The organism is Psychrobacter sp. I-STPA6b (genome assembly GCF_020662265.1).
GTDB lineage: Bacteria > Pseudomonadota > Gammaproteobacteria > Pseudomonadales > Moraxellaceae > Psychrobacter.
Genome location: NZ_VEWM01000070.1, coordinates 1 through 57,671 on the forward strand (window position 1 = coordinate 1; position 57,671 = coordinate 57,671).

The 57,671-nt window shown below is 40.0% G+C and carries 46 protein-coding genes and 5 tRNA genes (1 of these 51 running past the window's edge); 20 read left to right on the top strand and 31 right to left on the bottom strand.

The window, feature by feature from the left end:
- Window positions 1–7 precede the first annotated feature (7 nt).
- The 12 genes from tuf to FHK88_RS07830 form a co-directional block, all read right to left on the bottom strand.
- Window positions 8–1,198: an elongation factor Tu gene (gene tuf, locus FHK88_RS07775; protein WP_227429433.1), complete on the bottom strand. Its 1,191-nt coding sequence runs from the start codon at window positions 1,196–1,198 to the stop codon at window positions 8–10.
- Window positions 1,199–1,627: 429 nt separating this feature from the next.
- Window positions 1,628–1,702 (bottom strand) — tRNA-Thr (locus FHK88_RS07780).
- A gap of 65 nt (window positions 1,703–1,767) precedes the next feature.
- Window positions 1,768–1,841 (bottom strand) — tRNA-Gly (locus tag FHK88_RS07785).
- Window positions 1,842–1,908: 67 nt separating this feature from the next.
- Window positions 1,909–1,992, bottom strand: a tRNA-Tyr gene (locus FHK88_RS07790).
- 32 nt (window positions 1,993–2,024) lie between these two features.
- Window positions 2,025–2,100: transfer RNA gene (locus FHK88_RS07795), tRNA-Thr, on the bottom strand.
- Window positions 2,101–2,228: 128 nt separating this feature from the next.
- Window positions 2,229–3,212: an FHA domain-containing protein gene (locus tag FHK88_RS07800; RefSeq protein WP_227430182.1), complete on the bottom strand. Its 984-nt coding sequence runs from the start codon at window positions 3,210–3,212 to the stop codon at window positions 2,229–2,231.
- Between the two features lie 302 nt (window positions 3,213–3,514).
- Window positions 3,515–5,110 carry a peptide chain release factor 3 gene (locus FHK88_RS07805; RefSeq protein ID WP_227430183.1) on the bottom strand — a complete coding sequence of 532 codons (1,596 nt, stop codon included), beginning with the start codon at window positions 5,108–5,110 and terminating at the stop codon, window positions 3,515–3,517.
- Window positions 5,111–5,306: 196 nt separating this feature from the next.
- Window positions 5,307–6,122 (bottom strand): hypothetical protein, encoded by an 816-nt coding sequence (locus tag FHK88_RS07810; RefSeq protein WP_227430184.1) that lies wholly within the window; start codon window positions 6,120–6,122, stop codon window positions 5,307–5,309.
- 51 nt (window positions 6,123–6,173) lie between these two features.
- Window positions 6,174–6,683, bottom strand: a complete 510-nt coding sequence (locus tag FHK88_RS07815) for a hypothetical protein (protein WP_227430185.1) — start codon at window positions 6,681–6,683, stop codon at window positions 6,174–6,176.
- A 27-nt stretch (window positions 6,684–6,710) separates the two neighbouring features.
- Window positions 6,711–7,643, bottom strand: coding sequence for a hypothetical protein (locus FHK88_RS07820; protein WP_227430186.1), 933 nt, complete (start codon window positions 7,641–7,643; stop codon window positions 6,711–6,713).
- A 636-nt stretch (window positions 7,644–8,279) separates the two neighbouring features.
- A complete protein-coding gene (locus FHK88_RS07825; RefSeq protein WP_227430187.1) occupies window positions 8,280–9,128 on the bottom strand; it encodes an SH3 domain-containing protein in 849 nt (282 codons plus the stop codon).
- 316 nt (window positions 9,129–9,444) lie between these two features.
- Window positions 9,445–11,061: a helix-turn-helix transcriptional regulator gene (locus FHK88_RS07830; protein ID WP_227430188.1), complete on the bottom strand. Its 1,617-nt coding sequence runs from the start codon at window positions 11,059–11,061 to the stop codon at window positions 9,445–9,447.
- Between the two features lie 357 nt (window positions 11,062–11,418).
- Here FHK88_RS07830 and polA point away from each other — a divergent pair, with 357 nt between their 5' ends.
- A complete protein-coding gene (polA, locus tag FHK88_RS07835) occupies window positions 11,419–14,409 on the top strand; it encodes a DNA polymerase I (RefSeq protein ID WP_413680480.1) in 2,991 nt (996 codons plus the stop codon).
- An 82-nt stretch (window positions 14,410–14,491) separates the two neighbouring features.
- On the opposite strand, the gene FHK88_RS07840 is transcribed toward polA, so the two are convergent.
- Entirely contained in the window at window positions 14,492–15,442 is a 951-nt protein-coding gene (locus FHK88_RS07840; protein ID WP_227430190.1) for a hypothetical protein, read from the bottom strand.
- Window positions 15,443–15,716: 274 nt separating this feature from the next.
- Here FHK88_RS07840 and FHK88_RS07845 point away from each other — a divergent pair, with 274 nt between their 5' ends.
- Together FHK88_RS07845 and FHK88_RS07850 are read left to right on the top strand one after the other, a co-directional pair.
- Window positions 15,717–16,502, top strand: a complete 786-nt coding sequence (locus FHK88_RS07845) for a leucine-rich repeat domain-containing protein (protein WP_227430191.1) — start codon at window positions 15,717–15,719, stop codon at window positions 16,500–16,502.
- A gap of 95 nt (window positions 16,503–16,597) precedes the next feature.
- Window positions 16,598–17,383: an SDR family NAD(P)-dependent oxidoreductase gene (locus FHK88_RS07850; RefSeq protein WP_227430192.1), complete on the top strand. Its 786-nt coding sequence runs from the start codon at window positions 16,598–16,600 to the stop codon at window positions 17,381–17,383.
- Between the two features lie 93 nt (window positions 17,384–17,476).
- Here FHK88_RS07850 and FHK88_RS07855 read toward each other — a convergent pair whose 3' ends face one another.
- From FHK88_RS07855 to hemH, 7 genes are all read right to left on the bottom strand, one after another.
- Entirely contained in the window at window positions 17,477–18,496 is a 1,020-nt protein-coding gene (locus FHK88_RS07855; protein ID WP_227430193.1) for a hypothetical protein, read from the bottom strand.
- 145 nt (window positions 18,497–18,641) lie between these two features.
- Entirely contained in the window at window positions 18,642–19,973 is a 1,332-nt protein-coding gene (locus tag FHK88_RS07860) for a right-handed parallel beta-helix repeat-containing protein (RefSeq protein ID WP_227430194.1), read from the bottom strand.
- Window positions 19,974–20,060: 87 nt separating this feature from the next.
- On the bottom strand, window positions 20,061–20,993 hold the full coding sequence (gene glsA, locus FHK88_RS07865; RefSeq protein ID WP_227430195.1) for a glutaminase A: 933 nt from the start codon (window positions 20,991–20,993) through the stop codon (window positions 20,061–20,063).
- A 66-nt stretch (window positions 20,994–21,059) separates the two neighbouring features.
- Window positions 21,060–22,589, bottom strand: a complete 1,530-nt coding sequence (gene gadC, locus FHK88_RS07870; RefSeq protein ID WP_227430196.1) for a putative glutamine/gamma-aminobutyrate antiporter GadC — start codon at window positions 22,587–22,589, stop codon at window positions 21,060–21,062.
- 30 nt (window positions 22,590–22,619) lie between these two features.
- Window positions 22,620–24,002, bottom strand: coding sequence for a glutamate decarboxylase (locus tag FHK88_RS07875; RefSeq protein ID WP_227430197.1), 1,383 nt, complete (start codon window positions 24,000–24,002; stop codon window positions 22,620–22,622).
- Window positions 24,003–24,426: 424 nt separating this feature from the next.
- Complete coding sequence (locus FHK88_RS07880; protein WP_227430198.1) at window positions 24,427–25,269, bottom strand: BPSS1780 family membrane protein; 843 nt, start codon at window positions 25,267–25,269, stop codon at window positions 24,427–24,429.
- 390 nt (window positions 25,270–25,659) lie between these two features.
- Window positions 25,660–26,697 (bottom strand): ferrochelatase, encoded by a 1,038-nt coding sequence (hemH, locus tag FHK88_RS07885; protein WP_227430199.1) that lies wholly within the window; start codon window positions 26,695–26,697, stop codon window positions 25,660–25,662.
- Between the two features lie 329 nt (window positions 26,698–27,026).
- On the opposite strand from hemH, the gene metX reads away from it, so the two are divergent.
- The 4 genes from metX to FHK88_RS07905 all read left to right on the top strand — a co-directional run bounded on the left by metX (window position 27,027) and on the right by FHK88_RS07905 (window position 31,464).
- Complete coding sequence (metX, locus tag FHK88_RS07890) at window positions 27,027–28,208, top strand: homoserine O-succinyltransferase MetX (RefSeq protein ID WP_227430308.1); 1,182 nt, start codon at window positions 27,027–27,029, stop codon at window positions 28,206–28,208.
- Window positions 28,205–28,819, top strand: coding sequence for a methionine biosynthesis protein MetW (gene metW / locus FHK88_RS07895; protein ID WP_227430200.1), 615 nt, complete (start codon window positions 28,205–28,207; stop codon window positions 28,817–28,819). The genes metX and metW overlap by 4 nt, the downstream gene beginning before the upstream one ends.
- A gap of 664 nt (window positions 28,820–29,483) precedes the next feature.
- Window positions 29,484–30,077 carry a tetratricopeptide repeat protein gene (locus FHK88_RS07900; protein WP_227430201.1) on the top strand — a complete coding sequence of 198 codons (594 nt, stop codon included), beginning with the start codon at window positions 29,484–29,486 and terminating at the stop codon, window positions 30,075–30,077.
- A gap of 349 nt (window positions 30,078–30,426) precedes the next feature.
- On the top strand, window positions 30,427–31,464 hold the full coding sequence (locus tag FHK88_RS07905; RefSeq protein WP_227430202.1) for a rhodanese-related sulfurtransferase: 1,038 nt from the start codon (window positions 30,427–30,429) through the stop codon (window positions 31,462–31,464).
- A gap of 137 nt (window positions 31,465–31,601) precedes the next feature.
- Here FHK88_RS07905 and blaOXA read toward each other — a convergent pair whose 3' ends face one another.
- The 3 genes from blaOXA to FHK88_RS07920 form a co-directional block, all read right to left on the bottom strand.
- Entirely contained in the window at window positions 31,602–32,429 is an 828-nt protein-coding gene (gene blaOXA / locus FHK88_RS07910) for a class D beta-lactamase (RefSeq protein ID WP_227430203.1), read from the bottom strand.
- A 264-nt stretch (window positions 32,430–32,693) separates the two neighbouring features.
- Window positions 32,694–33,920, bottom strand: coding sequence for a phosphoglycerate dehydrogenase (gene serA / locus FHK88_RS07915; RefSeq protein ID WP_227430204.1), 1,227 nt, complete (start codon window positions 33,918–33,920; stop codon window positions 32,694–32,696).
- 259 nt (window positions 33,921–34,179) lie between these two features.
- Window positions 34,180–34,255: transfer RNA gene (locus FHK88_RS07920), tRNA-Gly, on the bottom strand.
- Between the two features lie 530 nt (window positions 34,256–34,785).
- Here FHK88_RS07920 and FHK88_RS07925 point away from each other — a divergent pair.
- The 7 genes from FHK88_RS07925 (at window position 34,786) to FHK88_RS07955 (ending at window position 39,885) form a co-directional block, all read left to right on the top strand.
- On the top strand, window positions 34,786–35,607 hold the full coding sequence (locus tag FHK88_RS07925; RefSeq protein WP_227430205.1) for a M48 family metallopeptidase: 822 nt from the start codon (window positions 34,786–34,788) through the stop codon (window positions 35,605–35,607).
- Between the two features lie 259 nt (window positions 35,608–35,866).
- Window positions 35,867–36,184, top strand: a complete 318-nt coding sequence (locus tag FHK88_RS07930; RefSeq protein WP_227430206.1) for a BolA family protein — start codon at window positions 35,867–35,869, stop codon at window positions 36,182–36,184.
- A gap of 204 nt (window positions 36,185–36,388) precedes the next feature.
- Complete coding sequence (locus FHK88_RS07935; protein WP_227430207.1) at window positions 36,389–36,748, top strand: SirB2 family protein; 360 nt, start codon at window positions 36,389–36,391, stop codon at window positions 36,746–36,748.
- A gap of 96 nt (window positions 36,749–36,844) precedes the next feature.
- Window positions 36,845–37,252: a hypothetical protein gene (locus FHK88_RS07940; protein ID WP_227430208.1), complete on the top strand. Its 408-nt coding sequence runs from the start codon at window positions 36,845–36,847 to the stop codon at window positions 37,250–37,252.
- Between the two features lie 26 nt (window positions 37,253–37,278).
- On the top strand, window positions 37,279–39,027 hold the full coding sequence (locus tag FHK88_RS07945; protein ID WP_413680469.1) for a SulP family inorganic anion transporter: 1,749 nt from the start codon (window positions 37,279–37,281) through the stop codon (window positions 39,025–39,027).
- A 143-nt stretch (window positions 39,028–39,170) separates the two neighbouring features.
- Entirely contained in the window at window positions 39,171–39,497 is a 327-nt protein-coding gene (locus FHK88_RS07950) for a beta-lactamase hydrolase domain-containing protein (RefSeq protein ID WP_227430209.1), read from the top strand.
- Between the two features lie 55 nt (window positions 39,498–39,552).
- The gene (locus FHK88_RS07955) at window positions 39,553–39,885 is read left to right on the top strand and encodes a TIGR01244 family sulfur transferase (protein WP_227430210.1); all 333 of its coding nucleotides are present in this window, start codon (window positions 39,553–39,555) and stop codon (window positions 39,883–39,885) included.
- Window positions 39,886–39,992: 107 nt separating this feature from the next.
- On the opposite strand, the gene FHK88_RS07960 is transcribed toward FHK88_RS07955, so the two are convergent.
- Both FHK88_RS07960 and ahpF read right to left on the bottom strand, forming a co-directional pair.
- On the bottom strand, window positions 39,993–40,853 hold the full coding sequence (locus FHK88_RS07960) for a hypothetical protein (RefSeq protein WP_227430211.1): 861 nt from the start codon (window positions 40,851–40,853) through the stop codon (window positions 39,993–39,995).
- A 262-nt stretch (window positions 40,854–41,115) separates the two neighbouring features.
- Window positions 41,116–42,681, bottom strand: coding sequence for an alkyl hydroperoxide reductase subunit F (gene ahpF / locus FHK88_RS07965; protein WP_227430212.1), 1,566 nt, complete (start codon window positions 42,679–42,681; stop codon window positions 41,116–41,118).
- 392 nt (window positions 42,682–43,073) lie between these two features.
- Between ahpF and FHK88_RS07970 the strand changes: the two genes are divergently transcribed.
- Complete coding sequence (locus FHK88_RS07970; RefSeq protein WP_227430213.1) at window positions 43,074–43,292, top strand: YdcH family protein; 219 nt, start codon at window positions 43,074–43,076, stop codon at window positions 43,290–43,292.
- Between the two features lie 267 nt (window positions 43,293–43,559).
- Window positions 43,560–45,914 (top strand): ribonuclease R, encoded by a 2,355-nt coding sequence (gene rnr, locus FHK88_RS07975; protein ID WP_227430214.1) that lies wholly within the window; start codon window positions 43,560–43,562, stop codon window positions 45,912–45,914.
- Window positions 45,915–46,010: 96 nt separating this feature from the next.
- Here rnr and FHK88_RS07980 read toward each other — a convergent pair whose 3' ends face one another.
- Together FHK88_RS07980 and FHK88_RS07985 are read right to left on the bottom strand one after the other, a co-directional pair.
- On the bottom strand, window positions 46,011–46,781 hold the full coding sequence (locus FHK88_RS07980; RefSeq protein WP_227430310.1) for an endonuclease/exonuclease/phosphatase family protein: 771 nt from the start codon (window positions 46,779–46,781) through the stop codon (window positions 46,011–46,013).
- Between the two features lie 273 nt (window positions 46,782–47,054).
- Complete coding sequence (locus tag FHK88_RS07985; protein ID WP_227430215.1) at window positions 47,055–48,164, bottom strand: hypothetical protein; 1,110 nt, start codon at window positions 48,162–48,164, stop codon at window positions 47,055–47,057.
- A gap of 695 nt (window positions 48,165–48,859) precedes the next feature.
- On the opposite strand from FHK88_RS07985, the gene FHK88_RS07990 reads away from it, so the two are divergent.
- The 4 genes from FHK88_RS07990 (at window position 48,860) to FHK88_RS08005 (ending at window position 52,859) form a co-directional block, all read left to right on the top strand.
- Window positions 48,860–51,049, top strand: coding sequence for a M3 family metallopeptidase (locus tag FHK88_RS07990; RefSeq protein WP_227430216.1), 2,190 nt, complete (start codon window positions 48,860–48,862; stop codon window positions 51,047–51,049).
- The gene (locus FHK88_RS07995) at window positions 51,049–51,291 is read left to right on the top strand and encodes a YheV family putative metal-binding protein (RefSeq protein WP_227430217.1); all 243 of its coding nucleotides are present in this window, start codon (window positions 51,049–51,051) and stop codon (window positions 51,289–51,291) included. The genes FHK88_RS07990 and FHK88_RS07995 overlap by 1 nt, the downstream gene beginning before the upstream one ends.
- 128 nt (window positions 51,292–51,419) lie before the next feature.
- Window positions 51,420–52,082, top strand: a complete 663-nt coding sequence (locus FHK88_RS08000; RefSeq protein ID WP_227430218.1) for a hypothetical protein — start codon at window positions 51,420–51,422, stop codon at window positions 52,080–52,082.
- 198 nt (window positions 52,083–52,280) lie between these two features.
- Entirely contained in the window at window positions 52,281–52,859 is a 579-nt protein-coding gene (locus tag FHK88_RS08005; protein ID WP_227430219.1) for a hypothetical protein, read from the top strand.
- Window positions 52,860–52,965: 106 nt separating this feature from the next.
- Here FHK88_RS08005 and FHK88_RS08010 read toward each other — a convergent pair whose 3' ends face one another.
- The 4 genes from FHK88_RS08010 to truB all read right to left on the bottom strand — a co-directional run.
- Complete coding sequence (locus FHK88_RS08010) at window positions 52,966–53,418, bottom strand: SUKH-3 domain-containing protein (RefSeq protein ID WP_227430220.1); 453 nt, start codon at window positions 53,416–53,418, stop codon at window positions 52,966–52,968.
- Between the two features lie 391 nt (window positions 53,419–53,809).
- Window positions 53,810–55,912 carry a polyribonucleotide nucleotidyltransferase gene (pnp, locus tag FHK88_RS08015; RefSeq protein WP_227430221.1) on the bottom strand — a complete coding sequence of 701 codons (2,103 nt, stop codon included), beginning with the start codon at window positions 55,910–55,912 and terminating at the stop codon, window positions 53,810–53,812.
- Window positions 55,913–56,442: 530 nt separating this feature from the next.
- Window positions 56,443–56,709 carry a 30S ribosomal protein S15 gene (rpsO, locus tag FHK88_RS08020; RefSeq protein WP_227430222.1) on the bottom strand — a complete coding sequence of 89 codons (267 nt, stop codon included), beginning with the start codon at window positions 56,707–56,709 and terminating at the stop codon, window positions 56,443–56,445.
- Between the two features lie 185 nt (window positions 56,710–56,894).
- Window positions 56,895–57,671 carry the 3' portion of a tRNA pseudouridine(55) synthase TruB gene (truB, locus tag FHK88_RS08025; RefSeq protein ID WP_227430223.1) on the bottom strand. 237 nt of this gene lie beyond the right edge of the window, so the window shows 777 of its 1,014 coding nt (coding positions 238–1,014); its start codon lies beyond the right edge, outside the window; the stop codon is at window positions 56,895–56,897.

Consider the following 57,671-nt stretch of genomic DNA (forward strand, 5'->3'; position numbering starts at 1 on the left):
TAACAGCTTAGTCTTTTACTGTAGAAACAACACCAGCACCTACAGTACGACCACCTTCACGAATAGCGAAACGTAAGCCTTTGTCCATCGCGATTGGGTGGATTAGCTCTACGCTCATTTCTACGTTATCACCTGGCATTACCATTTCTGTGCCTTCTTGTAGGGTGATAGCACCTGTTACGTCTGTGGTACGGAAGTAGAACTGTGGACGGTAGCCATTTAGGAATGGCGTGTGACGTCCACCTTCTTCTTTGCTTAGTACGTATACTTCTGCGTCAAATTTGGTGTGTGGGGTGATTGAGCCTGGTTTAGCCAATACTTGTCCACGTTGTACGTCTTCACGTTTGGTACCACGTAGTAGTACACCACAGTTCTCACCTGCACGACCTTCGTCTAGCAGTTTGCGGAACATTTCTACACCAGTACAGGTTGTTTTGGTGGTAGGTTTGATACCAACGATTTCGATTTCGTCACCTACTTTGATGATGCCTGATTCTACACGTCCTGTTACGACCGTTCCACGTCCTGAGATTGAGAATACGTCTTCAATCGGCATTAGGAAGTCTTTGTCGATGTCACGCTCTGGCTCTGGGATGTAGCTGTCTAGGGTTTCTAGTAGTTCTACTACTGCTGGTTCGCCATATTGTCCGTCTGAGCCGTTTAGGGCTTCTAGGGCAGATCCTTTGATGATTGGGGTGTCGTCACCTGGGAAGTCGTAGTCACTTAGTAATTCACGTACTTCCATTTCTACTAGTTCTAGTAGTTCTTCGTCATCTACCATGTCACATTTGTTCATGAATACCATGATGTATGGTACGCCAACCTGACGTGATAGTAGGATGTGCTCACGTGTTTGTGGCATTGGGCCGTCTGTTGCTGATACAACTAAGATTGCACCGTCCATCTGGGCAGCACCGGTAATCATGTTTTTAACGTAGTCAGCGTGTCCTGGGCAGTCTACGTGTGCGTAGTGACGTGCTTCGGTGTCATATTCGATGTGACTGGTGTTAATGGTGATACCACGTGCTTTTTCTTCTGGTGCACTGTCAATTGAGGCGTAGTCTTTTGCTTCACCACCAAAGTGTTTTGCAGCTACGGTTGCGATGGCTGCTGTTAGGGTTGTTTTTCCGTGGTCAACGTGTCCAATGGTTCCTACGTTGACGTGTGGTTTGTTTCTTTCAAACTTGGCCTTTGCCATGGGTTGTTCCTCTTTTATTGTGTGACTTTATTAAAGTTTAAAATCAGCATGTAAAATAAATCATCTTCAGTTAACTTATTGAATGAGTAAGTATCACAATACGCAATCATTCAATATTTATAATTAACTGTTAGAGTTAGTTGCTTATCCCCAATTCATTTATTATTAAATGGTTAATAATCAGACCATCAAATGGGCTAAGACTTTATTGCGCATTGTACTAAATATTTTAGATGTTGTGCTACTGGTCAATTATACTGAAAATATGTCAGGAATGATAGCTAGACACAGAAACCATTAAACTAACAGACAAACGCAAAAAGACAACACCTATGGTGCTGTCTTTAGTGATTTCATCACAAATAGTGATGATAGATAATACTATATTTGGTGACAGCATCTATATAACTCAAGATAGCCATCAGAAAGTGGAGCTCATATCGAGAATTGAACTCGAGACCTCTCCCTTACCAAGGGAGTGCTCTACCGCTGAGCTATATGAGCAGTTTATAGTGATAATATATTTTATAACGGATAGGTTATAACAATATAGGACTATAGATAATAAATGGAGCGGGTGGCGGGAATCGAACCCGCGCCATCAGCTTGGAAGGCTGAGGTTCTACCATTAAACCACACCCGCAATGCTATGCAGTTTCAGCAGTCTACTAAACTTAACAATATCTATATTAAATTTAGCTGGTATAAAATGGTGGTGGGGGAAGGATTCGAACCTTCGAAGCTTTCGCGTCAGATTTACAGTCTGATGGGTTTGACCGCTCCCCAACCCCACCTGGGGTATAACTAGGGATACTTTAAAAAGCAATGGTGCCGACTGCCGGAATCGAACTGGCGACCTACTGATTACAAGTCAGTTGCTCTACCAACTGAGCTAAGTCGGCGTGTTGCCTTAAAGTGGGGAGTATTCTAACAAATATATTTTAAAACACAACCCCTATTTTCAATTTTTTTGCATTTTCTGTAAAAAAACATGCTTTTTTAGCAAAAAACAGGGCTAACTGTACATTTTTTAGCTACCTGAAAGTACAAGAAAGGCAATTCCTAAGATAATAACACATGCCAGCACTAACCACATCCACTTCGGTTTTGGTTGTTGTGTCGTTGCTTGTTGCTCTTTAGTTGTTATTATGGGCTTATCTTCACTTGTCGCCACTGTATTAACTTTATCTTTGATAGTTTGGTTTATGCTATTTGCATCATCGCTATGTGGCTTACTTGGTGTACTATTGTTAGTTGTTGTTTCTATTAAGTTGGTTGGCTCAGATGTTTCTGTGACAGGTTGCTGAGTGTCAATAATATCACTATCTGACTTTTTGGACTCTGTTGAAGCAGAGGGTACGGGTGCCTCAGATACTTTTTTCTGAGCTTCTACATGTGGTGGTGTTTGCTCAGACGGCTTTTCATCCAAACTGGTATCTAATGGATTGACAGGTGCTATCGTATCATTGCTTTCGGCAACAAGTGATGGCTCTGCTTTTGCTTGTGCATCTGATGTCACCAATGGCTCAGCCAATTGCTTTTGCTCTTCATGAACCGTTGCCTGTTCTGCACTTTTACTTTGTTTTTCCTCTGCTGATATAACCTCTTCTACTGAGTCGATATTTTCTGAAGCTTTATCTTCAGATTTTTTATCGTCGACATCCTTATTCTCAGCAATGACAGGCTGTGCCTCTGCTACTGGTTTACTTACTTTAAATTCAAATACTGCAAAGCTAATGACATCATCTGCTTTTATAAGGACAGATTTATTGGCGGTTAATACACTATCATTAACCTTAGTTCCATTAGAAGATTCTAAGTCTTTGATATATAACTGACCATTTAAGACATACAATTTGGCATGATTACGTGAAATTTGTTTGCTTCCTAATACGACATCATTGTCACTACCACGACCAACTGATAGGCTATCTTTAACCGTTAATGTTAAGTCACCAAGTGCTTCGGTCAGGGCATGCAGTTGCCATTGACTACTTTCCTTCTGATATTGCATCAAAATACTCCTAAGGGATATGGCTATTAAATTATAAAACTATGCTACTCATTCTAACACTTTACCAATCATAGATGACAACGTATAAAATATCGTCTAAAGCTTGCAAAGTATTGGTTATTATCAAGTTAATACAAGATAGTGATAAAAAAGGCATGCATCAGCATACCCTTCAATATAAATATGATTTAGAACATCAATGCTAATGCACCACAAAATAACCAAATAAAGATAGTACACGTAGTACATTGAGTGCGGTTAACACCGTGGTGCATTTATAATAGGTAGACTATATCACTATATTAATGCTCACGAGTATTGCTAAAGGTCACTTCAGGATAGCGCTCTTGCATAAGCTGTAGGTTTACTCGACTTGGGGCAAGATAAGTTAGGTAACCACCACCATCAAGTGATAGCTGGTCGTGGGCTTTTTTCTTAAATTTTGCCAATGCCACTTCATCGTCACAATGTATCCAGCGAACGGTGGCAATAGACACTGGCTCAAAGGTGCATTGTACTTTGTATTCTTCTTTTAGACGATGGGCGACCACGTCAAACTGTAGCACCCCCACTGCCCCCAAAATAAGGTCATTATTAATCTGAGGCATAAAGACTTGTGTTGCTCCTTCTTCGCTAAGCTGTTGCAAGCCTTTTTGTAGCTGTTTAGATTTAAGTGGGTCTTTTAAAACCACTCGGCGGAATAGCTCTGGAGCAAAATGTGGAATCCCTGTAAAGTTAAGCATTTCCCCTTCAGTAAAGCTGTCACCAATGCTAATCGTGCCATGATTATGCAAGCCAATGATATCACCCGGATAAGCCTCTTCTAGTGCCTCGCGGTCACCTGCTAAAAAGGTCAAGGCATCAGAGATACGCACTTCTTTGCCCAAGCGTACATGGTTCATTTTCATGCCCTTTTCGTATTTGCCTGAGCAGACTCGCAAAAAGGCGATACGGTCACGATGGCGTGGATCCATGTTGGCTTGGATTTTAAAGACAAACCCGCTAAATGTCGGCTCGGTTGCTAAGACTTGACGCTCTTCACTAGGGCTAGCATGCGGGGCTGGAGCGTGTTCAATGAGGGTATCTAACACCATATTTACCCCAAAGTTCCCCAATGCTGTACCAAATAATACAGGGGTCATCTCACCCTTTAAAAAGGCATCAACACTAAAGTCTTCCAATGCCATTTGTACCAGTTCTAAAGACTCTTCAAACTGGTTAAACATCAGCTCACCCAGACGCTCACGAATATCAGGATAATCATAGCCATCTCGGGTTTCAATGTCGGTGATTTCACCACCATGACCTTTTTCGTAGAGGTAGGTTTTGTCTTCAGTCAGATGATACACGCCAACAAAGTCCTGACCCATACCTATCGGTAAGGTTAAGGGTACACATTTAATACCCAATACGGTTTCAATTTCGTCTATCAGCTCTAGCGGGTCGCGAATCTGGCGGTCAAGTTTATTCACAAACGAGATAATCGGGGTGTCACGCATACGACACACTTCCATCAGTTTGATGGTGCGAGCCTCTACCCCTTTTGCCCCATCAATCACCATTAAGGCACTGTCTACCGCCGTTAGAGTGCGATAGGTATCTTCACTAAAGTCGGCGTGACCGGGTGTGTCGAGCAGGTTGACGATATGGTCTTTGTAAGGGAACTGCATGACGGAGGTGGTAATAGAAATCCCCCGCTCTTGCTCCATGCTCATCCAGTCTGAGGTAGCATGGCGGTCAGTTTTACGGCTTTTGACTTCTCCTGCTACCTGAATGGCTTGCCCCCATAACAGTAATTTTTCGGTCATGGTGGTTTTACCCGCATCAGGATGCGAGATGATGGCAAAGGTACGACGTTTGGCAACTTCTGTTGCTAATTTTTTAGGGTCTACGCTCATAATAGATAACTTATTCAATAAACAGTTAGAAAAAAATATTATGGCGTATTGTAGCGGATTTATAAGGTGGTTGCAGTTTATGCAAAGATATATTTTTGAACTTTTACCAAAGAAATTACCAAAGAAACACTGCTATTAGTGAAGTTGCTGGAGTAAGCTCCAGCAACTAACAGTTTTTAGATAGCCGTTATTTTTCTTACCTTTGTAACTGTATCACTTTTTCATATTTTGGTTCATTGCTTTCATCCATCTCACCATTTTCGTCCGTCTCTAATAAGTAATATGGGATTTCAAACTCTGCTTTTAAGCGATTATTTGATAGCCATTTTACATTACTAATGTAAGCGTCTTCTGGAATACCTGAAAAGTTCTCCCTATTAAATATCTGCTTTGCCCCTTTTATTGGGTCAAAGCGATAGATACGTAACTCCCTGCTCCCTGACATTGATGTTCCGGGATACATGGCAACGTATTTGCCATCGGGTGAGTAACTGGTTTCGCTAAGCCAAACCTCATTTAATAGCATGCCTTTGATGTTAAAGATACGCATGTAACCACACATCGTACCACAGCCATAGGTCATTACTACCAAGTTATTACCCGTCCAACGTAAGCTTCCTGCATATTCTGGCTTAAACTCTGATACTCGGTGGTTATTTTTTAGGTCATAGACGACAATTTTGTTCGGTGGATAGTCATAATGAGAAAACATGGCATATCGCCCATCATCTGATACCAGCCAATCACCAATCTCTGTGGTAATGTGGTGTGGATGCGTAAATTGACTAATATTACGCTCTACTAACCTACCATTATGATAATCTTGTGCATATATCTGCTCAATGTTAGGATTATTTCTATCAGGCTTAACAACCAGTTGTGTTTGAGCCTGTACAGAGAGTGACGGCAATACACTCAAAGACAACCCTACTATTACAGAGGCTATTTGTTTGAGCCTACTATTTAGCTCACTGTGGCTAATGGCTACTCCTTGCACTTGGCTACTATTCATTACTCTCTCCTTTTTATTATTAATACCTTTTATTATTAATACCAATGCACATTACGGACACAAATTTTTTGACCAGCTACCATCACTACCAGGACGAGCACATAGCCACTGGTAACGGTAGCTGACAAATTTCCAGTAGGGGTTGCCTCGTCTGTCTTCTTGCTCAATAAAGGCAATACGATGACGCTCACCTGATACTGAATCATCCCCATCATCACCGTATGGTTGCTCAGTGATAATCACCACGCCAACATCTGGTTGAGAGCGTGCTTGTGGATAGATAAATAGCTCAGCCATACCAATATTTTTACCCAGTTTTATGTTGGCATCCACATCCAATCTTGCCTGCTCATAGCTCAACACACGCTCAGCACATGCCAGCAGACTTGCGGAACAGAGACCAATAGAATCTGGTATATCTTTTGAGCTACTTCCTGCATGAAAGTTATTGGGGTTAGAGGCTTGTTGCTTAGTAATACTACTGCTTGCAGCAAGTGTGTATTGGCTGATAATAAGTGTGCCAAACAAAGCACATGCTGTTGCTATAGTTTTTAATTTCATAAGATATCGTCCTTAGTATTGTTATATCTAAACTTTACTTTGTAACTGGCGAAATGGCTCTGAGACACCATGTAATTTTTGCTCCCACACTAGGCTGGGAGTCTGACCATCTATGGTCTTAAAATATACTTGCATCAGACAAGCAACCGCAAAAGGGTCAAATAAAATAACTTTAACACTCCATGCCAATAGTAGAGCAAATATAAGTGTCATGATGGTCAAACTATTGGGCAGTAAATACACTAATACAGCGGATGGTATTAACATCAGTAAAAACACCATAAAACTTAATGTGTAAATAATTACCATCAACCATAACGCATTTTTTAGCATAATTTTATAGTTTTGCCCATACAGTACTAAGGCATCTTGTCCTGCTTGCCATGCACTGTCACTGTTATGATAAATAACGTACCCTAAAATCACTTCATCTATAAAGCCAACTGCCACTCGCAAAAAGGCTTTTATCACTTCCATGATACCTTTCATATTAGGCAGTGGTAGATGGTTTAATAATCTTTGCAAACCATTAACCAAGGATACCAGCACACCTTTGATAAGCTGGTCTAGGGCAAATAAGGTACTGGCTTGAACAAAGCGCTGACGCACAACTGCTTGTGCATGACTAAGCTGTGAGCGTCCTGATGGTATTGCTTGCCCAGTAATGAGTGAGACCATCACTGCAATATGTCCTGCTTTGACCAGATATAAAATATATTCACGCAACCAATATATGATGCCAGATAGTAGGCTAAGCCCCATAAAGCCACCTAAAAAAGCACCCATTGACTGACCATCTTTGCCAAATAGACTGCCAACACTCCAACCAACCCCTGCCCCAATACCTACAGCAATAATCAAGATGCTGGTAATACTGGCATACACCATAAACCGCAATAGAATAAAGGGTATGGTTTTCAATAAAACGCCTAAGGATTGACTGATGCTAAAGTCCCACATGATTATGATTATCCTACTGCTTTATCGTCACTCTAATATAATTTCACCAACAGGCAAGCAAGTGAGGTTAACACGATAGTGGATTTATATTAGACAGACCATATTGCTACTTTCTTTAATCAACTTTCTTTAATCAACTCCAGATAATACTGTTATAAGGAAAACCAGTGAAGGTATCGCTATTGTTATAAAAGTCTTATAAAATCAGGTACTACACATAAGTGTGACTGTGTACCAACTTTTGTAGCGACTTTATATTAAGCCAACCAGATATCTAAAGGTCACGTAAAACTTCACTGAGACTAGGACTATATATTTCCTTGGTAAGTTGGCAAGATAACTTTTATACACCCGCCTAACCTATTAATAGGTTATCTTACGTAAGATATATCATGCTCGCTGCTTGTAGAAAAAATCACTTTTGGTTGTTTTTTCGTGGTCGTTAGATACTCCCCACTACAAGTGCTTAAAGCCAAAATAGCAAATAAACATACTGATAACACACTCATAGCTGAACGTCTCTCGCTAGCTTTTTGAGTTAAGCGTTGCACTGCTACTCTCCTCCTTGTGTTGCTGTCATGTTCAACAGACCCTATGACTAAGAGCTGTTGAACATGCCCTCTCTCAGACTCATATCTACCAGCTCACAGTACTATCAACAATACGCAAACGCTGATTGCTATCATCGACTCGTAGACGATAAACCACATTCATAGGCTCCGAATATGGATCTAGAGTAAAGCTCACTCTGACATAGTAGTTGCCATCTTTTGTTGGATACATTGGGTCATTGACAACTTCTAAATTGGTCACATTCCCTGTGTCTTGATTAAAGTATAGAGGGTGTGCCCCTGAAATATTTGCCAAGTACTGGTCAAGATATTGTGAGTGTACAAACGTGCGGAAGAACCTACGATCACTGTTTACATTGACATGACCATAATCACGGTACATTTTCTCTATCAGTAGCCGTGCATAATTATCATTAATATATGGGCTTACATAGTTTGCTGGACGATTGCTTCGACTCGTCGTACTTCGTTGGTTTGCTGGTGGCGTATAACTATTACTACTTACTGGGGTAATATATCGCTTAGACACCCAGCCTGACTTGCCAGTGGATGGCTGTTGTGCCAAACACCAATCTGCCCCTCGTGGCTGTGACACACAACAGATAACCTCAAGATTGCGTGCATTATAAGGTAGGGTATGAATTCTAGCACTTCTTGCTCCTGGATCTCGACGCATATTAAGCACATCATTAGAACGGACATTCGTCACACGCCAATTACCAGCACTTTCTTGATAATCACATTGATCACTGGTAGTCAGTGCATGAGCAGAGCCAAACATAACTCCCATACTAAGCACCACGATACCTATCTTAGAAAGTCTACTGAACAGTGTATTTGAACGTCCATATGAGTAAACAGAAGTGATTTTAGTACCTTGTTTTTTGCCTTGTTGCATATTGTTTTTTAACATAATCGAATTCCTTAATATTATTTATAGATATCCTAACCATAACCAAGAACCCATCTGACTCATCAAACACCCAATAAATACCAGACAAATGCCCTTGATTAATATCAATGTAGCAATTCTTCACACAAAAAAAATCACCCAAATGGGTGACTTTTTATCTTTTACTAACATTTTTGACCCTACATATGTACAGAGGACTTAGAGACAGTCAAAACTATCAAATACATTGAATGTGGTTATTATGGTTATACAGCATATTAAGAGCAACAAAACAGAATAGATACGGGTACTTAACAGAGTGAAGGTGCAATCACCCCTACTGTAGCAATGCTCGCCACTGCTCCAGTGATAGACTGTAATACGCATCAGGAATGACATGTATGCCAATATGCTTATCTGTATCAGCAAAATGATAGATACTTTCAATATTACAATAAGCATCATACTCACCAGTGATGCAATGAATATCACAAGTTGGCTCAGCTATCTGCCAGTCACTATCTAATAATGATGCCTCAAAGGCAATCTTATGACTGGCAAGCTGACAGTGCTTGCAAAAATAGTCAGCAAGGTATGCATGCTCTATCCAAGATTGCACTTTTTTTCTATCTGCTTGATAACGCTGATGAGACAGACGTTTGGAGAAATATAGATGTTTATTTTTGGCAGCAGCCTCCACAATTTGTGGCGCAATTGAAAACCAAATTTTTTTACCGATTTTATTGGCTTTAGCGACATTTTGATACTCTTTATGCAAAAAGTGCTGCTGAGTCATATAGGGTGCTGGTAATATTGGAGAAATCAACTGTATCCGGTTCACCTTGGCATCTAAATAAGGACTTACATTTAAGGTAATGGCAGTCGATGAGTGAATACCCAACAAACGCACCCCTCGTTCTATCTGTGTGGGATACTCTTGTAAATACGTATTTATTTGCCCTGCCAATTGTTGACACAGATTACCTAACCCCTGAGATTTCCAATCTTTTTTATCAATCATCAGGTGAGTATTACAAATCAGTAGGTGATAATTCTGTGCCATCGCCCACTGATGCCACGCTAATGCTTTATCAGCAATCATATCCCACAAGATGCCAAAAAAACTGGGAAATACAATAATAATATGCCCTTTGGGGTGACCTAAGCTAACCAATGGTTGCTCAGTTAGATTATTCAATAGCTCTTTATTTTTATCCCCTAGTTGATTACTAATTTCACCCAGCCAATGCGCCCCTGACAATAGCTTTATCATCAGCTCACTTTGGCTATGGGTTTGTGTTTTACGCATGATAGACTTTAGGTGTGAACGTAGTGTCTCAACATTGATATTGGCATTTTTGGCAGCCTCCTTGCTACTGCCATGCTCTAACATCACTTGAACAATGTGGCACTCTGTTACTGACAACTGATACAGAGCCATAAGTATGTCTGGATTTACTCGTAACTGTTGATCATAAATATAAGCAATATACTGCACCTTATAGTGCTGATGATAGCTTAGCACCCCGATATAGTAGCTATCAGTCTCTGACTGCCATCTGTCTGTCACAAAACTGCCAACATCATCATTCTCAAACTTAGATAGCACTTGTTTTGCCAAAAAACGCTGTAGTTTGGTTTGCTGATTTAACTGCACTGCTTTGTGATTGCACTGGATAATCTGGCAGTCTACATCCAAAAACAGTACTGCAAATGGCAAGGTATCAAAAATATCATTAAACAACCGCCATTGACTCATCAACTGTTGACGAAATGTTAAAGTCTGCTCAAGACGGTCATAAAACCCCTGATTGTCATGTGATGTACTGTTTCCATAGCTGAGCAAACTCATATACAACTCAAACCAATGCCCATCATCAATATTTAACTGTTGCAGGTCGTATAGTAACTCATACTCCGCTTTATCCATCACCACTCCTTGCGACCAATACACATATGATCCATCAGACTCGCCATATCTCCTTACACACTAATGACATATAATATACAAATAACAACTTTATAGTATCAAATATACATCATTAAGAAAAACATTTACATGTTAATGACATTTTTGTAGTCACACCAATACCGCCCTCCTATCTAAATAAATACGATTGTTCATAGTCACTATTCAAAAAGCACCCTGTTTGTTTTTTCGCTATAATGACCCATCGAGTTTTATAACCTTTTCTCATACAAATAATCCACCTTAAAAGATAAAGTGACCTCCATGACCTCAACTGCTAACAATACCTCTAATAGCCCAGCCAATCCCATCGACCCCAATCAAGTCCCCCAATTCTCCACCATGCCTGATGTGGCAACGATGGATACCAGTCATATCAATAAAGAGGATACTCCCTTTATCTTAGTGGACGGCTCATATTATCTGTTTCGCACCTTTCATGCTTTGCCGACCATGACCACCAGTCAAGGCTTGCACACCAATGCAGTGCGTGGCACATTAAATGCCTTGCTTAAACTGATGCGACGTTATCAGCCCACCCATATGGCAGTGGCATTTGATACCAAATCACCCACCTTTCGCCATACTCTCTCACCTGAATACAAAGCCAATCGTCCGCCAATGGACAACGAGTTGGCACAGCAAATCCCCTATATTCACCGCCTTATCAAAGCGTTAGGCATTCCGCTATTGTGTATCGAAGGGGCAGAGGCGGACGACATCATCGGCACACTCACCTACCGAGCATTAAAACAAGGTCATCATGTGGTCATCTCCACAGGTGATAAGGATATGTGCCAGTTGGTAAATGATTGTGTGATTTTAGAAGACAGCTTTACGGGTAAAGTCACTAATTATCAAGGGGTTGTTGATAAATTTGGTATCAAACCTGCACAAATGGTCGATTATTTGACCTTAATGGGGGATAGCTCTGATGGCATTAAAGGTGTACCAGGGATTGGTAAAAAAACGGCAGAAAAACTACTCACTGAATACAACAGCTTGGGCGGTATCTTAGAAAATGTCGAAAATATCAAAGGGCGAGCAGGTAAAAACTTGGTGGAATATGCCGATGATATCCCGATGAACTCGCAATTAGCAACCATTGTTACCGACTTGGATATTGGGCATGATTGGGCAGATTTGCTAATTAATAATGACCCTTGTGCTTATATTGATGAGTTGCGGGCGTTATATGCCGAGCTTGAGTTTAAAAATGAGCTTGCCTCACTTGACCACCCTAATCATCCCGCTAATCAGGCAAATCAAGCGAACAGTGGCGAGTCAAATAATAGCCAAACTCAAGAAACCCAAGCCCAAATCGCCAAATCTATACAAGCCAGTAAAATCGAACACATCAAAGATAGCAAAACACATGATAAAGCATGGCATACCGTCTTAGACAAGCCTGCCTTTGCCAGTTTATTGCAACGGCTAGAATCTGCCCCCTATTTTGTCATTGATACCGAAACCACCAGTTTGGATTGGCGACAAGCAGAGTTGGTCGGCATTGCCCTATCTTTGCAAGCTCACGAGGCATACTATATCCCATTGGCTCATAACTCTAGTGAAGATGAGTTGGTTAATAAACAGCTCAGCCGAGATAAGGTATTAAGCCAACTAAAACCCATTTTGGAAAATCCTGATATTGGTAAAATTGGGCAACATCTAAAATATGACGCTCATATATTGAGTCGTTATGGTATCGATTTAAATATAGACTTAAATCTAGCGTTTTCAGAAAGCGTCCTATCAAGGCAGGCAAGCGTAGATAGTACAACTGGTACAGCAAGCGAAGGCAACACAGATAGGGTGGTTTCTGGGAAGACTAGGAATTGGGCAATGGATACCATGTTGGCTAGCTATATCATCAACGCCTCTGCTACTCGGCATGGTATGGACGACCTTGCCCGCCATTACCTACATACCCAAACCATTACCTATGAGGACGTGGCAGGCAAAGGGGCAAAACAAATCAGCTTTGATAAAGTTGAAATTGCCATCGCCAGTGATTACGCCTGTGAGGACGCAGACATTACTTATCAGCTCTTTGAGCTGTTCCAAAAAGAGCTGGCAGACGAGCCAAATAATTTGCGACTATTGCACGAATTGGAAATCCCCACTGCACAAATTTTATGCCAAATGGAAGCCGATGGTATCTTAATCAAACGCTCCTTTTTAAATGAGTTATCTGCCCGCTTTGATGAGGAAATCACCGCCCTAGAACAGCGTGCCTACCAAGTAGCAGGTGAGGAATTTAACTTAGGCTCACCCAAACAGCTTGGCGAGATATTGTTTGATAAATTGGGCGTGGCAGGCGGTAAAAAGACCAAAACAGGGCAATACTCCACCAGTGAGGCGGTACTATCCAAAATTGACCATGAACTTGTCGATATTGCCTTAGAATATCGCTCTTTGGCAAAACTGAAAAGCACCTATACGGACGCTTTGGACGCTGTCGCCGACCCTGACACTGACCGCGTGCATACCAGCTACCATCAAGCATTGACCAGTACAGGGCGACTGTCCTCAACCGACCCAAATCTACAAAATATCCCCATTCGTACTGCCACAGGACGACTAATCCGCCAAGCCTTTATCGCCCCCAAAGACCGACTTATTTTAGCCGCCGACTATTCACAAATCGAACTGCGTCTGATGGCTCATTTCTCTGGCGATGAAGCCTTAACGCAAGCCTTTAAAAATGGCTTGGACATTCACACCGCCACCGCCGCCGAAGTCTTGGGCAAAACGGTGCAAGAAGTTACCGCCACTGAACGCCGTAACGCCAAAGCCATTAACTTTGGGCTATTGTATGGTATGGGTAAATTTGGGCTTGCCAAACAACTACAAATGACACCCGAAGAGGCGGACAGCTATATCAAGCTGTACTTTAACCGCTATCCCAATGTCAAAGCCTATATGCAAAACACCCGAGCCAGTGCCTATGATAACGGCTATGTCGAAACCATCTTAGGTCGCAAGCTCTATACGCCTGATATTCACAGCAGTAACCGTATGGTCAAACAAGCTGCCGAACGTGCCGCCATCAATGCCCCACTGCAAGGCTCAGCTGCCGACATCATCAAATTGGCAATGATTGCGGTTCATAAAATCCTGCCACAAGAACACGCCAAAATGCTGCTACAGGTGCATGATGAGCTGGTATTTGAAGTGGATAAATCGCATGCTGATGAGATTGGTAAACAGATAAAAACCGCCATGCAAAATGTACTCACCCACACCGCCAAAGATAAAGGCTGGGAAGTTTATTTTGCTGTACCGTTGCTGGTAGAAGTAGGTATGGGCGAGAATTGGGACGAGGCTCATTGATGGGTGGGGCTTATTAATAAAAAGCCCTAAGTTAAAAGTTAAACAACTTAGGGCTTTAATTTAGTGTAATTGACAACCATTACTACGGATAAACCTTCTTAATTTCGCTCTCAATAAAGCTTGCTGCAATATCATTATAGTTTATGCAATCTACCAAGCCTTTATCTGGATTACTATTGACCTGCTCATTATAGGCAGGTACATAATCAGCACTATATATCTTACCATTATACTTGACAGCAGCCATATGAATCATATGCCCATCATCTAATTGACCATTGTTCATATACATAACTGGTAATTCATTATTACTACCTAGTGAAGTCTCTGTTACCTCAGCTTGAGACCCACCCCATGTTGCTCTCCATTCAGCCAGACTCTTAAAATCAGTGTCATCAGTGCTATCAAAACTCACATAATCTTTGTTAGTTTTTGACTGTGTTACATAGCAAATTGACCCTTCAGGATAAGTAAGTTTCTTATTTTTCACTATTGGCAAGTTATCTAAAACTGTTGTGAAGCCTTTTTTAGCATCTCTGCTTACGCCACTTTTTCCTGATATATTGACTGGGATATATTGGGTATCTTTACGCAATGTATTACCAGTTTGCTTATCTTTCCATAACAAATGATATGCCAACTTAGAATCCACAAATGTATTTGCAGCTAAGTATCTATTATTTTTTACTGAGTATTTAAAATCCTTTGCTATCATATATTCTATGATGTCTTCTTCACCTGTGTGGTCATCACTATCATGACCATATACCGCCTTTTCTATTACCGTTGTATGTTTTGATGAAATTTTAATATCTGCTCTTTCAATATAATCTACGTTACCTTTTTCATTAACATTAAATCCAAAAGAAACAACTGCTATATTATTAGTTTTATTAATACTGGTATCATCACCATTATTATCTTTATTAATGCTAACATCATCACCACCTCCACTACCACCACCGCAACTTATCAGCACAACTGATAGAGGAAGCATACAGATAGTAGCAATTGCCTTTTGTAATGGTAACATCTTGATATCCTTCTATTAATTTATAAAACCTAACAACTTAGTCTAACAGTTTTGTATTAAGTCAGCTATACTAGACTAACTACTCTCATAAAATATTGTGTGTATCAATACACAAATAGATAAAACAGCATAATCTATTTTCCCAAATAAAGAAACACTTCCTTAAATATTTTAATTACAAACCCATCAAAGGATATTGGATTGTATATATTGGGGTATCAATAAATATTTAGATTTTTTTAATAAGAACTTTTTAATAAAACAGGAACAAACCATGTGTGAAAAATGGATAAGCAAAATATGGGAATGGGCAGATAAATTTAATATTCCAGAAAGTGAAATCCCTAGAAATAAAGAACAACTATTGGCAATGGAACAATTTATCATTGATAGAGAGGATAACCCCAACTTAGCCCAGCCTGATTATTTACCTGATGAAATTAGCTATCTTACTAACTTAACTCATTTACATATCTTACATTGTCCTATCTCTACATTACCTAACACAGTTGGAAAATTAACTAATTTAGAAGAAATTCATATTTGTTTTGGCAATATTAATCAACTCCCTGATTCTATTTGCCATCTAAGAAACCTAAAGGTTTTAGATTTTGGCTATAACAAAATTACTAAGCTACCTAATCATATCAGTCAATTAACCAATTTAGTCACACTTGGGCTGAGTTCTAATCAACTTAATGAACTGCCTGAAAGTATTGGACAGCTAACAAAGTTAAAATACCTACATGTAGATAATAATCAAATAACCAATCTCCCTAATACTATCGGCAATCTAACAAGCCTAGATACTTTAAATATAACCAATAATAGGCTGGCTCAATTACCCGAAACCATTGGACAGCTAAAAAAGCTAAAATCACTTTATATCAGCAACAACCATATTCAACAACTACCTGACAGTATTTGCCAGTGTGATGAGTTATATTATCTAATGGCTTTTGATAATCCACTGAGCAATTTATCCGATTTATCTAAGTTACCCAAACCAATCAAAGATTTTTTGACTACCATACCATGTGTCGCTGGTTGGCAAGCATAATCACACCCTCACCAGTCAGATATTTTAACAACAACCGAGTATAACCTTTTATAATAGGCTAATTACATTTCCCCTAATAACCAAAGGAACATCCCATGAATATTCTAATTACTGGTGCATCAAGAGGCATTGGATTTGCCACCGCTAAAAAACTTGTCAGTAAAGGACATAGTGTTGGGCTATTTTCTATTGATGAAGATAACCTAGCTATGGCGCTCCAAGATAAAGCCTTTAAAAAAGCCCGTAAAAAAGGCAAGGTTATTTATGGTACGATGGATGTCTCTAAAACTGAAGACTGGGACAATGCCATTAGCCAAATGTTTAAACAACTTGGCGGTATTGATGTTCTTATTAATAATGCAGGCGTATTAATTACTGGTACATTACCCGAAACAGATTTGGAGCAGCAACTAGCACTGATTGATGTTAACTGTAAAGGTGTTTTGATTGGCTGTCATAAAGTTGCCTCACAATTAACTGGTGATAAGTACAGCAAAATCATTAATTTATCTTCTGCTTCTGCAATTTATGGGCAGCCTGAAATTGCTGCTTATTCTGCCAGTAAGTTTTTTGTGCGTGGGTTAACTGAAGCACTAAATATCGAATATGAGCCAATGGGTGTACGCGTGGTTGACGTGATGCCATTATGGGTAAGAACTGATATGACATCAGGAATAGAAGTCACCAGTATCGACCGCTTAGGCATTAAACTCACTGCCGATGATGTCGCCAAAACTGTATGCAAACTGGTAGCGGCACCTAACAAGAAACTATCTGCTACCCACTATCCAGTAGGCTTGCCTGCCAAAGTGCTAAATGGTCTAGCACAAGTGACACCCGATGCCATCACACGCTGGGTTAATAAAAAAGTTGGCGCTTAATATTCCTATTAACCCCTGATATAAAAGCCCTCCTCTAACAAAAGAGAAGGGCTTTATTGTCCTTGTTGCCCAATGCTATTAAGACTGGACAAATTATTGATAATATTTGCCAATCTGTTGACTGATATAGTCCGAGGCGACTTTATTATAAGCCTGACAAGTTACCAAATCTTTATCAGGGTCATGATTAGGTCTAATGTCATAGGCTTTGGTATAAGTAGCATGATAGATTTTGCCATGATACTGCACCGCCGCAGGGTATTGATAATTACCAATACTAGGCTGAGAGTGGCTGGTGACAAAGCCTGAGCTGGTAGTTGGTTTAATCGTCATTGAATCGAATGGTAAATTATAATAGACAGCACTGCTTGCATTAGCATCACCGACTTGTGCAGTTATAAAGCCTTGTTGATGTACATCCTCTCTCATAGATAGTTGCCAATCCATAAGGTTTGTATAACCTGTCATATCATTGCTACTAAAACTAAAGTAAGGCTGACTGACACTTTGATTTAAAGTGTAGCACTTTGCACCATTAGGAAAGTCAAATTTGTGCTGTTTGGTTTTGGGTAGGTTATTTAATATTGTGTTAATACCCTTTGTTGCTGTTTGCTCTACACCAGATATATGGGCAATATCAACACCTTGATAATCAAAGCTATGACGAATGTTAGTGCCATTTTTTTGGTCATGCCAGTCATAATAATAAGATAAATTAGATTTGGGAACATACAAGTCAGATAACTTCATCTTAGATGTCATAGTAAAGTCAAAAAAATCTGCCAATGTATATAAAGTAGGCTTAGGATTGGGCTGTGTATCAGAGTTTACCTTACCAAAAATGGGCATGTCGGTATAACTTGCTTGACCTGACCTAATTGTCTCCTCTGTTTTAATAATTGCGGACACCTTATTATTATCATCTTTATCATACTGCACATCAAACTTAGTAAGTTTAATACTACTAAAAAGCCCTGACGATATGCCATCATGACCATTTGAACCCTTATGTTTAACTTGATGATTTTCATCAGTGATACAAGCGGTTAATGACAAGGTAGATAATAGAGCAACCCATAAAGTTACTTTTTTTGTGATAGTGAATGTTTTCATCACAATACTAGCTCCTAAATAAGAATCATGAGAGTTATTCTCATAACATAATTTTATCATGGGCATTATTTTTGCTTATGTCTTATTTTTAGGTGTTTAATTTTTCTTAATTATTTCTTTTTTATCTAGTTTATCGGTAACTTTACTATTGAATACTTGTGGTTGCCCGACTGGCAGGACGTATTTGTATACGTGAGCTATCAGGTATATCAGGGGCAAAGTGATTACCCTTTATTAAGGTGTTGCTCACTGCCCCCGCTTGGCTTTGCTCACGGATTTCTGAGCCAACTTTGATGGCTTGACGGACATTTTCTCCAAACTCATTATCCATTATTTTGGTGCCGTCATCTTCAACAATGATAGCCTCAGCAACATCATAAAAGTGATTGCCAATAATTTGGTTATCTTTGGCACTGTCTAAATGATAACTGGCAAATAAGCTGTCTTTAATCAAATATGCTCCACACTCAAAGCCTTTTAAATTGCGAGATTGTCGTGAAGCGACCCAAACGCCAACAGGCTCATTAGCAAAGGTATTATTCTCAATGAGGTTATCTTGTGCCGATTCGGTGCGTTTAAAGTGGTTATAACGACTGTTATCATCGGCATGCTCAAAACAGTTGCGATATAAAAATATCCCCCCTGCCCCATTATGAATAAATTGGTTGTTCTTAATAGTATTAAAAGCTGATGAATCCACTGCAATGGCTTCCCGATTGGGCTTAAAGGTGCGAAAACCATTATCAACAAATACAGAATCACTGATGATATTGTGCTGACTGCCAAATTCTAAGTACAGCCCCACTGTGCCAGAACCTTGTATATGCAAATGCTGAAAGTTGACATGGTGTATATGGTCACCAACAAAAATCCCGCTATTGGTACTACCAACACTACTTAGATTAATAATATCAATATCATGCGGTGCTAAGGCACGATTGGCATTGGGGTCGGTTAAGCCTTTGCTATAACGCTGATTAGGGCTGGTTTTTTGGCGAATGTGTAAGGCATGGTCATAACCTTGAACATGACAATTTGCCACACTGATATTACTGATGGCTTGGTCGGTTTTGGGCTGAATGGTGATGGCACTGCCTGATTTATGATTTTGTCCATCCGTAGCGGGAGCAGGGCTTAATGTTGCTCCATGACAGTCTAATGAGCTATTTGAGCTATCCAAAACAAACTGCACACCTTTATTTTGTAAGTCACAACCATCTGCCAATTTGCTATGTCCACTAATGCTTACCGTTTGATTGGGGGTAAATTCTTGGCAGTTATAAATGGTAGTAGCTGTAGGCAAACCTGCATTGACGACTTTTGCAATGTTTTTGGATTGTGTACTGCTGTCATCTACCCGACTTTCTGAGACAGAAGATGTAACAGGCAGTTGACCACAAGCAATAAAAGCACTGCTAACTGCCAATATTATTGCAGTCTTGGATATCAGTCTGTAAGGGGTAGAAAAAGCTATCATAAACTATCAACTCAAGGTTATAAAGACATATCATGATGATACATCTTTATACACTAATGAGAAATCACAAAGAACTGACTATAAAACTCACTTCGGCAAAAACAAATTAAGCCCCAACGTATGTGCCAATTCATGCACCATCTTTTGACCACGCACGCTATTACCTGCACTATCTAGTGGTGGTGAAAAGGCAGCAATACCCATCACATTGGGAACGACTGCCATAATACCGCCACCCACACCACTTTTACTAGGCAAGCCAACCGTATAAGCCCAATCACCCGACTTTTCATAAAAGCCTTCCATCATCATTTCCGCCAAAATATGCGGGATATTTTGGGGTTTTATCACCTGTTTTTGACTGATGGGATTTTTGCCTCCTGCCGCCAAAGTCGCTGCCATGGTTGCCAAATCTACCGTATTAATCAGGGTTGAACATTGTCGGGTATAAACCTCACATGCTTCCATAGGGTCGCAAAACATATGCTCTGCAGAATATAACAGCCAAGCAATGGCTCGATTATGAAAGTTGGTGGTTTGCTCCGACTCATTGACCTCATCAGAGAGTACTACTCGCTCACTTGCCATCTGCCGTTGAAAATCCAAAATTCTAGCCCAACGCTCTTCTTTATCCTTTGCCTCAATAATACTGGTGGTCGCCATCGCCCCTGCATTCACCAGTGGCGATAAGGGCTTATCTTGGTGTAGCTCCAACGCCATAACAGAATTAAACGGCAATCCCGTTGGGCTATCCCCGACTTTTCGGCGAACGGTTTCACTGCCTTTATCTTCCAATGCCAATGCCAGCGTTGCCACTTTTGAGATGGACTCAATGGCAAAGCCATAATCGCTATCACCACTGGCATAAACCTCCCCTTCTGCTGTAACCACCGCCAATGCAGATAACTGTGCGGGTACACTTGCCAAATATGGGATATAACTGGCGTTTTTACCACCTTTGTCTTGGTGATGTTTTTGCTGTATTTTAGTGACCAGTTCTTGTAAGTTATTTTTATTCATAAGACTTTCCTATAAAAATTTGCTAAAAAAAGGGCGACATCTTATTTGATATCGCCCCTTTTTTAATTAAGATTTCGCAGTTGTTGAGGGTGGATTTGAAGGTTGTGTGGTGGTTTTTGCCTCTTCCCAAGTAAAGGGGGCAAAGTCGGCTTGTGGGTCTTTCCACTCTGCTTTTTTCATCGCATAAATGACAAATGGAATGACCACAAAGAACACCGTTAATCCCACCAAAATTCCCACGTACATCTCTGGGCTACCCACTTTAATCTGTGAAGGTGGAATAAAGCTAAACACAAAGGCAAGCAATGAACCTGCAAACCCTGCCCCACCGACAATCCACATACCTGCTTTTTTACCACCGGGGATATGATAGGCACGCGGACGGTCAGGTTGGCTATAACGTAACTTGATAGCCGCCGCAAACATCAACATATACATAATCAAATATAAGATAACGGTTAATTGACTTAATATCTGATACGCCGATTGCACCGATGGTAAGACCACAAATAGCACAGATAAAATGGTCACCGCTGACGCTTGTACTAATAAAATATGTGTTGCCATACCATGCTGATTGGTATGCTGCCACCAACGAGGCAAATATCCTGCTTTAGCAATGACCAGCAGACCTGATGAAGGACCTGCCACCCAAGTCACCACGCCAGCCAAGACACCAATTGCCAGAGCAATCGCTACAATCGGAGCTAGCCATGACAACCCTGCCCACTTAAACATATCGTTATAAGCAACTAGCAAACTTTGGGTTAAGTTAATATCAGCATGAGGAATGACAAAGGCAATCGCCAATGTACCCATCACAAAGATAGACACCGTACACACGGCCGCAATCATAATGGCAATGGGGTAAGTTTTGTTTGGATTATCAACCTCTTTAACGTGAATGGCATTCATCTCCATACCTGCATAAAACAGGAAGATACTGGCAGCCAACACAATATTATCAAACTTGGTAAAATCAGGAATCAACTTGCCCCATGACAAGTCGATTTGGGGCTTTTGTCCAGAAAACAAATACGCAAAACCAAGTACAATTAAGATAATGGCAGGAACAATCGTCCCGATAATACCGCCCCATTTGGACACTTTGGCAAACGCATCTACCCCCCGAAAGGCAATAAACGTCGCCAGCCAATAAATGGCAAGGACAACGGCAAGGACAAAGAATTTATTGGCGGATAACGCCTGATCCCACGTCTGGTCAGGACCAATAAAAGCAAGCGACACTGCCCCAAAGGTTAATGCGGTCGGAAACCAAACGGTCACCTCGACCCACAACATAAACATGGCAAGAAACGCCAACTTAGGACCAAACGCCTCACCGACCCAGCGGAACACCCCACCTTTTTCCGACCAACCTGTCGCCAACTCTGCAGCGACCAATGACACAGGAATTAAGAAAAATATCGCCGCAAAAATATAATAGAATATCGAGCTTAGACCATACTCAGCCTCAGAAGGTAACCCCCTAAGACTGACCACAGCCACGATGTTCATAATCACTAACGTGGTAATGCCCAATTTTTTGGCATTACTATTGGCACTCACCTGAGTGCTAGGTGATTGAGATGACATGATGACAACTCCTTGTGGTAGCGTGAAGGATTAGGTGTGTTTAAAGCCACTGGCTTGACTGTGACCTGTCGCTTCAGGGTGGGCTTTTAAAAACTCAAGCACCGCCTTAAAGTCTTTCATAAACAGCTGGGCAAAATCCATCTCAAAACCACGGCGACACATGATACGCATCACCACCACATCAGAGCATTCACCACTTAACGCAAATGCAGGCACTTGCCAGCCACGCAGACGCAGACGCTCTGACACATCATAAAGCGTATAGCCCACCTCTTCGCCATCTTTAATCTTAAAGCAAATCGCAGGAATACCTTCCTCTGGTTTACCATTACAGATAAACTCATAGGGGTCTAACTTTTTAATCTCCTCACCCAAATACTGTGCCACTTGATATGAGGCGGTATGCACCTTGCGATAGCCCTCATGACCTAAGCGTAAAAACTCATAATATTGTGAAATAACCTGACCTGCGGGGCGAGAAAAGTTAATCGCAAACGTACCAACTTGACCACCTAAATAATCCACATTAAAAATCAACTCTTCAGGCAGTGCCTCTTTATCACGCCACAATACCCAACCACAGCCAAGCGGTGCTAAGCCAAATTTATGTCCAGAAGTGCTGATTGACTTCACCCGAGGCAAACGGAAGTCCCACACAATATCAGGAGCGCAAAATGGGGCTAAAAACCCACCACTGGCCGCATCGACATGCACATCAATATCCAAGCCAGTATCGGCTTGCAACTTATCTAACGCATCACAAATCTCTTTTGGAAACTCATAATTGCCCGTATAAGTCACCCCAAAGGTTGGCACAACGCCAATGGTATTTTCATCACAAGCGGCAAGCATACGCTCGGTATCCATAAATAGCTTGCCGGGAGCCATAGGGATTTCACGAATCTCTACGTCCCAATAGCGGGCAAACTTATGCCAGCATACCTGCACAGGGCCACAGACCAAATTGGGCTTATCAGTGGGCTTACCCTCGGCTTGACGCTTTTTACGCCACCGCCATTTCATCGCCATACCCCCAAGCATACAAGCCTCTGACGAGCCAATGGTATTGGTACCCACCGCAGGCTCACCATCTTTGACTGGAGCATGCCATAAATCAGCAAGCATACGAGTACAACGGGCATCAATTTCTGTAGATTGTGGATATTCTTCTTTATCAATCCAGTTTTTGCTTAAAGATAAATCCATCAGTTTATGTACGTTGTCATCGTTCCATGTCTGACAAAACGTGGCTAAGTTTTGACGGGCATTACCGTCCAAAAATAGCTCATCTTCAATCATCTGATAGACGACATCATCACGAGTTTCTTCTTTTGGGAAATGATTTTTTTCAGCAGCTAGGCGAATAGCGTTAGAGGCAAAACGTGAGTCGTAAAGAGAGTTATCTTTTTTCATGGTAGTTTTCCTAAGTTAATTATGACTTATTTTATTATTTACTTTTTGATAATTATGATAGTAAAGACAAAAACACACAGTTACCCGCTGATACTAGGTATAGTGCATCATATATTAAGGTAGGCAAACTTAGTGAATGGCTAAAAAGAGGCTGTCACTATTTCTTATTTTGCTCATATTATACTTCATTCGTTTTACTATTATTATTATCAACTTAGTTTTATTTTAGTTGTGGTTGATTACAACAGTTAACCACATTCTTAAATTATCATAATAAAATGCTTGTTTCTACTGATGTAAAAAAAAATTACAAAATCAAATTTTATATACTTATCATTAAAAGTTGGCTCTACCTCATCGATAGAGCCAACTCACTTTACAAACTTTATAAATGTTCAACAGACCCTAAAATATGTTTATCACTTTAAGTATTCTTTGATAATGGCTGGTCTGTCCACACATCACGATAGCTGGTGTAATAGCTAATCATAAATAGAGGAAATACCACGAGCATTCCAAATCCAAATGTTATTAATACTCCAATCGGAAAAATCACTAATAAAATAAGGCTGTAAAGCAGAAATGGCAACATATTTTTTAGACAGCCCTTAACGCTCTTTTTCATGGCAGTAATTGCATCCAGACCATGCAACACTATCAATGCAGGAGCAAACCAGATAGCCATCATTAATGGCAACATCAAGGCTGTTATTACTAACATTAAAAATAATATCACTAGAATAAAGGTGACACTCTGCTCTGCTTCTGACATGCTATTGACTAACATATCAAAAGAAAAGCCCATCATTAATGCAAATATAACAACCAATATGATGGCAATCACCATCACAACCATCGTACCAGCAAAGTACAATAACGATAAAATCAATAATGGCTCAAAATGCGTTTTAAACCCTGAAAACAAGTGTTCAAAGTGCAACTTATCACCACGAGCTTGGGCGGCACACCCCTGCATCATACCACCAATAAATATCAGCATGATATAACCAATAAAACCACCAATAATGGGGATAAAACTGGCTATTATCATGATAAGAAATAGTGCTAAGCCCATACATGTCCACAACAAAAAGTTGTTTTTATACATCTCAAAGGCTTCGCCTAACCAACTTACACCAACTCCTGCTCTACAACTTCTTGGCTCAGCTAAAAGTTGGGGCAATGGATTGCCATATATATCTGTATCTACCAATGGAGGTGGTTTTTCTAATGAAGTTTGTGGGGGAGGAGTATAAGGTGAGTTCATAAGTTTTCCTTAATATATAGTAATATTATTTAACACTTATAAGTATTATTTATTCATGATATCGTTTGTATCATAATTTATCTTATTTATTCAAGTTTAACTGACTAATTATTTTGTTAAATAAACCCAGTATTTTACTTAAATAATTATTAAAAAAATCATTAAAATAGTAAGAAAGTAACCCAGCTAAGATATGTTTCTTGAATTTAAGATTTTATAAAATATTTATTATCTCGTCCCTGAGAAATCTTTGAAAATCGTCTTTATCATATTCATCTTATTTTTAAAGCACTATATATAATATAGGGGCCGTTAATCTTTCACTCCGTTAGGCTAATACCCACAAGGAATACAGCTAATGTTTACTTGCATGTAAAAATTGGCTAAATATTAAATCTGTTGTGATGACTTTGCCCACCCTGTCACTAACGGTGTTACTAAAGATTCCAATAAGTTAATATGTGCTTCATCTGTATTCAATGCTGGGATATAGTGATAGCTTTTGCCACCTGCATTGATAAAATTATCCCGATTTTCAATTGCTAACTCTTCTAAAGTCTCTAAGCAATCTGCCGAAAATGCAGGGCTAATCACTTGCACTGACTGCACACCACTTTTACCCCACTCTATCAGGGTAGCATCGGTATAAGGTTTAACCCACTCTTGCTTACCAAAGCGAGACTGAAAGCTGATAATCCATTCCTCATCTTTTAGTCCTAATGCCTGTGCCACTTGCCAAGCAGTATAGCGACAGCGCTCAGGATATGGGTCACCTTTATCCGCATATGGCTGAGGAATGCCATGAAAGCTAAACATCAGCTTGTCAGGCTTGCCATGTTCAGCCTGAAAACGGCGAATTGACTCCGCTAAGGCATGGATATATAAGGGATGAGCATAATAATCTTTAACAATACTGATACTGGGTAAATTGCGCTGTTTTAATGCCCATTTATTGATTGCATCATATACTGCCCCTGTCGAAGTCGCTGAATACTGCGGAAATAATGGCAAAACAACAAAATGTTCCACTCCTTCTCGGCATAGGTTTTCCATCACATCTGTAATGGCTGGATTGCCATAGCTCATACCTGCATGCACCGATACCTGACAAGGTGCTTCTGTGCTGCTGATAGAATCAAGGCGTGGCTGTAGCAGTGCCACTTGCTGATTTAAGATATGACGAATTGGTGAGTCTTCTTCCCAAATACTGGCATAGGCATGAGCGACCCGTTTGGGGCGAGTGGTTAAAACAAACAGGTTTAAAATGATTGCCCATAAAAACTTTGGAATTTCAATCACTCGGGGGTCAGATAAAAATTGACGTAAATAACGGCGTACTGCTGGTGTGGTTGGCTCATCAGGTGTTCCAAGATTAACCAATAACACAGCAATGCGGGGAGATAAGTTGGGTTTTGTAGTCGTGTTCATGGCAGACTGGTATCCTTAATGAAGAAAGTACCTAAATAATGATAGAATAAACAAAAACTTACTATGATGTTAGTTGATTAATTAAAAAACTATATTATAAGTTGCTTATCAATTTATTATTATAAACAACAAGCCTCTTTTTAGGCAGTATCTAGTTTAGCATTTTGACTTCTGAATCTCGAACAAAGCAGGAATCAAGTTGTACTTACTTTGCCATCAGCCTACAATAGCACCTTGTACAAAATCTTTTGTATAAATTATTCAACTATGTCGCACACGTTTAGCTTAACAAAACTTATCATGAGGTGGTTTTGAGTACACATTCTAAGTTGACCGATTCTGTGGGTATTGTCACTCCAGAAACTCTATATTTTGACACACCACTGACTTTGGAGTGCCAACGTGTTTTACCATCATTTGAGCTGGTAATAGAAACGTATGGTCAGCTCAATGCTGACAAGTCAAACGCCATACTTATTTGCCATGCCCTCTCAGGCAGTCACCATGCGGCAGGCTATCATAGCGAAACGGATAAAAAAGCGGGCTGGTGGGATAATATGATAGGCCCTAATAAAGCCATTGATACCAATCGCTTTTTTGTTGTTTGTCTCAATAATATCGGAAGTTGCCATGGCTCAACAGGACCAACCACTCCAAAGCCTGATAGCCCAACTGGTGAGCCTTATGGTCCAGACTTTCCACTTATTACCATCAAAGACTGGGTAAACACACAAGCGATGCTCTCTGACCGCCTTGGTATCAAGGTATGGCATGCCATTGTCGGTGGCTCAATGGGTGGCATGCAAGCCCTGCAATGGTCAGTTGACTATCCTGAGCGTCTAAAGCGTTGCGTCATTATTGCCAGTACTCCAAAGCTTTCTGCTCAAAATATTGCCTTTAATGAAGTTGCCCGCCAGTCCATCTTATCTGACCCCAACTTTAAGCAAGGGCGTTATCTAGAAGCAGGAACATACCCCAAAAGAGGGCTGATATTGGCTCGTATGGTCGGGCATATTACCTATCTAACCGATGAAGCCATGAAAGCTAAATTTGGACGTGACCTCAAGTCTGGCAAGTTTATGTATGGCTATGATGTCGAGTTTCAGGTAGAAAGCTATCTACGTTATCAAGGTGAGCGCTTTAGTAAAAACTTTGATGCGAACACCTATCTTTTAATGACCAAAGCATTAGACTACTTTGACCCCACTCGTGGCTATGTGGATGATGAAGAAGTGTCTGATTTACAAGCACTCAAACAGACTTTGGCACACACCCAATGTCAGTTTTTGGTGGTTTCATTTACCACTGATTGGCGATTTGCCCCTGAACGCTCACAAGAGATTGTTGATGCGTTAATGGCAAATAACAAACCTGTCAGTTATGTCAATGTCGATGCACCTCATGGTCATGACTCATTTTTATTTGATATTCCACGTTATATGTCAGCAGTCAAAGGCTTTTTAACAGCACCCTTTTTATCATCTTCACCATCATCAGGAGATGCACCATGAGAATGGACCACATACTCACCGAGCGCTGGATTGCACCTCAATCACGCATATTAGACCTTGGTTGTGGTGATGGTGCACTATTAGCCCATTTACAGCACACACTAGGGGTCACTGGCTATGGGCTAGAGCTGGATACGGATAAAATCAATCAAGGCATCGCTCGTGGGCTAAATATTATTGAGCAAGACCTCAACGATGGCTTAGCACGCTTTGCGGATAACAGCTTTGATACAGTGGTGATGGCACGGGCTCTACAAGCGGTTAAATCTCCCGATACACTATTATTAGACATGCTCAGGGTAGGACGAGAAGCGGTGATTACTTTTCCAAACTTTGCCCATTGGCAAAACCGTATTCACTTAGGTATCAAAGGACTTATGCCTGTCTCAGAAGCCCTACCTTATGAATGGTATGATACCCCTAATATTCATTTATGCACCTTTAAAGACTTTGAGAAACTGTGTGAGGATAACCATATTCGTATTCTAAATCGCTTTGCCGTCAGTGATAGCGCGCAAAACTATAGTCCACTCAAAGCATCATTGATACGGCGCATACCCAACTTATTAGCCGACGTTGCGATTTATCGAGTGACAAAAGCGCATACGTAAGCATCATAAGTATTGATATTCACTATTCAAATAATGGTTTTATATTGGAAGATAGCTTTTATGATAAGGGTCTGTTGAACATTCATCTTTATAGAAAAAATTTAGCCAACTTTTACATAAAAGTAAAAAGTAGCTGTATTCCTTGTAGATATTAGCCTAACGTGGTAAAAGTTCAACAGACCCTGATTCAACGATATCTTTAATTAACTATCTTTAAATACAAACCATCTGAATTTGTTAAATTTAGGGTGAGATTGCTTTGCTTTTAATAAAAGCACTATTTACCCTAAATTTAGCTCTCTTCTCAACATAAAATAATCTTTATTGTAAATAATAAACATAACTTTTAAAGCCTTGCTAAATTATTAAAAGCTCACGCAAAAATCTCTATGACATTACGCCAATGTTACTGTCATATTCTCTTACAAACTTAACCACCAAATATAGATAGAGTCAGGGCTATAGCCGAAATTAGAGATTGAGTTTCACCAGTAGTGATGTTAAGCTAAAACAAATAGTCATGTTGTGTCCTCCACATGACTATTTTAATTATTCCCCTCTTAAATTTAATAACATCATTATTTTATTAATTAATAAACATTGAATACTTGTTATTGATTAAGCAATACCGACTAAATCATGTTTTAACGCTAATGGAGTTGCCATGAAACTGATAAAAAACGCCATATTTGCTGCAGTCGTATCTTGTGCAGGTATTGGCATTGCAAATGCGGAACTCATATCCAATGTTCCACTAGATACTTCTCGCTTTGAGCTTATGAGTGTCAGCCAACTCACCAATCGTGCAAATCAAAACAACCCAGACGCTCAGTTTTATTTAGCGAAGCGTTATCAAAAAGGGATTGGCATGACTCAAAACTCACAAAAAGCCATTGAGTGGTATACACGTGCTGCTGAACAAAACGTCACACCAGCACAATTAAACCTTGGTATCATGTATGCTCGTGGTGAAGGCGTTGAGCCAAATGAGCGCCTTGCTCGCTATTGGCTAGAAAAAGCTGCCCGCCGTGGTGATAACCGTGCTAGTTATACCCTTGCATTGATGGAAGAACACCAGCAAAGACTTGCTGATGCCTACAAATGGTATGACTTATCTATACGTGACGGTATGCTAGATGAAAACGTACGTAACCGCGCCCGTAGTAAAATCGGACAACTTGCACTAAACTTATCCAATGATGACATGGCAAATGCCCGTAGTCGTGCAAACATCTGGTTTCAATCGCAGTCACAATAATCTGTAATACTTGTATATCTCTAAAAACTGTATATAAAATATACTCCTAAAAATAGTATAGCAATAACCAGACCCCAGTAACTATAGATGATAGAGAGATACTGGGGTCTTTTTATATCTACGATACAACCTGTCACCCCCTCTCTTTACCAGCTTACCCTTACGAAAATAAGTAAAATCCGATAGAATATACCAGCATTGAGGGAAGTTTGAATATATCCATAACGATGGTTTTGATACCTGACCTCAATCCTGTGCTCTGTCAGCTTATCTGACTCATCACACCCTAAAGAACCCTAAACTCACTAATCATGCACTAGGTTTACGTCCTAGCCAGCAGGAGAAATGTATGAATACCGCAGAAACTGTACAAAAACCCACCGAATATGACAGCGTAACCAATAATATTGTCGTTGCTGCCTTATATAAATTTATCCGTTTTGATGACTTTGAGCAGTATCGTGAACCCATTTTAAATACCATGCTTGATAACGAAGTCAAAGGCACACTATTACTAGCATCTGAAGGTATTAATGGTACGATTGCAGGTAGCCGTGCAGGCATCGATGCGGTACTTGAGTTTTTACGCACCATTCCCGAAATTGGTACTTTTGAATACAAAGAATCTTATACTGACATCGCACCGTTTTACCGTACCAAAGTCAAACTGAAAAAAGAAATCGTCACTATGGGTGTTGAAGGTATCGACCCACTAGAGTCTGTCGGTCGTTATGTAAAACCAAGCGAATGGAATGATTTAATCAGTGACCCTGATGTACTATTGATTGACACTCGCAATGATTATGAAGTGCAGATTGGTACATTTAAAAATGCGGTCAACCCCAAAACACAAACTTTCCGTGAGTTTCCAGAATACGTACAAAAAGAGCTTGACCCAAACAAACATAAAAAAGTAGCGATGTTCTGCACCGGCGGTATTCGCTGTGAAAAGTCCACTGCCTATTTGCGTGAGCAAGGCTTTGATGAGGTCTATCATCTAGAAGGTGGTATCCTCAAATATTTAGAAGAAATCCCTGCTGAAGAGTCTTTATGGCAAGGCGACTGTTTTGTATTTGATAACCGAGTAGCGGTCAATCATAACCTTGAAAAAGGTGAATATGACCAGTGCTATGCTTGCCGTATGCCCATCACTGAGGAAGATAAGCAAAGCCCTGCATATGTTAAAGGTGAGTCTTGTCCACACTGCATTGATAAAGCGACTGAAGAGCAAAAAGCCCGCTTCCGTGAACGCCAACGTCAAATCCAACTGGCACAAGAACGTGGTGAATCACATATTGGCGGTGAGGTTAATGAAGTGATTGAAAAACGCCGTCAAGAAAAGCTAAAAAAGAAGCTAGAAGCAAGTTTGGAAAATGCGGGTGAGTAGTTAAAATAAATAGATAGTTTTTATACTGGACAAATAATTTTATAGGGCAGGTTATGCTATTGCTAACCTGCCCTATATTATTTAATATTATTTATTTCCCTTCCCAAAACTTAGCAATGTACTAAAAAGGATAAAAACTAAATAATTCCTAATTGCTTTAAGCTCTCATAAGCAATTTCTTTTCTTTTAGAAAATGGCACATCTTGTGTCATATCCATATTTAAAGAAAATGAAATAACTTGATTGTTAGGTTTAACCACCCAACCTGTAAACCAACCAATCTTTGGCTCTGTATTAATGGCTAAACCAGTTTTTCCATAAATTTTGTTGCCATTGATAACATCAGTTAATAACATCTCATTGACCTGCTCTTGAGTTTGGTAAGAAACAGGCAGTTTTTTATTCGCCAATTTAAAGGCAAATTCAGCTTCTTGCTTAGGCGTAATTTCTAAAGGACCTACCAACCAAAAATCATCTACCTTATTACCAATATTAGAATTGCCAAACCCAATACGTTTTACCTCAGAGCTCATTTTTTCTAAGCCTATTCTTCGAGCAAGCTCTTGATAAACTGGTACTGCGGATACTTTGATTGCCTCTGTTAAAGTTAAATCTTTTTCCCACGCCTTTAACGGTCTTTTCTCTCCATTCCATTTAAAGACCTCATTTGGATTGGTCAGTCCACTTTCTATTCCGATAACGGCATTGAGCATTTTAAAGGTTGACGCTGGTACATAGTAAGTATTGGCTCTAGCAACATTATTGCCATAAGAGGCGTAGTGATTACCATCATAAATGGTAATTACCCCATCGGTTTTGGCTTTATCAAATAAGTTACTAATGATTGAGTTATTTATCTGCTGTTGAGGCGTTGGGACTTCTGTTTTTTGCTGAATAGTTGATGTTTGACATGCAGTCAGATTAAAAACAGCAAATAAGACGAGTAAAGATTTTAGTGCGTTCATGGTGTGTCACTTATATTTTAGCTCTTAAGCTTGATAATCAAACCAATACAAAATTATTATGTTATCAACCTAATACCAGTATTATCTTAAATCAACGGTAGTATAACTTAAATAAAAAAATGATAAAGTCCAGTTTAAACATTAAATTCTGTTAATAGGTGACATACTCTCCCACACTCTTTAAATAAAAAGCCTCTCATAAAAAAAGAGACAAGCTCTAAAACTTGTCTCTTTTTTATTTAGACTATTATTCTTCAATAATGCTTAGAATAACACTCGAACTCGGATAGTCTCTTTAATATCACGTAATTTATCTAGTGCAGTTGCAGAGTCATTATTATCGACATCCATTACCAGATAGCCAACATCGCCTTCTGTCATCAGGCTTTGAGCCAAGATGTTAATACCAGCATCGGCAAATGAGCGGTTAATTTGTGATAACACACCCGGTACGTTTTTATGAATGTGTAATAAGCGGTGTGAGCCTTCTTTAACAGGGATACTGACCTCTGGGAAGTTAACCGCAGTGACTGTATCACCCATATCTGAATATTTAACAAATTTTTCAGCAACCTCTAACCCAATATTAGCTTGTGCTTCTTGAGTCGAACCGCCGATATGTGGTGTTAAAATCACATTATCAAACTTACGTAATGGTGATTCAAACTCTTCGTCGGCAGATTTTGGCTCTTTGGGGAATACATCAACAGCAGCACCCAATAGCTTGCCAGAATCCAACGCTGATGCTAAGTCATCAATCTCAACACATGTACCACGTGCTGCATTGATAAAGTAGCTGCCCTCTTTCATTTGGGCAAACTGCTCAGCTTTCATCATATAACGGGTGCTTGGTAGGTCTGGTACGTGTAAAGTCACTACATCAGCAGTTTGTAGTAATTCTTCTAGGCTACCAACCTGTGTGGCATTACCCAATGGCAATTTGGTAACGACGTCATGATAAATAACTTTCATGCCCAAGCTTTCTGCCAATACAGACAACTGTGAGCCAATCGAGCCATAGCCCACGATACCCATGACTTTACCACGAACTTCATGCGAGTTTTTGGCAGACTTACCCCAGCCACCACGATGTACCACGGCATTTTTTTCTGGTATACCACGATATAGCATGATTGCTTCTGCCAATACCAATTCTGCTACTGAACGGGTATTTGAGTAAGGGGCATTAAATACTGGAATACCTAACTCTCGTGCTGCGTCCAAATCAACCTGATTTGTACCGATACAAAAACAACCGATAGCAACCAGCTTTTCTGCATGCTCTAATACTTCTCTAGTTAGCTGTGTGCGTGAACGAATACCAATAAAATGTGCATCTTTGATTTTTTCAATCAACTCATCTTTATCAAGTGCATGAGTGAGGTACTCAATATTGGTATAGCCTGCATCTTTTAATACTTTTAAAGCGTTATCATGCACGCCTTCTAGTAGTAAAAAACGGATTTTGTCTTTTTGTAATGATAGTGCCATCTGTTAGCCCTTTTTATTTGCTACAAAAAATAATCTGCTTATCTTATAACAAATCCCCCTTAATGTCAGGGTTAAAAATGAATAAATCCTTGCCGATTATGACTATAGCCCCAATTTTTTTGGCAACTGTAGAGCAATATTAAAGGGTGCATCCTGCTCTAAAAACTAAGTTTCTTTTTTGTAAACGTATTTTAATATGGGAAAATTAAGCAAAAAAAAGCCACACTACCTTTTATAGATAGTGTGGCTTTTAAGAATCTGGAGCGGGAAACGAGATTCGAACTCGCGACCCCAACCTTGGCAAGGTTGTGCTCTACCAGCTGAGCTATTCCCGCAATATTTGGCAATGTGTACTGCCTCAATAGGTTGGCTATTTTAGCAAATTTTTTGCATCTGTCAACAGTTTATGATGATATTTTTCAAATTTATCCATACATTATTCATAGTCGATGCAAATAAGACGATACACAGGTCTATAAGACAGTCAATACCTACGTTTTATCAGCAAATGAATTCTCATCTACAATAAAACCCGTTATGATGCCATATACTAATGTTGCACAATGATAGGGACTGTTAAGCAAACTCTAGTCAATACACACAATATATATTGTGTGTATTGTGCGCTTCATTTTAAATGCTCTACCAGTTTAAATGGTAGAAGTGGTATAACAAGTTTTGTAATAGATTGACTATATTTTTTTACTTGTGGTTATCAAAGTTATCACTATACTAGAGTCTGTTGAACAGACCTTAAAGCAAAGTATCAGGTAGTGGCTATATGTAGTGTTACAGATGACTGCTCTATACTGCCTTTGATTGCGACTTCAAACTACTCAAACTACGATTATTTATAAGGACTCTAATGAAAAAGAAACTTTTAACCGGTGTGATGGCAACATCTTTGTCCGTTCTCTCCGTTACGTCTCTAAATGGCTGTAGTACAACAACCAACACGGCTGCTATTGGTAGTGACCGCCAACAGTTGCTACTGGTCTCTAGTGAGCAGGTGCTTCAAATGTCTGCCCAAAGCTATAATAAAAGCATCGCTGAGGCACGTGCAAAAGGTGTACTCGATACTGACCCCGCCAAAGTTGCACGCCTAAAACGTATCGCTAACCGATTGATTGCTCAGGTCGGTACATATCGTAATGATGCGGCACGATGGAACTGGGAAGTACACACCATCCGTTCTAATGAGCTCAATGCCTTTGTGATGCCTGGCGGCAAAATTATGTTTTATACTGGCATTATTGACCGCTTAAATTTAACTGATGATGAGATTGCAGCCATTATGGGACACGAGATGGCTCACGCTTTACGTGAACACACACGTGAGCGCATATCCAGTGAGATGGCAACTCGAGCAGGTATTGGCATTGCAGCCAGTGTCTTTGGTCTATCACAGGGGCAAGCGCAGCTTGCTGGTATTGCAGGAGACCTTGGTATTAGCCGTCCACATAGCCGTACTCAAGAAGCTGAGGCAGATAAAATCGGTCTGGTTCTAGCGGCCAAAGCAGGCTATAACCCAAGAGCAGCCGTCAGTCTCTGGCAAAAAATGCAACGTGCTGCTAGCGGTGAGCCACCACAGTTTTTAAGTACCCACCCCTCAAGTAGCAACCGTATTTCTAACCTGCAAGCATTGATGCCTCAGGTATTGCCTTTATATGAGCAAGCGCGTCATTAGTCATTAGTAACACATTAATTATTCATGACTAATTGAGTTGTCAAAGTGCGTTGATATGACTGAACCTAAGGTCATATCAACGTAATCAGCAAAGCGATGATAAAAGAGTCACTATGCTCTTTTTAACGATGAGTGCTTTGACAATAAAAATTTGATGATAAAAAAAAGTGATGACTGTCACTCTTTATTCTGCCTGTATTCTCTTCGGGTCGCTCATGTATAATAAGACCTCTCTTTTGTAGCACTCAGGAGGTCGTCTATGCAGACAGCCGAGCAGTTAACTCAATATTTACAGACATTAAGCCCCTCTCATATCTCTTTGATTAATGAATCTATGAATCATGCTGGTTACTTTGAGGGTAAAGAAAGCCACTTTAAGCTAACCATTGTCAGTGAAGCATTTGCAGGCAAGCGTCTGGTTGCTCGTCACCAGCAAGTATATGCATTGGCTGAGCCACTTTTAACCAGTCATGGCGGCTCTATTCATGCACTAGCAATCCACGCCTATACGCCTGAAGAATGGCAAGCCCAAAAGCAAGCTCCTGATAGCCCTCAGTGTGCAGGACAGCGCCATTAATAGGATACGCTAACTGGTTGCCTCTGGTTACTTTTGGTGACTTTAACTACCCTGTTAAAATTCCATGATATTTCATCTCATCTATTGTTAAGTTTGTATGTTTAAGCCAGCTAGGGTCTGCTGTGGTTCATCTTTGTTTATGATGTTTGTGATACTTATTGTCCCACAATCATAGTCATACCCACGCTCGCCAAAGGATTTTTTATGAAGCATTTACATATGCTAATGGCATTACTGACTATTGCCTTATTTATCTATCAAAGCTATCGCGTCTTAACCAACCAAGCAGCAACGAATAGAAAACAGTTTATTGCAACACATATCATCTATACCATATTAGTCATCTCTGGTGGCTGGATGCTCTGGCAACTGGTCAGCGTCAACGCCCCTGTTCAATGGGCAGTTGCCAAGATTATTCTCCTTATCGCCGCCATTAGTGCCAGTATTAAAGCGTTTCGTAACTCAGCAACACCATCACAACAAAAGGTCGGTATATTAATCTCTTCAGTTGCTTATATTGGTATTGTTATACTTGCATTTACCAAACCAGATAACTGGTTTTAAAGAGCAAACTCAGCTTATTGATACGTCCTAAAAACAACTATCAATGAAACAATTACCAATATTAATGTGCCCCAGCTATACCACGGAGTATCTACCATGAATAAGTTATCACAGTCTCTATTGCTTAGTATCACAGGTGCAGCACTTATGCTAACTGGGTGTGCAACCACTAACAGTATCAGCCCACAGTATGTTGCACCAAACACTTACCAAAGCTATGACTGTGCAGCGCTTAACCAAGAGCTTAACCGTGTCCATGCTTATATTGAGCAAACTCAAAAACAACAGTCTACCTTCTCAACGACTGGAGTTGGTATTGGGGTTTCTGCTGGGCGCTGGGGTATTTCACCTAACATTTCTTTAGGTATTGGTAAAAGTAGCAGTACACAAGCCCGTGATAATAAGCTATCACGCCTCTATGGTGAACGTGATGCACTGATTCAATCAGCCCGCCTCAAAAAATGTGCGTTTGCATCAGGTATGAAAGTGTTTGGTGAGTCCTAAGATAATTTAGGCATTTAGGCATTCACGTGAAGGGCAGTTTCTCGTCAAGTTTTTTATCCCTAATCGTACCTAACTGGGTACGCACCTATGCACCTGAGAGCTTGCCTACAGATATCATCGCTGGGCTAGTTGTTGGAATCTTAGTCATTCCCCAAAGCTTGGGATATGCCGTGCTGGCAGGACTGCCCCCAGTTTATGGACTATATGCAGCCATTTTACCTGTATTGGTCTACGCATGGGTGGGCGCAAGTAATATACAAGCCGTCGGTCCTGTCGCCATTACTGCCATCATGACTGCCAGTAGCCTACACCCCTATGTTGATAATACTGAGCAGTATGCCATGATGGCAAGTTTACTGGCACTGATGGTTGGTGGGATGCTATGGCTAGCAGGGCGACTTAATCTAGGCTGGATTGTACAGTTTATCAGTCGAGGTGTCTCTGCTGGTTTTGTCAGTGGCGCTGCCATCTTAATTTTTTTTAGCCAGCTTAAATATATTACTGGTACGGCAATCTCTGGCAACACCCTCCTGCAATACTTTTCCTCATTAAAACAACACATTACCACGGTCAATCTACCGACTTTGCTCATTGGTAGTGGCGCATTGCTACTATTTATACTCAACCGCTACGCCAGTAGCATCATCTGGGCATCATGGCTATCTCCAGCATATGCAAAATGGGTAGGACGACTATTTCCACTACTTTTGGTCATCATTGCCATTATCGCCAGTACATCTGGTCATTGGACAGATTATGGTATCCAAGTCATTGGCACCGTACCCAGTGGCTTTCCCAGTTTTCATCTACCTATACTGCCCTCTGTACATGATATGTTACAGCTATTACCTACTGCGGCACTCATGGCACTCATTGCCTTTGTATCAAGCAGCTCAGTTGCCAGTACTTATGCACGTTTACGAGGGGAGCGTTTTGATGCCAATGATGAGCTAAAGGGATTGGGGCTTGCCAATATCGCTGGTGGTTTTTTTCAAAGTTTTCCTGTTGCTGGAGGATTTTCACGTACAGCCATCAATGTTGATTCGGGCGCACAAACACCACTGGCAAGTATCGTTACCGTTTTAGTCATGGTTGCTACGCTATTGGTTTTAGGTGCATTGATTGCCCCACTACCCTACGCACTGCTTGGTGCAATGATTATGGCGTCTATTCTTAGTCTGGTTGATATATCGACCTTACGGGCTGCATGGCAACATGACCGCCTTGATGCACTGAGCTTTTTATCTGCCTTTTTTGGTGTGTTAATTTTTGGGCTAAATACAGGATTAGTGCTGGGGTTAATGGTCTCTTTTGCCAGTTTAATTTGGCAATCTAGCCAACCTCATATTGCTGTTGTTGGGCAGTTGGCTGGTACAGAACATTTTCGTAATGTTCATCGCCATGATGTCATCACTTATCAAAACCTACTGATTATGCGTATTGATGAAAGTTTATTTTTTGGTAATAGTGAGTCTGTGCATCAACAAATCCAAGCCGCCATTAACAATCATCCAAACGCCAATGAACTCATCCTAATCATGGCAGCAGTCAATCATATTGACTTAACAGCACAAGAGATGCTGATTACTCTAAATCGGGAGTTGGTTGATATGGGCTGGCGCTTGCACTTTAGCTTTATTAAAGGTCCTGTGATGGATGTCATAGAGCACACCCCCATTATCCAACAGCTATCGGGGCAGGTATTTATGAGTACCATCAAAGCTGTACAGACTTTGACATATCCTACAACCACCAAAGCTTCAAGCAGTCCATAAAAACAATAATGACTAAAAATGTGGGGAAATCAAGAAAATAGCGACCAATAATATGGATTATCATTGGTGTAATGAGCTGATAGCCGTTATTATATAGACATCAACAACTTTTATTCCACTTACTGACCAATGATAAAACTTTCATGAATAATAACCTCACCATTTATAAACAAATCTATCCAGCACAATGCCCGATATTAGTACAAATGGGCTATCGCTCAGTCATCAACATTCGCCCTGATGGTGAATGTGACACACAGCCAAGCAGTGAAATACTTGCCGTAGCAGCAGATAAGACCAAGTTACACTATGTATATTTACCGTTTGATTGTGAGCGTCTCAGCCAACAAACCATTGAAAAATTTGCTCAGCACTATCACGCTCTACCTAAGCCCATTTTATTATTTTGTGGCACTGGTGCACGAGCAAAGCTCTTATATCAAAGCGCTGTCATGCAAGGGCTACTATAGCCTCCATGACTTAAAAAACTATGATAATATTAACCACATCATAAGGAAGGACAATATGACACATCAAGTAAGTTTTTCAGGACAAATTACCCCAGAGCAAGTACAGCAAATCGCTGCTGATGGCTTTAAAACCATCATTAATAATCGTCCAGATGGTGAAGCTGCCGACCAGCCAAGCAGTAGTGAAATTGAGGCTGCTGCTCGTGAAGCAGGATTAGCTTATAAAGAAATCTCATTTGCAGGCAATGCTCTGACCCAGCAACATGTGGAAGACTTTGCTGATTATTTTAATCAGGCTGAACAACCTATTTTAATGTTTTGTCGTACGGGCAATCGCTCAAATGGCATATATGAAGCAGCAAAACAGATGGATTTGTTAGATGATTAGTTTGAGGCAAGTATCTTAAATCTGCTATCTTCAATGACAAACATTCCATCGCTGACGATGAGGCAGGGGAAATTATCAGTGTAGAGGGGGTTTTGGGATAAGATAAATTATTTTATCTCATCGCCTAGAGTGTCTAATGAATGATTCAAATCACCACTATCGTGTACCAGTATGCCTCCGCCAATACCATAAGTGTGGTAGTCTTCCACCTCGATATTATAGACAGTGGTGGTGTAGGGGGCGTACTGTGTGCCATGCACCCTATTGCCTGTGTAGCCATCTAAGTGGTATTTGGGGTACGGTGGCACTGTATCATCTACAATGATGTTAGCATCGTTTTGACCCATCGCATCGCCAAGCTGTACAATCTTTGCCCCTAACAAGCCTCTTTGCTCACTTAATAAGTCCCAATAAGTTCCAACTTCCTCAAACTGCCAATCATACATGGACTCGCCACCTTGTAGCCACGCATACTCTGGCAAGCATGATTTGGCAAAGGGTTTGACGCTGTTGACTAGGTAGTACTCTCTAGATGACATATTCAGTAATACCTCACCCTGCAACAACTCGTCCACCCGTTTCCATTGCGGGGTGTCATAAAACTCTATTGGGTTATGCTTGCCTACTTCAGTGACTTTTGGAGCATAGCCATAGACACAAAATGGGTGCTCTGGCGTGACTGCAAAGCTCCTGCTGGTATAGCCCATGCCTGACTTATGGTCTGTAATGCCCAGATACCAGACAGCTTTGTCTTCAAACTTAAAGGTGTTGATAACTCGTTTTGGCATGGCAAGCACCATATCGCCCACTTCAATGTCATCAATACGCTTCCAAGCCTTGTCAATTTCATCTGCCGCCATACGAATTAGGGCACACCCGACAAAACACGCTGTTTGGTTGCTGTCTAAGCACTCTTGGGCAGGTAGTTTCATGTGGTCATACATGGCATTGTTTGTATTGTTTTGCATACTTATTTACTCTTAATTAAATAATATTATTTAATGATAATAACAAAAAAACCACCTTAATCATAAGGTGGTTTTTTATACAATTACAAACTAACGTCTTAAATACAAAATTATTGCATTACCAAGTATTCAAATGCACTTAGTGCCGCTTTACTACCCTCGCCCCGAAGACCGTTAAAAAACAGTCTGGGAGACGGTTTTTAGGTCTGAGCCACGCAAGCTATGCTTGCGTGTGAGCTAGTGAAAAAATAAATTAATGATATTACTGCATTACTAAATATTCAAAAGCACTCAGTGCCGCTTTACTACCTTCGCCCATTGCAATATTAATCTGCTTAAATGGCACAGTGGTCACATCACCACAAGCAAAGATACCTTTACGGTCGGTACGGCAACGCTCATCAATCTCAATCTCGCCAAAGCGGTTGACATCAACAAAACCTTTAACAAACTCAGAGTTTGGCACAAGCCCAATCTGCACAAATACCGCAGATAAATCTAACTCTTTAACCTCACCCGTTTCACGCTCTTCATAAACGATAGAGGTTACTTTGCCATCAGTCGCCTTAATCTCTTTGGTGGCAACAGATTTTAGGATATCAATATTCGCAGTGTCATTGGCTTTATTTACCAAGACTTGGTCAGCTTTTAACGTATCGGCAAACTCAAATACGGTCACATGCTTAACAATACCCGCCAAATCAAGTGCTGCCTCAATACCTGAGTTACCACCACCGATAACCGCCACATCTTTACCTTTAAAGAAAGGACCATCACAATGCGGACAATATGCCACACCATTACCAATGTTTTCTTCTTCACCGGGGATATTGAGCTTACGCCATTGAGCCCCTGTTGCTAAGATAATGCTACGGGTTTCAAACTGCTCACCAGTATTTAGATGAATCGCATAATTTTCATCTTCTGTTTCGCTTAGCTCTTTAACACGCACATGCTCTTTTAGCGTAATCTCATACTCTTTTAGATGCTTAGCAAAGTTTGCAGACAGCTCGCTACCATTGGTTAATGGTACAGAAATTAGGTTTTCGATATCTTGCGTATCTTTGACCTGACCACCAACACGGTCAGCAACGATAGTCACTTTCAAGCCTTTACGTGCGGTATAAATCGCTGCTGCCACACCAGCAGGTCCACCACCGATGATGGTCACATCTTGACGCTCTAACTGCTCAGCATCATCGCTAACCCCTGATAGGATTTCAGGATATTGCTCTTGCAATTTTTCAATCAATTTAGCGGTGTCAATTTTACCATTAGCAAAAGGTTTACCATTTAAAAATACCGCAGGTACGCCTTGAATGTTATTGGCTTCCACTTGCTCTTGGAACAATGCACCATCAATCATTTCTGCATTAATATTGTCATTAAGCAGGGCAAATTGGTTAAGCGCTTGTACCACATCAGGGCAGTTATGGCAGCTCAGTGAGATATAAGTCTGAAACTGTAGTGGTTGAGCGATATTTTTGATGATTTTTTGAATACCTTCATCAAGTTTTAGCGTGTGTCCGCCCGCTTGCAACATTGCCAGAATCAATGAGCTAAACTCATGCCCACCGGGGATACCACTAAAGACAATACCTGTATCTTTACCTTCAGTGCTGATTTTAAAGCTGATAGGGCTAGGTAGGCTGTCATCACTGGTTTGTGGATCAAAGTTGATTTTGTCTGTCGTGCCTGCGATTTTGCTTAGAAAATCGACCAATTCAGCACGTTTGTTATGTTCACCACTGCCTAGTGTCATGGTGATAGGGCGAGTCATGTTTTCACTATAACTTTTTACGGCGTCTAATAAGCTTTGGTCTAACATAGGTTGTTCCTTATTTTTTTACATTCATTAAGTTTATTAAGCTAAACAAAGGAGTGTGTATTATTTTGGGGTGTTTTCAGTTTGCTATCTGCTTTCATAAAGTTGTCTTCACCCAGAAGTTTTCATTATCATATTTTTAAGGATATATCTCAATCGGAGAAATTCAAAGATTATAATTGATAAAATAAATCAAAATAAAATAAGTATTTTGATTTTCTTACTGATACTTTAGAAACAAAATTCTACGATTCTCCATAGTCAGTGTCACTTTTTTTAGTTACAATTTGATGAGAGGTAGAGATTTCTACCCTAATCTGATGTGAGATTTTCATTATCAGGACTATTTATATACGATTGCTTGTATATACAACTAAAAACTAGAGGATAATATTATGTTCCACGAACATCGTGATTTAATTAGCGAACTAAAACAATCTGACGCCCATTTTGCTAAGCTATTTGATGAGCATAATGAATTGGATACTGAAATTGATAAACTTGAGCGTGATGTGGTGAAACACGCTAGTCGTGAAGAAGAGATTGAAATCAAAAAACGCCGCAAATTACAACTTAAAGATGAGATTTATAGAATCTTAGAAAGCCATAAATAATTGCTCATCTTAATGATGCTTATCAAAGTTAAGCCATCAGATACTAAAATCTTATATAAAGCCCTGTCTACTGATGGGGCTTTTTCTTATCAATTTTTAGCCATAATTGCTGATAATTTATCAGTTTTATACAGTTTATGGTTGAGTTCATGTTATATTCAGGCAAGATAGCCTCACTTTGCTATCTTGTCCATTAAGGATTTATGATAAGATAGCAAAGTGATAAGATAACTTTACTTCAATAATTCTAAAAGTATACGGAAACCTATGAGCTGGAATGATCCAAACGCAAAGCTTGAAGCCCAAAATTATGAAAACCCAATTCCCAGTCGCTTGCTAATTTTGCAGACTTTAGCAAAGCTAACAGAGGCGACACAGCCACAGTTAGCGGCAAGCTTTGGTATAGATGATCCAGAACAGTTCGATGCTTTAGGCAATCGACTTAAAGCCATGGTGCGTGATGGTCAGATAAACCGTCATGGTAAGCCATACAAATATGCACCCGTCACCCAAAAAGATGTGGTATCAGGCACTATCTCAGCACATGCCAAAGGTTTTGGTTTTGTGGTATTAGAAGATATGCCAGATTTGTTTTTGCATGAAAAGCAAATGCGCTGGGTATTTCATGGTGATACTGTCAATGCCATCGGTACTAGTACAGACAATCGTGGACGCACTGAAGGCATCATTGTTGAAGTCACCGAGCGTCAACAAAATCAATTTATCGGAACACTACAAAAAGATGATGAGGGTTATAGCGTTATTCTTGCCAGCCCAAATAATCATCAACCAATTACTGTCACTGATGAAAATGTGCAAGCTGTTGGTGCAAAACAAGGTCAACCAGTCAAAGTAGACATCATTGATTGGCCAAACCAACACGAATTTGCTACTGGGAAAATTGTCGATGTGATGGATGATGATAACGACCGTGAAGTTATCATTGAGACAACCTTACTAAACTATGATATTCCACATGAGTTTAGTGCAAAAGTGCTGGCTCAAGCCAACAGCTATCAAGAGCCAAGCGCAAAGGAAACCAAAGGGCGTACTGACATTCGCCACTTACCAATGGTTACCATAGATGGTGAGGATGCCCGTGACTTTGATGATGCGGTCTACGCTGAGAAGCGCTCAGGGGGCAACTATCGAGTGGTTGTTGCGATTGCTGATGTCAGCCATTACGTTACGCCAAACTCTGCCTTAGACCATGAGGCTTATGAGCGTGGCACATCGGTTTACTTTCCACATCATGTTGTACCAATGCTCCCAGAAGTATTGTCTAATGGACTTTGCTCACTAAATCCTAACGTTGATCGCCTATGTATGGTCGCTGATATTAAGCTATCACGAGCAGGCAACATCACTGGGTATGAGTTTTACCCTGCAGTGATGCACTCACAAGCACGCCTGACCTACAATCAAGTTAATGCTTACTTTGACAATCCAAAAGATGACTCAGTTCCTGAATCATTAACTGGTAATAAAGACGTTAAAAAATCCATTGACACCTTACATCAACTTTATGAAGTGTTGATTAAAAAGCGTGAACAGCGTCATGCGATGGAGTTTGAAACGGTCGAAACGTATATTAAGTTTAATGAAGAAGGCGGCATTGATGCCATCGTACCTCGCACCCGAGGTGACTCTCATAAACTGATTGAAGAGTGTATGCTTCTTGCCAATACATGTGCCGCTAACTTTGCTCTTAAACATGAACTGCCCGTACTGTATCGCAACCATGATAAACCTGATAGTGAAAAAACCATGCGTATCCATGAATACGCCAAAAATTTTGGTATCAGCTTCCCTGAAGAAAGCCCAACTCAAGAAGACTATCAACGCCTTATTGAAGCAACCAAAGACCGTCCTGATGCCGTCAGTATCCATAGCATGTTGCTACGCTCAATGATGCAGGCAAACTACTCCCCTGAAAACATTGGACATTTTGGGCTGGCGTATGATGAATATAGTCACTTTACCTCACCCATTCGCCGTTATCCTGACTTGATGCTGCATCGTGCTATCAAAGCCAAAGTCACAGGCAAAAAACAACCCGATATGGACTTTTCACTAGAAGAAGCGGGTACACAAACGTCAGATACTGAGCGCCGTGCCGAAAAAGCCTCTCGCTTTGTCGAAAGCTGGCTAAAATGTCACTATATGAAAGATCACGTCGGTGAAGAGTTTAATGGTGTCATTACTACTGTGACCAACTTTGGACTATTTGTCACTTTGACTGACTTATTTATTGACGGTCTGGTTCATATCTCTAATGTTGGTCAGGATTACTTTGTCTATGATGAAAAGCAACAACAACTGATTGGACAAGATAATGGCAACTTATTTGGACTTGGAGACCAAGTTCGTATCAAAGTAGCTGCGGTTAATATGGACTTGCTACAAATTGACTTTGAGTTGATTGAGAAGTTGCAAGCCAGCGCGATGAATCAAACTAAAAAGGACAATAAAAAAGCACGTAGCAAGCCTCGCAGCACTGCCCCTCGCAAAAAGGCTAACAGCACCTCGAAAGCTACAAATACTGGTGCTAAAAAAACCTCAAGCACAAAACGTCGTGGCAGTCGTAGTAACAGCAATAAAGGTGGTAGTAAAAAAAGCTAAGCTTCTGTATATCTGTTAGCTTATTAAAGCTATCTTGATACTGATTCTATACTTTGAAATACCCTTAAATGCCTAACTTAGTATAAAAAAGACCACTCATAGCGTGGTCTTTTTTTCGATAATTTCAGCACTAATCGGCAGATGATCTGATAGCTCTGACCAAGGCTTCCCTGTATGTACCCATGCTCGTTTTACTTGCAAATTACGCACATAAATTCGATCTAAACTTAAAATAGGTAACATCGCAGGGAATGTTGCTAATAGCTTATGATGACAAAACTGAAACGCCTCGGTCATACCCAGCTCACCCGTTAAAATATCACAAGAACGCTTTTTCCAATCATTAAAATCACCTGCCAATATCAATGGTTGATCTGGTGCAATCTCATTGCGCACATACTGCATAATGGTTTGGTATTGTTTTTGACGATCATGCTCAAATAAATTTAGATGCGCACATAATACCACCACTGGCTTTTCCCAACCCAGAGGCTGTACTTCACAATGTAGAACCCCTCTTTGCTCCAGCTTATTTACGGTAATATTGACATTGTGCTTAGGGTCAAGTGGATAACGGCTTAATACAGCATTGCCATGATGTCCATTATCATATTCACAATTTTTGCCATAACTATTTTCTAACTTTAAAAACTCACCAAACCACTCATGTTGTGATTGATCGGGAAACTCATTATATTTCACCATACGCTTCAGGTTCTGACCCTGCACTTCTTGTAAGCATAATATATCAGGATTCACCGCCTTTAACGCATCAGCAATACCTTGTACTCGTACAAAGCGATTTAAGGGTGACATGCCTTTATGGATGTTATAGCTTGTTATTATCAGTGAAGTTGTTTTATTCATCATTATTAGTCGTAACTATTACTATTGGTTAAATGTATCATATCTTTACTCTTTGGCTTTTGTAATGCGTTGACGATGATTGCAACAAAAGTTGAGAGTATTGCTCACTATAGCACATAACATATTGCTTCTAGAAATACTCATCCCAAGCAACTCTGCACTTAGAAAACTCATCCATAAAAAAAGCATTGACCCTAACAGTCAATGCTTTTCTTCTTGGGCTGCTATCAAAATGTCAAAATTTTCTTGATAGCAATGATTTATAAAGCGTTTTTAGTAACGAGTTACCAAGGCAATGGCTTGTTGCTCACCCATGATGTCGGCTGGTAAGAAAACAACTTTACCACCATTGTGCATAACTAGCTCGATGATTTCACCCACAGCATCATCTGTCACACCATCAGCAGCAGGGTCATCAGCTAAAGCTAATGTTTGTGCTTTCTCATCAATTTTTGCTGGTTGGATATAGCCCTGACGCACATATAATGTCTCTCCAGCACCTTGGAAAGCAGCTTGATAAACTTCTTGCAAATCCACACGGACTTGATCATTACCACGGGCTTTTTCAATCTCACCTAAAGCTTGTTCATGTAGCTGCTTGCGATATCCTTCAATGGCTTCTTGCACACCATCAATGATATGTTGAGCGCTACCATCTTCCAAATCTGTCACATTATCAACTGTTGCAACGATATTCTCTGGACGATCACACACTTCTTTATAGAAGCTAATATTACGTGCATCACCAACGATAACTAAAGGCATTTTATGCTCGCCCCATAGCTCTTGTACGCTTTTATCGACACGATTTAAGAACTCTTTTAAATAGTTATCTTCATTTGACGCTGCAGAACGGTCTGCACCACTGGTTGTATATAACGTAGTGTTTTCAATTGGGAATGGAATATGCGCCATATGGTTCTGCTCGCTATCGTTTCTATCGAACTCTTGTACCACACGGTCATTGGCTGCTTCAATCAAACGAGCATGCTCACGAGTAATAACAACAGCATAATAATGCACTGCACTTGCCATATCACGAACAAGGTCACGTGTCGCAAAGCGTTTACCGATAATGACACGCTCTTCAGCATCTAGAGGCAAACGTAAAACTTGTGCATCATCTTCACTAGCAAAGATTGCTAGTGTATCAAGGTTATAGTTTTTATCTAGCTCATCTGTTTTTGCATGGATTTTCTCCATGATAGCAGCGGCTTTGCGCTTATCATATTCATTAGTGATGCGCTCTTCTGCCACACTGAGCTGATTTTTTAGAGCAATTGGATCTTGCTCATTTTCTGGATGTTTACGATGAGTTTTTACAAAAATACTAACTGCTGGATCTGCTTGGATAGCACGTAAACTTTTTAGCGTGGCTTTCATATATTGTCCTTATTTTGTTGTGAATGATACTGTCCTAATGATGTTATTCAATAATCATTTGGTCAGCGTTAGTTTCAGTGTTAGTTAATAATCTCAAACTAACTAAATTAACAATAATCTTCATTAACTTCATATACTTGCTTATGACTTCTACTCTATCAACCCTCTGATTTAAAAACCATAATAGCTTTGCAAGTAAATGCTATGAGTTTGTAAAATTTGTAAGATTTTTAGTATAGTAGTATTCAATTATGATACAAAAGCACACATATTATGGCGAATTTTTATCCCACCCAACCATAAACTAAAATCAAAGTTATTATTAATTTTATATTAAAAATAAAGAATTAATATCAACTTAATAACTTATTGACCAGCAACATTCAATGAATGGGAAATACACCATAAAATCATAGATTAGTTACACAGATAACCATGATAACTATATTAGGCTTGCAATTCATTATCAGAACACCCATCATAAAAGAAAAACATAAGCTGTTTATAGCTAATCATTATTGTTAACTCTCTATAAAATCACGCACAAGATAAACAGATGTACTAGCTAAAGATTGACGCATTACCATTTATATATAAGCCGTACCCTTATAGAAATAGAAGATTTTATAGAGAGCTTTATAAGCTTTATCAAAAGTTAACCCAATCATTTATTTACGTTCTACATGGATATGTCTATGTCTCTTAACACTACACAAAATACCTTATCAACTGCTCTACAACTGGTTGACTTTGAGCAAGTATCTCCTGACTCATTACAACTGGAGGTCCGTGAAGCCATCGCTCAAGCAAATCAATTTTTAGACAATCTGTCTGATACTCCCACTGATGCACAAACAGCGCTAGCAGAAGTGTGTGCATTTGACCATCTCAACTTGGCATTAGACCGCAGTTGGGGCATCGTATCGCACTTAAACAGTGTGATGAGTAAAGAAGATATCCGCCAAGTTCATCATGAACTTTTACCAGAGCTGTCTGCCTATGGTACACGAGTTGGACAACATAAAGCCCTGTTTCAACGCTATCAAACCATTAAAGAAGATTCTGCATTTTTTGCGACACTAGAAACTGCTCGGCAACGTGCCATCGAATTAGCACTGCAAGGTTTTGAGCTATCAGGGGTAGCATTAGAGGAAGATAAACAACAGCAATATGCTGAAATTCAAAGCCAATTATCAACCTTATCAGCCACGTTCTCAGATAATATCTTAGATGCAACCCAAGCCTTTGCCTTACCCTTAGAAGACAACCAGCTTGCAGGCATTACAGACAGTGGCTTGGCATTACTTGCACAGGCAGGTGAGCAATATAAAACCAAGCTGGTAGAAAGTCAGCAAAAATCTCAGTCTGAGGTTGATGCACTACCGACCCCTTATTATGTGGCAACATTAGATATTCCTGTATATCTTGCAGTGATGACTTATGCAGATGACCGCACTTTGCGTGAGACCCTCTATAAGGCTTATGTTACTCGTGCTTCTGAATATGACAGCCATACCAACAGTAAAGGTGAGTCACTAAATAATGCCGATATCATGCAACAGATTTTGGCACTACGTGAGCAAAAAGCGCAGTTACTTGGCTTTACTAACTATGCCCAGTTGTCTTTATCAACCAAAATGGCAGAAAGTAGTGAGCAGGTTGCATCATTTTTACGCAACTTAGCTGACAAAGCCCGTCCTTCTGCCAAACAAGACCTCACCCAGCTACAAGATGAGGCAAAAAAATATGATATTGATGAGATTCAACCCTGGGATAGTGCCTTTTTAGCAGAAAAAGTAAAACAAGATAAATTCCAACTATCACAAGAACAAATCCGTCCTTATTTCCCATTACCAAAAGTGATTGATGGCTTATTTACCATTGTTAATAAGCTGTATGGCATTCGTGCTATAGAGCATAGTGCAGATGTCACACGTTGGCATGATGATGTGCGTTTTTATCAGCTATTTGATGCCGATGATAGCTTGATTGGAGGCTTTTATTTTGATTTATATGCCCGTCAAGGCAAACGTGGTGGCGCATGGATGAGTGGATTCCAGTCTCGTTATCAATATCCAAAAGATAGCCAAACGGCAGACCATGATATTCGGCTTCCTGTCTGCTTTATGGTCGGCAACTTTACACCACCTACAGATGCCAATAGCCCAAGCTTACTCACACATAATGAAGTATTGACCTTATTCCATGAGTTTGGGCATGGTCTGCACCATCTACTAACACAAGTTAATATCAGTGATGTCGCAGGTGTCAATGGTGTTGAATGGGATGCTGTCGAATTACCCAGCCAATTTATGGAAAACTGGGCATGGGATAGTGAGGGTATTGCTCTGATTAGCGCTCATGTAGATACGGGTGAGCCATTACCACAAGATAAACTCAATGCTCTGTTATCTGCCAAAAACTTCCAAAGTGGCATGCAAACTTTACGTCAAATTGAATTTGCCTTATTCGACTTGTTAATTCATGCTGATAGCCCAGCACCCAATTATCAAGGTATCTTACAGACACTTGATGATGTCCGTGCTGAAGTTGCTATCTTACCGACACCTGATTACAACCGCTTCGCAAATGGCTTTAGTCATATTTTTGCAGGTGGTTATGCAGCAGGCTATTACTCTTACAAATGGGCAGAGTTGCTTTCTTCAGATGCGTTTAGTAAATTTGAAGAAGAAGGTATCTTTAACAGTCAGACTGGTAAAGCATTTCGTGACCATATTTTATCTGTTGGTGGTAGCCAACCAGCGAAAGTTAACTTTGAAGCCTTCCGTGGACGTGCAGCAAATATTGATGCCTTATTACGTCACAGTGGCTTTACCACTTCGGATGTAGATAGCAAACCAACCGCCAACAGTGAGGCAAGTTAATGCGATATCAATCTGACCGACCAAAACGACAATTTTTGGCAGGGGTAAAGTGTCCAAAATGTGAAGCACTTGATAAAGTGGTTCAAGTACAGATTTTTGTGCCTCAAGCTGATGAATACATAGAATGTACTGCCTGTGGACATACTGAGCGTCGCCCTGAATCGGTCAGTGGCGCTCAATCTTCTTTAATAAATACTGACATGCCAACAGGGACCAGTGGTACAGTAAAATTTATTCCATAAAAGAATTCTATAATATAATATTGATAAAACCTTTATAAATTGTGACGTATCTATTAACTTAGTATGGGTTTTTTTTGCTGGCTTTGTTATAGTATGCTCATTACCACTATTATCAGATGACTTTTAAGATGAAAAAATTGCAACTTAAAAAAAAGAAAACACCTAAAGGTAACGCTCCAAAAACACCTGAAGCACCCAAACCACAGTCTCAACCAAAACAAACAGTAAAAGCTGGTGCCCCCAAACCATCGACACCAGGAGCGCCACCGCCATTACCACCAAGTCGTAAATCTGTCAGCGATAAACAGAAAATTATTGTCTTTATTATTATGGTGCTCATCATGCTTGCCGTGGCATTATACCTGATGATGTCACTAACACCACATGAGGCCGTAGAAGAAACTCCAGCCAATGAAACGGTCACTGAGGTTTCTTCTGAGGAAGCGACTGATGGTGAGGCGACAACAGAAGAATCTGCCACAGATGAAGGTGAAAGTTCAGATGCCTCTACTACAGACTCTCCAGCTACTGAAACAGCCAATGTAGTAATCTCTGAGGAAGACTTACCAGATCCAAAAGAGATTTTGAACGCAGAAATACCTGCCCAACCAGAATTAGCAAAAGAAGAAATTGACCGTCTAAGTGACATGGAAGCTCGACTGGCTGAACAAGAAGCACTTATTAATGAGCAGTTAATGACTGCTGAAGAAATCAGTGCCAAAAAAGCAGAACAAATTGCTTTACTAGAACAGCAAATTGCTCAACTAGAAGCAGAAAAGAACAGCCAGTAAATAAAAATATATAGAATGTTTCATTGCTATTCTATGAATGATGTATATGCCAAGGTAAAGCCAGAGGCTAATGTGTAGGTTTATCAATAATATTGACCTTTATATTAGCCTCTAACATACTGTATCTTTTTTAGACTGCTTATCGATGTTATCAATGCGGTTATGCTTCACCACAGATAATAGGAATAGGACAGCAAGATGGCAACCCTACAACTGATACATGCTCCTTTTTTACAGCAGTCGGCTCAGCTATTTGTCTTACCACTTAGTAGTGCAGGTATCATCCTAGACCCCATTCTTGCCCGTTGTAAAACACTATACCCTGATAACTACGCTCTCTACCGTCGTGCCTGTATTGAAAAATCACTTACTGAAGGGGACTGTCTACTTCACCAGCGTCAACGTACTACTATTGGTCTTAATACCAGCAATAATGGCAACCAGCCGCAGTATATTGCTAACCTAATTGTATCTGACCACCCCTACCACCCCACCCGAAAGCGTTGGCTCACAACATCACTAGAAGCTCTTAATAAGCAACTATATCCACTAATTCGCTATGAAGGACTGCGTCATATTGCCTTATTGGCTCGTCCATTAATTTATACTAGCTATGACAATAATCTAGAAAATGTCGCAATCACACCACCACCTGCTGAGCTTAATGTCCCAACGCTAGATTGGCAGAATGATATTTATCCACTCATTCAAGATAAGTTACAAGATTTACCTAGATTACGAATCAGTGTGCATGTGCCAAGAGATATTGAAATTTAAACATCGATCCTAATCAATTAGGCACTTTTTTAATATGTCTTTATTTTGATAATCTCCATTATCTATCACTTGATAGACTCTTTGTTTAAATGCTTGTAATAGTTATTTAGCCAATAAGCTCCACTAATTGACCTCTCTTATCTAAAAACAAAGTATTTAAACCCTCATAATAATTTTCACCCAATAACTCAAAGAAATCATCAAATCCTCCATATAATTTACCAGAGTATGAAACATATAAAGCTAGATGACCATTATAAGCTGAACCAACTAAACAGAGTCCTTCGTTAATAGTTTGACTATAAATGCCATTCGCCAAATCTGGAAAAAAGTTTTTTACTACATATTTTATGTCAAAAGAAATAGCTTCCATTGTTTTATTTGTATTTCTTGGAAAACAACCGATTAGCTTATTGAATTCACAGATAAAATCTATAGCTTTTTCATTAATAATGAAACCATTTTCTATAAGAATAATTTGCTCATCTTGTGAATCTACATATCGGTTAGGATACCACCCCATATCTAAGAGATAACTTTTTGTGTTTTCATTTAACATTTTCACTCCAGTTTAGTTGCTTCTTGCTTTAATCTCCCTAAAATTATACTAGAATCTGTCTAGACTACGCTTGTTATATCATCTATTCCTATATTTGAGTCAGTATATTTTTGAAATATCATCAAAAAATTAATGCTTCCATTGGTGTTGTGATAGCCATTTTTCATAAATTAAAAATATATTTTTTAAACCTTGAGAATTTCTATATTTTAAAAACTCTAATAGCATATCAAAGGTTTTTCTTACCAACTTTAGATTAGCATCTTTATATTTATAGAACTGCATGAATTAAGCTTATATTTTATTCTATGACACAAAAAAAACCGCCTTACCATTATTAGGTAAGACGGCTTTATCATACAAATTGAGTGACTAAAACACTTATTGCTAACTAGTCTTGCTCAATACCTTTCATAGTCAATTTAATGCGACCACGATTATCCACATCTTGTACCAAGACTTTAATGCTCTGACCTTCTTTAAGGTAATCAGAAACATTTTCCACACGCTCATCAGCGATTTGCGAGATATGCACTAAACCATCAGTATTTGGCAATACAGTCACAAACGCACCAAAATCAACAACACGAGCAACCGTACCTTCATAGACTTTACCTACTTCTACCTCAGCAGTGATTGCCTCGATTTGGCGAATGGCTTCTTTTGTTGCCGCTTTATTTTCACCAAAGATACGGATTGTGCCGTTATCATCAATATCAATCACAGCGCCCGTATCTTCTGTTAACTGGCGAATGGTTGCACCACCTTTACCAATCACATCACGGATTTTGTCAGCATTGATTTCAATCACTGCATAATTTGGTGCATGTGCATTGATTTCTTTACGGCTTGCTGGCAATACTTCATTCATCGCATTTAGGATATGGATACGACCAGCATGCGCTTGTTTTAGTGCTTGCTCCATAATCTCAGCATTGATGCCTTCAATTTTGATATCCATCTGTAATGCAGTAATACCATCTTTTGAGCCAGCTACTTTAAAGTCCATATCACCTAAGTGATCTTCATCACCTAAGATATCAGACAATACCGCAAAGCGATCACCTTCTTTTACCAGACCCATAGCAATACCAGCCACAGGTGCTTTCATCGGTACACCTGCGTCCATCAATGCCAAGCTTGCACCACAAACTGATGCCATTGATGATGAACCATTCGATTCAGTAATTTCTGATACCACACGTATTACATAAGGGAAGCGCTCACTGTCTGGTAGCATGGCTTGCACCCCACGACGCGCCAGACGACCATGACCAATTTCACGGCGTTTTGGTGCACCTTCACGCCCTGTCTCACCAACAGAATAATGAGGGAAGTTATAATGAAGCATAAAATGATCTTGCAGGGTACCTGCCAATGAATCAATTAAGTTAACATCGCGGGTGTTACCTAATGTGGTGGTTACAAGTGCTTGTGTTTCACCACGAGTGAATAATGCCGAGCCATGCGTATAAGGCAGAACACCTACTTGAATGTCTAATGCACGTACTGTATCTAAATCACGTCCATCAATACGTGGTTTACCTGACAAAATATTATCACGCACTGTGCGATATTTCAGTGTTTCGTAGATTTCTTTGATTTTTGCTTCATTTTCAGCAAACTCATCAGCTTCTACATCACCTGCTAAAGCATCAATGGCAGCTTGTTTAATCTCATCTAGTTTTGCATAACGGGCTTGCTTATCTGTGATGGTATAAGCTTCAGCAATCTGTGCGCCAAACTGAGCGGTTACTTGTTCTTCTAGCGCTTTATCCAGCTCTGGAGATACAAAATCTTGCTTCTGTACACCAACTTCTTCTGCTAATGAGACGATATTATCAATCACAATCTGTTGCTGCTCATGACCATATAAAACCGCACCTAACATTTGGTCTTCGGACAGCTCACGTGCTTCTGACTCAACCATCAACACCGCAGTTTTTGTACCTGCTACAATCAAATCTAAATCACTACGCTCAAGCTCTGCGATGGTCGGGTTTAGTACATACTCACCATCAATAAAGCCCACACGAGCTGCACCGATAGGACCATTAAATGGTGCATCAGAGATAGCCAAAGCTGCCGAAGCACCAATCATTGCTGCGATGTCTGCATATTGCTTTTTATCTGATGAAATAACGGTCGCTGTAATTTGTATTTCATTGACATAGCCTTCTGGGAATAGAGGGCGGATTGGACGGTCAATCAATCGTGATGTTAGCGTCTCAAACTCACTGGCACGGCCTTCACGTTTGCCATAACCACCTGGAATTTTACCAGCAGCATACATTTTTTCTTGATAATTAACTGTCAATGGAAAGAAGTTTTGTCCTTCTTTTGCATCCGCTTTTACCACGGCTGCAACCAAAACAGAAACGCCACCCATATGTACCAATACTGAGTTGGCTTGGCGTGCCATGCGTCCAGTCTCCAGCACGACTTTTTGATTGCCGTATTGAAATTCTCGTGTTGTTGTCTTAAACATTGTCATATAATTTTCCTAATTGGGATAATACTACTAAATAGCTGTCTGACTTATCGTTCTGGTAGTGCCATTTACTGACAATATCTGGCTATATGCCCATAAATTGAGCCAAAACAAGCCAACATATCGATATGTAAAAATAGCATACAAAAAGTAAAAAACAGCCAATAATCAAGGCTCTCTGCTAACCATAATACAATCATACTATAGTAATGCTACTACAGATGTTAGCCTCTAACGCTTTTATTCTTCTCAAAAATACAAGCGTTAGAAGCCATGCTTATCAAAGATACCCTGCTCTATTTTACAGATAATTGTGCCTATTGACCAATTTATCCTGTCACTTATTAGATTAATTTTTTCTAAGAATGGTGACGATTAAATATTTATCCTGTGAGCTTAATATTTATTAGTAAGTCACAGTGTTATCTTACAATCATGCCAACACCCACGGACATGAAAAAAAGACGGTGTGAACTACTCCACACCGTCCTTATGTCAGTTAAAAATAAACTATCAACATAGTTGATATAAAATTAACGACGAAGACCTAACTGACCAATCAAAGTTGTATAGCGGTTTAGGTCTTTACCTTTTAGGTAATCAAGTAATTTACGACGCTGGTTTACCATACGAATAAGACCACGACGGCTGTGATGGTCTGCTTTATGCTCTTTAAAGTGACCTTGTAAGTCATTGATACGAGCAGTTAATAAAGCAACCTGTACTTCTGGTGAACCTGTGTCATTTTCACCACGTTGATATTGAGCGATGATTTGTTGACGATCTGTATTAGTTAACATAGTGTTTTCTCCGGCAATGCAATCAGTAAAATGCGCGCCAATTAGGGTCAACCCTGCATTACAAGAGTAGACCTAGATGACTTGCATAAATAGAACTCAATATCATACCAAAAAACTAACACAATAAACAGATATTTATTCATAAAAAACTTTGAATATGGACTAGATTCTGTTAAATACAGTCCCTAATACTGAACCATTTTTTTTGGCTGTAAGCGACCATTACTACTCAATGCACCCAGCCCAACAAAAATACCCTTATGATTCAAAATACGAATATCATAAGCATCACTATGTATTTTTTGTTTTTGTTGCTCTGTCTGTTGAGAAATGTGCTGAGTAGATTGAGATGCTTTTTGCATCAGATAAGACTTCACTTCTTCATCCATATGCTCTAAAACATTAAGACGTTGCCCCAGATATAAGCGCTCACATGCTTCTGTGGGTAGTGTGATGCTAGGAACATTCTCAATACACGCATCAACGGGTAATAAGGATGTTAAGCGTTGTGTTAATGATAACTCTTCCAGCTCAGTGAGTGTCATTGCATTGGCAATATCAAAATCACCAACAGCAATTCGGCGTAATCCAATCAAATGCCCAACACTGCCTAACGCTTTTGCAATATCTTCACCTAATACCCTGACATATGTACCTTTTGAACATGTCACTGTTATTTTAATGCTATCTGGACTCAACTGTGTCAATGCTAACTGATGCAAAAAAATAGCACGGCTAGGACGCTCTATTTCAATACCTTCGCGGGCATATTCATACAGCTTTTTACCATCTTTTTTTAAAGCAGAATACATAGGAGGCACTTGCTCACTTGCCCCAAGAAACTGCTGAGCAACTTGCTGGAGTGCTTCTGATGTCAATACTGGTACAGCACAGTGATAAATCACTTGGCCCTCAGCATCACCTGTATCTGTTTGCTGACCAAGCTGTAAAATAGCTTCATA

What these genes read in the sequence shown, in the direction of transcription:
- tuf (WP_227429433.1), bottom strand. Translation starts at nt 1,198, where the DNA reads ATGGCAAAGGCCAAGTTTGAAAGAAACAAACCACACGTCAACGTAGGA.
- FHK88_RS07800 (WP_227430182.1), bottom strand. Translation starts at nt 3,212, where the DNA reads ATGCAATATCAGAAGGAAAGTAGTCAATGGCAACTGCATGCCCTGACC.
- FHK88_RS07805 (WP_227430183.1), bottom strand. Translation starts at nt 5,110, where the DNA reads ATGAGCGTAGACCCTAAAAAATTAGCAACAGAAGTTGCCAAACGTCGT.
- FHK88_RS07810 (WP_227430184.1), bottom strand. Translation starts at nt 6,122, where the DNA reads ATGAATAGTAGCCAAGTGCAAGGAGTAGCCATTAGCCACAGTGAGCTA.
- FHK88_RS07815 (WP_227430185.1), bottom strand. Translation starts at nt 6,683, where the DNA reads ATGAAATTAAAAACTATAGCAACAGCATGTGCTTTGTTTGGCACACTT.
- FHK88_RS07820 (WP_227430186.1), bottom strand. Translation starts at nt 7,643, where the DNA reads ATGTGGGACTTTAGCATCAGTCAATCCTTAGGCGTTTTATTGAAAACC.
- FHK88_RS07825 (WP_227430187.1), bottom strand. Translation starts at nt 9,128, where the DNA reads ATGTTAAAAAACAATATGCAACAAGGCAAAAAACAAGGTACTAAAATC.
- polA (WP_413680480.1), top strand. Translation starts at nt 11,419, where the DNA reads ATGCCTGATGTGGCAACGATGGATACCAGTCATATCAATAAAGAGGAT.
- FHK88_RS07840 (WP_227430190.1), bottom strand. Translation starts at nt 15,442, where the DNA reads ATGTTACCATTACAAAAGGCAATTGCTACTATCTGTATGCTTCCTCTA.
- FHK88_RS07845 (WP_227430191.1), top strand. Translation starts at nt 15,717, where the DNA reads ATGTGTGAAAAATGGATAAGCAAAATATGGGAATGGGCAGATAAATTT.
- FHK88_RS07850 (WP_227430192.1), top strand. Translation starts at nt 16,598, where the DNA reads ATGAATATTCTAATTACTGGTGCATCAAGAGGCATTGGATTTGCCACC.
- FHK88_RS07855 (WP_227430193.1), bottom strand. Translation starts at nt 18,496, where the DNA reads ATGAAAACATTCACTATCACAAAAAAAGTAACTTTATGGGTTGCTCTA.
- FHK88_RS07860 (WP_227430194.1), bottom strand. Translation starts at nt 19,973, where the DNA reads ATGATAGCTTTTTCTACCCCTTACAGACTGATATCCAAGACTGCAATA.
- glsA (WP_227430195.1), bottom strand. Translation starts at nt 20,993, where the DNA reads ATGAATAAAAATAACTTACAAGAACTGGTCACTAAAATACAGCAAAAA.
- gadC (WP_227430196.1), bottom strand. Translation starts at nt 22,589, where the DNA reads ATGTCATCTCAATCACCTAGCACTCAGGTGAGTGCCAATAGTAATGCC.
- FHK88_RS07875 (WP_227430197.1), bottom strand. Translation starts at nt 24,002, where the DNA reads ATGAAAAAAGATAACTCTCTTTACGACTCACGTTTTGCCTCTAACGCT.
- FHK88_RS07880 (WP_227430198.1), bottom strand. Translation starts at nt 25,269, where the DNA reads ATGAACTCACCTTATACTCCTCCCCCACAAACTTCATTAGAAAAACCA.
- hemH (WP_227430199.1), bottom strand. Translation starts at nt 26,697, where the DNA reads ATGAACACGACTACAAAACCCAACTTATCTCCCCGCATTGCTGTGTTA.
- metW (WP_227430200.1), top strand. Translation starts at nt 28,205, where the DNA reads ATGAGAATGGACCACATACTCACCGAGCGCTGGATTGCACCTCAATCA.
- FHK88_RS07900 (WP_227430201.1), top strand. Translation starts at nt 29,484, where the DNA reads ATGAAACTGATAAAAAACGCCATATTTGCTGCAGTCGTATCTTGTGCA.
- FHK88_RS07905 (WP_227430202.1), top strand. Translation starts at nt 30,427, where the DNA reads ATGAATACCGCAGAAACTGTACAAAAACCCACCGAATATGACAGCGTA.
- blaOXA (WP_227430203.1), bottom strand. Translation starts at nt 32,429, where the DNA reads ATGAACGCACTAAAATCTTTACTCGTCTTATTTGCTGTTTTTAATCTG.
- serA (WP_227430204.1), bottom strand. Translation starts at nt 33,920, where the DNA reads ATGGCACTATCATTACAAAAAGACAAAATCCGTTTTTTACTACTAGAA.
- FHK88_RS07925 (WP_227430205.1), top strand. Translation starts at nt 34,786, where the DNA reads ATGAAAAAGAAACTTTTAACCGGTGTGATGGCAACATCTTTGTCCGTT.
- FHK88_RS07930 (WP_227430206.1), top strand. Translation starts at nt 35,867, where the DNA reads ATGCAGACAGCCGAGCAGTTAACTCAATATTTACAGACATTAAGCCCC.
- FHK88_RS07935 (WP_227430207.1), top strand. Translation starts at nt 36,389, where the DNA reads ATGAAGCATTTACATATGCTAATGGCATTACTGACTATTGCCTTATTT.
- FHK88_RS07940 (WP_227430208.1), top strand. Translation starts at nt 36,845, where the DNA reads ATGAATAAGTTATCACAGTCTCTATTGCTTAGTATCACAGGTGCAGCA.
- FHK88_RS07950 (WP_227430209.1), top strand. Translation starts at nt 39,171, where the DNA reads ATGAATAATAACCTCACCATTTATAAACAAATCTATCCAGCACAATGC.
- FHK88_RS07955 (WP_227430210.1), top strand. Translation starts at nt 39,553, where the DNA reads ATGACACATCAAGTAAGTTTTTCAGGACAAATTACCCCAGAGCAAGTA.
- FHK88_RS07960 (WP_227430211.1), bottom strand. Translation starts at nt 40,853, where the DNA reads ATGCAAAACAATACAAACAATGCCATGTATGACCACATGAAACTACCT.
- ahpF (WP_227430212.1), bottom strand. Translation starts at nt 42,681, where the DNA reads ATGTTAGACCAAAGCTTATTAGACGCCGTAAAAAGTTATAGTGAAAAC.
- FHK88_RS07970 (WP_227430213.1), top strand. Translation starts at nt 43,074, where the DNA reads ATGTTCCACGAACATCGTGATTTAATTAGCGAACTAAAACAATCTGAC.
- rnr (WP_227430214.1), top strand. Translation starts at nt 43,560, where the DNA reads ATGAGCTGGAATGATCCAAACGCAAAGCTTGAAGCCCAAAATTATGAA.
- FHK88_RS07980 (WP_227430310.1), bottom strand. Translation starts at nt 46,781, where the DNA reads ATGAATAAAACAACTTCACTGATAATAACAAGCTATAACATCCATAAA.
- FHK88_RS07985 (WP_227430215.1), bottom strand. Translation starts at nt 48,164, where the DNA reads ATGAAAGCCACGCTAAAAAGTTTACGTGCTATCCAAGCAGATCCAGCA.
- FHK88_RS07990 (WP_227430216.1), top strand. Translation starts at nt 48,860, where the DNA reads ATGTCTCTTAACACTACACAAAATACCTTATCAACTGCTCTACAACTG.
- FHK88_RS07995 (WP_227430217.1), top strand. Translation starts at nt 51,049, where the DNA reads ATGCGATATCAATCTGACCGACCAAAACGACAATTTTTGGCAGGGGTA.
- FHK88_RS08000 (WP_227430218.1), top strand. Translation starts at nt 51,420, where the DNA reads ATGAAAAAATTGCAACTTAAAAAAAAGAAAACACCTAAAGGTAACGCT.
- FHK88_RS08005 (WP_227430219.1), top strand. Translation starts at nt 52,281, where the DNA reads ATGGCAACCCTACAACTGATACATGCTCCTTTTTTACAGCAGTCGGCT.
- FHK88_RS08010 (WP_227430220.1), bottom strand. Translation starts at nt 53,418, where the DNA reads ATGTTAAATGAAAACACAAAAAGTTATCTCTTAGATATGGGGTGGTAT.
- pnp (WP_227430221.1), bottom strand. Translation starts at nt 55,912, where the DNA reads ATGACAATGTTTAAGACAACAACACGAGAATTTCAATACGGCAATCAA.
- rpsO (WP_227430222.1), bottom strand. Translation starts at nt 56,709, where the DNA reads ATGTTAACTAATACAGATCGTCAACAAATCATCGCTCAATATCAACGT.